Consider the following 55632-nt stretch of genomic DNA (forward strand, 5'->3'; position numbering starts at 1 on the left):
TCCGGAGCCTTGAGACCCCCGGACCAGGCGCCGTCGCCCACATGTCCCTTCATCAAAAAACAACAATGTCAAAGATCTCAACCAAAATACTACAGCGGACAACCATCCCTCCCCGATTTCCACCGGGGGTCCGGTTATCCGTCCAAATCTTGGCGACCACCCCGAAGTCCAGCCCGTCAGGCCGGCGTCTCCGCTGCGGTGAGAGGGCATATATGGAGGGGTTCGGATTCGGTCAACACCCACTTTGCAGTTTTGTTTCAGAAAATCGTTATACATTTGGTTTAACAGGATATTTGATGTGGTTTCTGTCCATTTGCTGCCGTTTGGAGCACCGGGCTCAGCGATGGTCTGCACGGTTGAAACTGGCAAAAACGGCGCCGCGTCGGCATTACATTATGCCCATTCTCCAATCCGAAAATTGCGCGGCGCTATCCGTATCGAACAAGCTTCGAGAAAACCCCGGCATTACCGGATCAGCCCCGCAGGAATGATTCGGACGCTCTGGCGTTCAGGTAGGAAAGGCTCGCTGCCAGCCAGATGCCGTTCCCCAGGTAAGGCCAGACACAACTATCGCACACTCAGAAGTATGCCTGTGAGCTGGTGGTTATGCCTTGGAAGAAAAAAGGACGCTTCCACCCTGCTTAAGCGCGAGCAGCAGAGAGGAAAAGTCAACGCCACAGTACGGCAGCGTTGGAGCGGGTGAAGGGAATCGAACCCTCGTCGTAAGCTTGGGAAGCTTCTGCTCTGCCATTGAGCTACACCCGCGAGTTGGCGCCGCTTGCCACGGCGGCGTGCCCAACGTCAAGGGGCGCGACCCGTGACGCGCCGGAGATCGGGTGGAAGTGCCCGGCCTTAAGGATTGATGATCGACACCATCACGATGACGATCAACGCCGTCATGGCTGCGGCCGTAGCCAGCAATATGCCCAGGCTGACATGTTCGCGATCATGCCGTTGCTGCAGACGCTCATAATGCTGGCGGGTCATGCCTGGCGGCAGCATTACCAGCGGCTTGTCACCATAATCATCAGCCATAACGATTGCCCCTCGGACAAACACCCTCTTGCGCTTGTCAAACACTATAGCTGAACTGTTAACAAGCTCGTTATGTTCCCTGCATACTTATACGCATATCCCTGGGCTGCAGAGATGATCACCGCGGATCGTAATCGACCCGCCAGTTGCCGATGTGCAGTGTACTGTCCCCCTCAACCGGTTCCACGCCCAGCCCCAGACCATTGAACCATTCGTCTCCGGTCAACAGCTTCCGCGCGACCAGTTCGTTCAGCAGATGGCCGATGTCGATCGACCCCGATGCCAGATCGCCATCGGCCGGAAACAGCATCAGGAAGCGCTGCACCCGGTACATCTTCCACACCCGCCCCTGCGGATCAGTGTAGTCGCGATAGCCCCGCCCGCCGCGGGCGAAGCGCAGCGCCGTGTCGGAGGCGTGGAGGAAATAGCCGATTTCCAGCACCTGCCGCCGGTGCGAGCCCGCGTTCCGGGTAAGGAAGAATTCCTGTAGCACATTGAATTGCCCATCACCGGAAAAGCGCAGATCGAAATCAGCGCTCAGCCGACCGATCGCCTTGACCTGCGCGGGGACAACCGGTTGCCGGGCGCTGCCGTCGTTGTAATTGCCGAAAGCCACATGGTTGTAGGCATAGACTCCGCAGCCATAACGACCCGGATCATGCGAAGGCGCGTGGCTGCGAATAGTCACGCCGGCGGGGAAGCGGTCAGGATCCAGCGCGATGGAGGCATGCAGATCGCGCCCGATCGTAAGTTCCTTGTTGCGATCCGCACACCAGGGTGCGGCAAACGCCAGATATTGCCCGCGGGTGAAATACTCCTTGTCCGCCAATTGCCGGCTTTGTCGTGCGGAAGAACCAGGGGCCGATCCGGATGACTGAGCCAGCGCATTCGCCGGCAAAATGAACAGCAGCATGCCGGCGAACAGCGCGCCCAGAGTGCGTTTTATCATGCAGTGCAGCATATGGGCGTATCCTGTGTATACAACCGCATCGCGCCCAAGCGTGCGCCAATAGCTGTCATCATTGACAAGCAATTGCATGCCAACCGTAAATCACGGGTGGAGCGAGGCGTTACACATGGCTATGGGGTCGATTCGATGCGCCGGGCGATCCGCCCGCAACACTCTGGAGGGTCTGGCGAGATGCCACTTGTAAACATGAAACCGCTGCTTCGCGACGCAATGGACAATGGCTATGCCGTCGCTGCGTTCAACCTGGTGGATTACAACACCACCAAGGCCATGGTGAAGGCCGCCGAAGAACTGAACGCGCCGGTGATTTGCCAGACGTCGAGCAAGACGATCAAGTATTTCAGCCACAAGGAAATCGTCAGCTGGGTCCGCACCGTGGCGGAAGATTCCCCGGTTCCCGTGGTGCTCCACCTGGATCACTGCCACGATATCGCGATGATCGAGGAATGCGCCAAGGCTGGCTGGACCTCCATCATGATCGACGCTTCGGAACTGCCGTTCGAACAGAACCTGGAACAGTCGCTGAAGGTTCGCGAAATCGCCGAGAAGTATGGCGTGGGCATGGAAGCCGAACTCGGCCAGATCATGGGCGTGGAAGACGACATGGTCGTTGACGAAGCCGATTCCGTGCTGACCGATCCGGAAGATGCCAAGCGTTTCTGCGACGCGCTGGACCTGTCCGCCTTCGCCTGCGCCGTCGGCACCGCCCATGGCTATTACAAGGGTGAGCCGGTTGTCGATTTCGACCGCATCCAGGCGATCAACACGCTGACCAAGACCCCGATGGCGCTGCATGGCGGCACCGGCCTGTCGGACGAAACCTTCGCCAAGGCGATCGCGCGCGGCGCGGCCAAGGTGAACATCTCGACCAATCTGAAGCATGTGTGGGTCAAGAGCTTCGTGGATTACCACCTGGCCAAGCCGACCGATTTCGAACCGCTGCGCGTGGGCGATGCCCAGTATCAGGCATGCAAGGCGATGTTCCACGGCTTCATCGAAAAGTTCGGCGGCAAGGATCGCGGTTCGGCCTTCGTGGCGAAGCTGGGCTGAGGGACCACGCAATGATCAAGGCACTGATTTTCGATTGCGACGGCGTGCTGGTCGACACCGAGCGTGACGGCCACCGCGTGGGCTTCAACCGCGCCTTCGCGGCCAAGGGCATCGACGCCGAATGGAGCGTGGAGCTCTATGCCAAGCTGCTGCTGGTTGCCGGCGGCAAGGAACGCATGCGCGCCTATTTCGATGAATTCGGCTGGCCCGAAGGCATCGACACCGATGCTGCCAAGGACGAACTGATCCTGGATCTGCACAAGACCAAGACCCAGATCACGTCCGACCTGGTTTCCGAAGGCAGCATGCCGCTGCGTCCGGGCATCAGCCGCATCGTGGACGAAGCGATCGCCGCCGGCGTGCGCCTGGGCGTGTGCACCACGTCGAACCCGAAGTTCATCGACGCCGTGCTCGATCTGTTCGGCCCGGACCGCAAGGCGAAGTTCGAATTCGTGCATGCCGGCGACGTCGTCAGCCGCAAGAAGCCGGATCCGGAAATCTACGAACTGGCCAAGACCTCTCTCGGCCTGCCCGTGCATGAATGCATGGTCATCGAAGACAGCCGCAACGGCCTGCTGGCCGCAACCGGCGCCGGCCTGCCGACGCTTGTGACCACCAGCACCTATACCATCGAAGAAGATTTCACCGGGGCCGTGAAGGTCGTTCCCGAACTCGGCGACGAGCCGAACGTGAACGTCACGCTGCAGGACCTGGGCGTGCTCGCCGCACAGACGGCAAACTGAGCCGAAGAACAGAAGGGAGATATCATGACCGAAATCAGCCAGGCCACTGTCGAACAGGCCGTGAAGACGACCTGCGCCACCGTGCTGCGCAATGAATTCTATTTTTCCGATCTCGACGGCCTGGCCGGCGATGGTGACTTCGGCACCTCGCTCGCCACCGGATACCGCATCATCGATGCGGAATTCGACAGCCTCGACAAGAGCAACATCGGCGCCTTTCTGCTGAAGATCTCCATGCTGGTCAGCAAGCATGTCGGCGGCAGCTCCGGCCCGATCTGGGGCACGGGCTTCATGCGCGCTGCCATGCTGAGCAAGGGCAAGGAATCGCTGACGCTGGCCGATCTGACCGACATGCTCGGTTCGGCCATCGAAGGCATCCAGGCCCGCGGCGGCGCCAAGCTGGGCGACAAGACCCTGCTCGACGCGCTGATCCCCGTGCATGAAAAGATGAAGGAACATGTGGCTGCCGGCACCGCCGATCTGGGTGTGGTGCTGAAGGACGCCGCCGATGAAGCCGAAAAGGCGATCGATGCCACCCGTACGCTGGTTGCCCACCGCGGCCGTGCATCGCAGGTTGGCGAACGTTCGTCGGGCACGCCCGATCCGGGCATCGTGTCGATCGCCATCATCCTGCAGGATTGGTGCAAGCAATTCGGCGTGGATCGCACGCCCAGCGTTGCCGAAGTGATCAATCAGCCCGCTTGAACGGCCCGATCATAACACCTGATCTTTACCCCCAGGGAGAGAGTTACCCATGAAGAAGTTCGTCAACGATCCTGCGAAATTCGTGCCTGAATTCATGAAGGGCATTGTGCTGGCCAACCCGGGCCTGCTGGAATTCAATGAAGAATTCCAGATGATCAAGCGCAAGGATGCGCCGAACAATGCACGCGTTTCGATCGTGCAGGGTTCGGGTTCCGGCCACGAGCCGGCCCATGTCATGGCCGTTGGCCCGGGCATGCTGGACGGTTCGTGCCAGGGCGCCGTGTTCGCCGCCCCGCCGGTGGACGCATGCTATGAAACCATCAAGGCGCTGGCATCGGATGCCGGCGTGCTGGTGCTGGTAAACAATTACCAGGGTGACCGGATGGCATGGGACATGGCCACCGAAATGGCCCAGGCCGAAGGCATCAACGTCAAGCAGTTCCACATCAATGACGACGTTGCGGTTGAAGACAGCCTCTACACCGTTGGCCGTCGTGGCGTTGCCGGCAACTTCTTCGTCATCAAGGCATGCGGCGCAGCAGCTGCTGCCGGCAAGAGCCTGGACGAAGTCTATGCGGTTGCCGAAAAGGTCAACAACAGCGTCCGCACCATGGGCGTTGCGCTGACCAGCTGCATTCCGCCGGCAAAGGGCACCACGATCTTCCAGATCGGTGATGACGAAATGGAAGTCGGCGTGGGCATCCACGGCGAACCGGGCCGTCGTCGCGACACCATCAAGCCGGCCGACGTTATCGTCGACGAGTTGTTCGACGCCGTGGCGCAGGACATTCCGTTCGTTTCGGGTGACCGCGTGGCCCTGATGATCAACGGTCTGGGCGGCACGCCGATCAGCGAACTCTATGTGCTCTATGCCCGTGCGCATGAGCGTGCAGAGCAGGCCGGCTTCACCGTCGTGCGCAACTATGTCGGCGAATATTGCACCAGCCTGGAAATGGCCGGCGCATCGCTGACCCTGCTGAAGCTGGACGGCGAGCTGGAAACCCTGCTCGACGCACCGGCAGAGGTTGCTGTCCGCATCTTCTGATCCGAACTTCGGAACACGGAAAAGGCCCGGTCCTGCGAAGGACCGGGCCTTTTCTTTTGCGCGTGGCCGCGATCAGGGCCGGCCGCGATCCAGCAGGTGGATGATGTCCCCGCCAACCAGCGGTGCATCACGCACCGCGGCAAAGCCAAGCCGCGCCGCCAGGGCGAGCGAGGCGACATTGCCGGCCTCTATCAGGCAGGTGACGCGCCGGGGCCCATGCGCGCGGTCGAACCAGTCCAGCGCCGCGCCCATGGCTTCGCCGGCCAGCCCCCGGCCAACCTGATCATGCGCGAGGATCCAGCCGGCTTCGGGCACATCATCGAAATCGGCGCCGAGATCGCGCCAGCTGTGAAACAGCCCGCAATTGCCGATCACCTCTCCACTGCTGCGCAGCCGCAGGGTGAAGGGGCCATAGCCATAGAGCAGCCAGCTGCCAGCGCCGCGCATGAAGCGCAGGAACTGATCCGACTGCCCCGGCCGGGTGCCGAGAAAACGCGCGGTTTCCGGATGGGCGATGATTCGGCCGGTGACCGCGAAATCGTCCGGAACAGGCGGGCGCAGTTCCAGCCGTTCGGTCAGGATCACCGGCAGATCATTCACAGCCATTGATCCACCACATGGATCGTCACCCCGACGATGCCGCCGACCAGCGTGCCATTGATGCGGATGAACTGCAGGTCACGCCCGACCGCATTTTCGATGCGGGATGTGACGGTACGCGCATCCCAGCGGCGCACGGTTTCCGACACCAGCGAAACGATCTGCGCGCCGTGGCGGGTGGCGATGCCCACGGCGGTGCGCCGGGCGAATCGGTTGATCTGCAGCTGCAGCGCCGGATCATCGCGCAATGCCCGGCCCAGTTCGCCGACAGCCGCGCTCACCTGCCCGCCCAGCCCATCAGACGGGTTGCGGGCCATATCGATCAGTGCGTGGCGCAGCCTTTCCCACACGCCCATCCACCAAGCGGCCACGGCGGGATTGTTCAGCAGATCATTCTTGATCGCTTCCACCTTGGCGCGGGTTTCAGGATCATGCTGCAGATTGTGCGCGAGTTTCTGCAGCGCCTGTTCGGCATTGGCGCGCAGGGGATGGTCGGGATCGACCAGCACTTCGGCCAGCATGCGATAGAGCCCATCCACCACCGAGCTGGCCAGTCTGTCATCCAACCCGGTCCAGCGGAGCAAGGCGTTGGCCCGGTCGCGGATCATCGTGCGGACGGTCTGCTCATTCGCCTCCAGCGTAAGAGCGACCCAGCGGATGGCGCTGTCAGTCAGCGGGCGGTGGCGCCCTTCGGCGATGGCTGCGGCCAGCATATTGCCCAGCAGCGGCGCGATCTCGATCTTTTCCACCTGGCGGGCGAGGCCAGCACGCACCTGGTTGCCCAGCCTTTCGGGGTCGAGCGATTCGAGCAGCTCGGCAATCAGTTCGCCGGCGCCGACCCCGATCCGGCCCTGGGTGGCCTTGCCCGGCTCGGCCAGAAAATCCCCCACCGCGCGAGCCAGGTTCATCGGCCGCATGCGCCGCGCGACAACCGCAGGGGTGAAGAAATTGTCGCGCAAGAAACCCGCCATCGAATCGGCAATGCGATCCTTGTTGCGCGGGATGATTGCCGTGTGCGGGATCGGCAGGCCCAGCGGGTGGCGGAACAGCGCGGTGACCGCAAACCAGTCTGCCAGTCCGCCGACCATGGCCGCCTCTGCAAAGGCGAGCACAAAACCCCAGGCCGGATGGCCATGCTGCTGGCTGCGCGCCAGGAAGAACAGCCCGGCCATGGCCACCAGCAACAGCCCGGCGACGATCCGCATGCGCCGCGCACGATCGGCCATGGCCGCCATGGGCGGCTGCTTAATGGGCAGGATGCGGTTCCGTGACAGGCTGATCATCGCCCTTCTTGTAGGTCAGCAGACGCTTGCCAAGCCAGGGGCCCAGCCGCTTTTCGAAACCGTCCGCCAGGCTGAAGCCGGCCGGGACGATCAGCAGCGTCAGCAGGGTCGACAGCACAAGCCCGCCGATCACCACCACACCCATCGGCTGACGCCAGGCACTGTCGCCCGTCAGCGAAAGCGCAGTCGGTAACATGCCGGCGGTCATGGCTACCGTGGTCATGGCGATCGGCTGGGCCCGCTTGTGCCCGGCATCGATGATCGCTTCGAACTTGTCGCGGCCTGCATTCATTTCCTCGATCGCAAAATCGATCAGCAGGATCGAGTTCTTGGCCACGATCCCGAACAGCATCAGGACACCAATGAATACCGGCAGGGTTAGATCCATGCCCATCATATAGATGGCCAGAATGCCGCCGAGCGGCGCCAGCAGCAGGGAGCCCATGTTGACGAGCGGCGACACCAGCCGGCGATAGAGCAGCACCAGCACGGCAAATACCAGCAGCACGCCCGTGACCAGCGCGACCACGAAATTGGTCATCAGTTCCGCCTGCCACTGGTCTTCGCCGAAGGGCGCGTTGGAAACGCCGTTGGGCAGATCCTTCATGATCGGCAGATTGTTGATCCGCGTCATCACATCACCCTTGGCCGCACCGGGCGCCAGGTCGGAACTGACGAAGATGCGGCGTTGCTGGTTGTAGCGCTGAATGGTCGTCGGGCCGGAACCAAAGCTGATATCGGCCACGCGCGACAGGGGCACCGATCCCCCATTTTCCGTCGCCACCGGCAGGTTCTGGATCGTGGCGATGCTGCGGCGATCGCTTTCCGCCAGCCGCACGCGGATGGGGATCTGACGGTCGGACAGGGAGAAGCGCGCCGCGTTCTGATCGATATCGCCCAAAGTGGCGATCCGGATCGTCTGGCTGAGCGCGGAGGTGGTGACGCCCAGGCTGGAAGCGAGATCGAGCCGCGGCTTGACGATGATTTCGGGGCGGCGAAGATCCGCCTCGATCCGCGGGCCGACGACGCCGGGCACGCCCTTCATCTGTTCGACCAGCTGCGCAGCGGCCGCATCCAGGCTTTCGGTGCTGGAACTCGACAGCATGACAGAAATCGCGCGGCCACTGCCCCCGCCGCCATTCTGGCTCTGGAAATTGATCCGCGCATCGGGAACGGCCTGCAACACGGGCGTCAGATCGCGTTCGAAATCCAAGCTGGTGCGCGCGCGGTCTTCCCGCAGCGTCAGCAGGATGAAGGCTTCCCCTTCGAAGATGCGTTCCAGCGCCAGTTCCACCTCTGGTTCCTTGCTGAGGCGGGCGGCCACGGCACTGGTGGTTTCCTCCATCTGCTGAACAGTGGTGCCGGGCACCATGTTCAGGCTGACGCGGCTGAAATTGCTGTCGGTGTTGGGGAAGAACTGCGTCGGCACGGACATGCTGAAACCGACGGTGGCGAGCAAGGCAAAGAAGCCGATCCCCATCATCCACACGCGGTGATCGGCAAAGCGGGCTCGCGTGCGGAGTGCCATATAAGCCGACCAGCGCCCCAGATGACCGCCCATCATGGTCAGAATCACGCCAATGATCTTGCCCGCCAGCCAGGTGGCGAGCATCGCCACCAGCACGGCAGCGAACAGCGCGACGAGACTGCCCAGATCGAAATCGAACAGGCCGAAGAAATATTCCCCCGCCTTGAATGATACGCCGCAAAATACGCCCAGCAGCGCCACCGCCACGATCAGGCCAACGAAGAATTCATACCAGCGGGTCGGCACGGGTTCGGCCTGCGCCTTTATCCGTTCGGCCTTGCTGCGGTCGAGCGACCAATGCAGCACGCCCATATAGCGATCCATCAGCACGCCTTCGCCATGTTCGGCATGGCCATGCGCCTTCAGGAAATAGGCCGCGATCATCGGGGTGATCATGCGCGCCACGGCCAGGCTCATCAGCACCGAAACCACCACGGTCAGGCCGAAGTTCTTGAAGAATTCGCCCGCCACGCCGGGCATCAGCGCCACGGGGAAGAACACCGCCACGATCGAGAAAGTGGTCGCCACCACCGCCAGGCCGATTTCATCGGCGGCGTCGATCGATGCCTGATAGGCGCTTTTGCCCATGCGCATGTGGCGCACGATATTTTCGATCTCCACGATCGCATCGTCCACCAGCACGCCCGCGACCAGCCCCAGCGCCAGCAGCGACATCTGGTTGAGCGTGAAGCCCAGCATATCCATGAACCAGAAGGTCGGAATCGCGGACAGGGGTATCGCCAGCGCGGCGATGATCGTCGCCCGGCCATCGCGCAGGAACAGGAACACGACGATCACGGCCAGGATGGCCCCTTCGACCATGGCCATCATCGATGAACTGTACTGGTCCTTGGTATAATCCACCTCTGTAAACAGCCGGGTGAACTTGATGCCCGGGTTTTCCTTTTCCAGCGCGGTCAGCACGGTTTCCGCGCTGTCATAGACGCTGACGTCGGATGCGCCGCGCGCACGGGTAATGCCGAAGGTGACCACCGGACGGCCGTCGATTTTCGACAGCGAGGTAATTTCGCCATAGGAATCGCGCACATCGGCGATATCGGCCAGCTTCACGATCCGCCCGGCGCCGAGCGAGATCTGTGTCTGCGACAGATCGTAAGCGGATTCGGCATTGCCCAACACGCGCACGGACTGGCGCGAACCGGCGATTTCCGCCCGGCCGCCGGCCGCATTGACATTGAGCGTGCGCAGCGTCTGATTGACCTGCGATGCCGTGACGCCGAGCGACTGCATCTTGTCCGGGTGCAGGCTCACCAGGATTTCGCGGCTTACGCCACCATTGCGGCTGACCTCCGCCAGGCCGGGCACGGTCAGCAGCCGCTTGGCCACGGTATCGTCAACGAACCACGACAGCTGTTCGAGCGTCATGTCATCGGCAGCGATACCGAAATTGGCCAGCGTGTCAGAACTGGTTTCCACCTTGAAGACGCGCGGTTCCAGAATCCCGTCGGGCAGATCGGCACGAATCTGGTCGATCTGGTTCTTCACCTCGTTCACGGCCTGGTTGATATCGGTGCCGATCGCGAATTCGACCTGGGTCTGGCTGGCGCCTTCTTCCGCGGTCGAGCTGATCGACTGCACACCATTGATGGTGTTGACCGCCGCCTCAACCCGCTGGGTGATCTGGTTTTCGATTTCCGAAGGGGCGGCACCGGGCTGCGAAATGATGACGATCGCCATCGGCAGTTCGATGTCCGGATTGTTCTGCACCTCCATCTGGGAGAAGGAGAGCAGGCCAGCCAGCATCAGGCCGATGAAGGCCACGATGGGGACGATCGGATTGCGGATCGACCAGGCGGAAATATTGTTGAGGTTCATGCCGGACCGCCCGTCAGTTCGGGCGCCGCGCCTTCACCGGCCGCAGGGTTTCCCCTTCGGTCAGGAAGCCGCCCGCGCGCTGCACCACCTGTTCCGATCCGTTAAGACCGGATGCGATGGCGATGCCGCTGTCCGTGACGATGCCCAGCGTCACCCGCCGCCGGACCGCCTTGTTTTCCGGCCCGACAATATAGACATAGCTGCCGTCATCATCCGACAGGATGGCCGATTCCGGCAACATCGGCGCTTCCACCGATCCGCTGTTGATGGTCGCAGTGGCAAAACCGCCCGGGCGCAGTTCGGAGGCATAGGACAGCGCGATCCGGGCCGTTCCCTGGCGCGTCTGGTCATTGATGACCGGGGCGAGCTGCCAGATCTGGCCGGAGAACGCCTTGTCCGTGCCCACCGGCACCACCTGCGCCGTCACGCCCGTGCGCAGCGAAGCCAGATCGCTTTCGCTCAGTTGGGCGAGCATTTCCATTTCACCACCCTTGGCGATGGTGAAGAGGGCGGCAGAGCCCGCCCCCACCACGGCACCGGGTTCAACCGCACGCGTCAGCACCAGGCCGGATTCGGGCGCGATGATGTTGAGCCGGTTGTTGCGCTCTATCAGTTCGGCATATTGCGCCCGCGCCACCAGCACGCGGGCATTGGCGGCATCGCGCGTGGCGGTCAGCCGATCGACATCGGCACGGCTGATGAACCCGCGATCGACCAGCTTGAGCGCGCGATCGAGATTGGCCTGGGCCAGTTCCGCATCGGCCCGCGCGACATCGATTTGGGCAGAGGTGCTGCGCGCCTGTTCATTCTGCACGGAGCGATCGATCACCGCCAGCACCTGACCGGCGCGGACCCAGTCACCGGCATCCACGGGCACGGACACCACGCGTCCACCTTCGCCCACCACGCCCACCGGCATTTCGCGGCGCGCGGCCAGCGATCCGGTGGCGGTGATCACGCCTTCAACCGTTGTGCGGCCCGGGGTGATCACGGTCACGGCCGGCGCCTGGTTGACGGCGGCCGGCTCTTCTTTTTTCCTGAGCAGGAAATAGGCGACCAGCGCCAGCACCACTGCGGCCAGCACCGCCAGAATGATGAGGCGCCGCCGCCGCGCATCGGCATCCGCCTGAGGGGTCAGCGTGGCATCTTTGACAATCGTGTTGCCATTGTCATCAATCGTGGTTTCGTAACTCATCCGCGCGCACTGCCCCTGCCCCGCAACAGGGCACACCGTCTGAACCCATGCCAAAAAATCCGCATGAATTGCGGAATCCTGCGTATGAGCCCTTAAACCCGGGGGCACGCCGCTGCAATCGGACACTCCATCGGCGACGGATGGCGACCGACCAACGTCATTATCGGCGGCAGATGTGCGGCGGGGCAGGCCAGCCGAAAGCCGCCCGCCCCGCTGGACGTGAATTCAGCAGTCCGGCGTTATCGGACGCGGCCACGCTGGATCAGATTGACGATCCCGAGCAGCACGATCGCGCCAACCACGGCCACCAGCAGGCTGGTCAGGCTGAAGTTCTGCACGCTGGTGCGAAGGCCCAGCAACGGACCGGACAGCCAATTGCCGATCACCGAACCGATGATGCCGACGATGATGTTCCACAAGATGCCCATGGATGCGTCACGGTTCATGACCATGCTGGCGAGCCAACCGGCCACGCCACCCACGATAATTGCGATCAACCAGCCCATTTCCCTGTTCTCCTGCCTGCCATTCCGCTGTCGTTGCACGGAACAAGCAAACAAACGGCAGGCGCCCGCTTGAGTTCCCTGCGGGACGAATGGAAGCAAGAGTCAGGAGTTAAAGCCCGTGGTTAACGCCGGGGGGTGTCAATATTTGAGCTGCCGTTCATACAGGTCACGATAATGCTGAATTCGTGTCACCCGCAGGCCCTGCATGCCCGATCGGTCGACGGCACGCTGCCAGCCGGCAAACTCTTCCAGCGTCAGGCCATAGCGTTCCAGCACATCATCGATGGTCAGCAGCCCGCCATTGACGGCAGCCACCACCTCGGCCTTGCGCCGCACGACCCAGCGCTTCGTTTCCGGTGCAGGCAGATCGGCAATGGTCAGCGGTTCCCCCAGGGGACCAATGACCTGAGCCGGCCGAATTTTCTGGTTCTCGATCATTTACGCCCTCAGGTCGCCGGCCATGCAATCATGTGATGGTGCCATTGTAACGTGCATCCCTTTGCATTTGCCTAAACCTTCAAGGTTAACCGATGCCCCGCCACCGGCCTGCGACGCAAACCGGCTGGCCAGTACCGCGTGATCAGGCGCGGCAATCAGGGGGCATCCTTCAACCATCCGCCGATTTGTAACGGCCATCGGTCAAGAACAGGTAAAGCCGCAATTTACACTCTGTTAAGTAGCGTGATTTGGCGCCTGCGCCATGGCGGTGTAAGGGGCCGGTTCAATGGAAAGTCGCACGAATCTTCTCTCCCCCCGCGAAAGCGCGGCCCTGTTCGATCTGCCGCGCGCGGCGGCGGACTGTCGCATCGTTGTTGCCATGTCGGGCGGGGTCGACTCCTCGGTCGTCGCCGCCTTGGCCGCCGCCAGCGGGGCGGAAGTGATCGGCATCACGCTGCAGCTCTATGATTATGGCGCCGCCACCGGGCGCAAGGGCGCCTGCTGCGCCGGGGACGATATCCGCGATGCCCGCACCGTGGCCGATCGGCTGGGTTTTGCGCATTATGTGTTCGATCACGAAAGCGCCTTCCGCGAAGAAGTGGTGGATCGCTTTGCCGACGATTACCTGACCGGCCGGACCCCGATCCCCTGCATTCGCTGCAATATGGGGCCCAAATTCACCGATCTGCTGCGCATGGCGCGCGAACTGGGAGCCGATTGCCTGGCCACCGGCCATTATGTCCGCCGCCTGATGGGGCCCGCCGGGGCCGAACTGCACCGCGCGCTCGATCCGGCGCGCGACCAGTCCTATTTCCTTTACGGCACCACCGAAGCCCAGCTGGATTATCTGCGCTTCCCGCTGGGCGGCCTGCCCAAGGCAGAGGTTCGCCGTATTGCCGAAGAATTCGGCCTGGCCGTGGCTGCCAAGCCCGACAGCCAGGATATCTGCTTCGTCCCCGATGGCGATTATGCCCGCATCGTGAAATCCGTGCGGCCCGATGGCGTGCGCCCCGGGCGGATCGTGCATGCCGAATCGGGCGAAGATCTGGGTGGCCATGCCGGGGTGATCCACTTCACCGTGGGCCAGCGGCGCGGGCTGGAAATCGGCGGACAGCCCGAACCGCTCTATGTCATCAGCCTGGACGCCGACAGCGCAGAGGTGCGCGTGGGACCCAGGCGGCTGCTGGCCGTGGGCGGCGCGCATATCGTTGAAACCAATCGCATCGGCCCGCTGCCCGATGGTGGGCTGACGGCAAAGGTCCGATCCATGGCCCGGCCGGTGCCGGTGACGTTGGATGGATCGCTGGGCGATGGCGCCAATGTCACCTTGCGCTTTGCCGAACCGGAATTCGGCGTCGCGCCAGGCCAGGCGGCGGTGATCTATGCCGGCGAGAGGGTGGTTGGCGGCGGCTGGATCGAAGGCACCGATCCGGTCTGATCAGCCCTTCCACGGATCTAACAGGCAGCCATATCCTTCGCGAAATTGCGCCGTCTGGCTTGAAAGCAGCGGGATGTAAGCGGTCACCGCCTTGTTTTCCGGGTCGTCGCTGAGGAAAACCGCCCCCATGCCGGGTTCGAAATCCTTCTTGCAGTCCGACAGTTCGCGCCCGGCGACATAGCGGCAGGAACAGGCCGTGCGCGCGCCAAACGCCGCACCGATCGAACCATAGCCCTCCAGCGGTTCCCGATAGGTCCACCAGACCGCAGCGACCGCCGCTGCCAACGCCAGCACGATCGCGATGCGGATCTTCAACCTGTTCGCTACGCGTCGCTTTGCAGTTGCCATTGCCCGGTGCCTGGAGGATGAGGGCGCCCCATGCCGCCCCTCTGGATCAGAAGCCGCTTCCTTAGCCTTGCCCCGGCATCGCTGCCAAGCCTGCTGCCCATTCTTATGCCTGTTCTGCTGCTGGCCGGGTGCGGCGGCGACAGCGGTGCCCTACCCCCCTTGCCGGAAGGCGCGCTGGAAGCGGTGGTGGAAGAACCCGGGGTCGATCGGGAAAGGCTGGCCCGCGCGGTCGATGCGCTGTTCTCACGCGATGACATTGGCGAAACGCGCGCCATCATCGTCATGCATGGCGGCGAAGTCGTCGCTCAGCGCTATGGCGAAGGTTATGGCCCAACCACGCCGTTCCTGGGCTGGTCGATGTCCAAGACCGTCACCGGCGTGCTGGCCGGCATCCTTGTGGCCGACGGACGGCTGCGGCTCGACGAATCACCGCCCGTGCCCCACTGGCAGCGCGCCGGCGATCCGCGCGGCGACATCACCCTGCGCCAGCTGCTGCAGATGCGCAGCGGTTTGCGGCATGAAGAGAAGGTGGAACCGGTCTACAGTTCCCCCGAGGTGCGCATGCTGTTTCTCGACGGGCGCGACGATATGGCCGGATGGGCAGAGGCCCAGCCGCTGGAACATGAACCGGGCCGGGTGTTCGATTATTCGACCCCGGGCACCATCATTCTCTCCGATGTTCTTGCCCGCACGCTGGCGCCCGATGCCGATGCGGAAGAACGTCGCGCGGCGGTGGATGAATTCCTGCATGAACGGCTGGCCACCCCGCTGGGCATGGCATCGCTGCGCGCCGAATATGACCGCGCCGGCACCATGATCGGCGGCAGCATGATCTGGGCCAATGCCCCCGACTGGGCAAAGTTCGGCGAATTCCTGCGCCATGGCGGCGCGGTGCGCGGGGCGCAGATCGTGCCGCGCGCCTGGATCGATTTCATGCGGCGGGAAAGCCCGCGCGCGCCTGATTATGGGGCCATGCTGTGGCTCAATCGTGATTCGGGCGGCGATCGGCGCATGCTGTTCCCCGATCGCGGACCGGACACGCTGTTCGCCGCGATCGGTCATCTGGGCCAATATGTGCTGGTATCCCCGCGCCAGAAGCTGACCGTGGTGCGACTGGGCAAGACCGATGAGGAACAGCGGCCCGCGCTGGTGCATGCCCTGTCCGACATTACGAGCCTTTATCCTGGCAAGTGAAGCACTGCCTGGCGCGCAGCCGCTTCAAGGATAGAGCAGTTCGCTCTGCCAGCCTGCCCCGCTGCGGGTGAAGACCCGCCGGTCATGCAGGCGATTGGGCCGGTCGAGCCAGAACTCCATCCGTTCCGGCGCCAGGCGGAACCCCGTCCAATGCGGCGGGCGCGGGACATTTGCCCCGGCATGGCGTGCCGCCAGTTCTTCGACCCGGGCCAGATAATCCGCGCGCTGTGCCAGGGGCCGGGACTGATCCGATGCGGCGGAACCGACCTGTGAGACGAAATGGCGCGAATGGAAATAGTCATCCGCCATGGCCGGGCTCACCTCTTCCAGCGGCCCCTCGATGCGGATCTGCCGACGCAGGCTTTTCCAGTGGAACAGCAGCGCCGCCTGCGGATTGGCGCGGATTTCCCCGCCCTTGCGGCTTTCGGCATTGGTGTAGAACACGAAGCCATCGGGCCCGAAATCCTTGAGCAGCACCATCCGCACCGATGGTGCGCCCGTGGGGCTCGCCGTCGCCAGCGCCATCGCATTGCTGTCATTGGGTTCGCTCTGCCCCGCTTCGGCGAACCAGATGCGGAACAGGGCCAGCGGATCGCCCTGCGGCAGGGCGCTTTCGCTATCGGGGATGGAATCGATGCTCATGCCCAAGTTTCTAGTGCGATTCGCGCAAGGGCGAAACAGCCCATCCCTGCCCCCGTATCGGATCGCGTCGATGCCGAGCCTTGCAAGCACGGGGCGTTATGCCTAGCTGAAATCCATGGCAGATCCTTATGCGACCCTCGGTGTAGCGCGCGGCGCGAGCGAACAGGACATCAAGTCCGCCTATCGCAAGCTGGCCAAGGAACTTCACCCTGACCGCAACAAGGACAATCCCAAGGCATCCGAGCGGTTTTCCGATGTGACGCGGGCCTATGATCTGCTGTCCGACAAGGACAAGCGGGCCCAGTTCGATCGCGGAGAAATCGATGCCGATGGCAACCCGGCCATGCCGTTCGGCGGTGGGCGCGGGTTCGGCGGCGGGTTTGGCGGGGGCCCTCAGGGCCATTCGGCGCGCGATTTCGGCGGATCCGAAGATGTCGATCTGGGCGATATTTTCGAAGGCCTCTTCGGCGGTCGCGCCGGCGGGGGCTTCGGTGGCCGTGGCGGCGGAGGTTTTGGCCGCAATGCGCCACCCCCGCGGGGGGGCAACACCGCCTATCGGCTGCAGGTTTCCTTCATCGATGCCGCCACCCAGGCGCCGCAGCGAATCACGCTGAACGACGGCAAGACCATCGATCTGAAACTGCCGGCCGGTCTGGAAGACGGCACGCAGATGCGGCTGAAGGGCAAGGGTGAGGCCGGGCCCGGCGGTGCTGGCGACGCGCTGGTGACGCTGCATGTCGGCAGCCATCCGTTCTTTACCCGCGATGGGGACGACATCCGGCTGGAACTGCCGATTACCCTGGACGAAGCGGTCAACGGCGCGCGGGTGAAGGCCCCCACCGTCGATGGGGCCGTGATGCTGACGGTTGCCGCCGGGTCCGGATCGGGCAAGGTGCTGCGGCTCAAGGGCAAGGGATTTTCCCGCAAGGATGGCGGACGCGGCGATCTGCTGGTGGTGCTGACGATCGATCTGCCCGAAGGGGAAGAGCGAGAGGAACTGGCACGGCGGCTGGACGGTTGGCAGGATTCACGACAGGTCAGGGCGCAGCTGGGCGTCTGATCCGCCGATAGGGACGGATTGCGCGAAGGGCAGCCGCAGCCCGCACATGAGGGAGATGCGACGATGGCCGAAGCCGCCGACCAGACGAGCAGCCCCGCCGCCGCGTCAGAGCCTGCGCCTGCAGTGCCCCCCGTCACCACCGATCTGACGCCCGAAGCGCGGCGCAAGGCGGCCCAATCCGGCCATGCCCATGGCATGCGGTCCAGGCTCGGCCCCGGTTCGCATGTGTTCGAACTGGTCAAGCGAATCTTTACCGGCCTGTTCAACGACGGCACCATCCACGCCGGCAATCTGGCCTATATGTCGATGCTGGCGATCTTCCCTTTCTTCATCACCGGCGCTGCGCTGTTTTCGCTGCTGGGCGATGAAAGCCAGCGCATGGCGACGATCGATGCCGTGCTGTACGCCCTGCCCCCTGTGGTGGGGGAAGTGATCGGCCCGGCCGCCCGCACTGTGGTGCAACAGCGCAGCGGCGTGCTGCTGTGGATCGGGGGTCTGTTCGGCCTGTGGACGGTTGGCGGGTTGGTGGAGACGATCCGCGATATCCTGCGCCGAGCCTATGGCACCCATTCCTCGACATCGTTCTGGAAGCACAGGCTGCTGTCGACCGGAATCATCGTCGGCGCGGTGGTGCTGCTGATGCTCAGCCTGTTCGCCCAGGTGCTGATCGGCGCGGTGCAGGAAGTGATCGATGCCTATGTGCCACAGCTGGCCGATATTCTGGGCAGCCTGGCCCTGTCGCGCATCATTCCCACTGCCGGTTTGTTCCTGTCGCTGTATTTGCTGTTCTATACGCTGACACCCAGCCGTTACCGCAGTCGCCGTTACCCGAAATGGCCGGGGGCGCTGGTGGCGACGCTCTGGTGGCTGGCGGTAAGTGTGGCTTTGCCGCCACTGTTGCGGAGCGTTTTCAGTTACGATCTCACATACGGCTCTCTGGCCGGTATGATGATCGCACTTTTCTTTTTCTGGCTTGTGGGACTAGGGGTAGTCCTGGGTGCGGAATTCAATGCGGCTTTGGCCGAAAGCCCTGAGGAGGAAGCGGATCGCATCGGCCAGGCCGACGATCGCGACCGCCAAAAAGGGACAAAAGATACGGAGACATAATCCTCATGAGTTTGCTGATGGAAGGGAAGCGGGGCCTGATCATGGGGCTCGCCAACGATAAGTCGCTCGCTTGGGGCATTGCGAAGAAGCTGCGCGAACATGGCGCGGAGCTGGCCTTTTCCTATCAGGGAGAAGCCCTTCTCAAGCGTGTGCAGCCGCTGGCGGCAGAGCTGGGATCGGACTTCCTGTTCGAATGCGACGTGTCCAACATGGATGCGCTGGACGCCGCCTTCGCCACGCTGCAGCAGCGGTGGGACAGCATCGATTTCGTGGTCCATGCCATCGGATTTTCGGACAAGACCGAGCTGCGCGGCAAATATGTCGATACCAGCCTCGACAATTTCCTGATGACCATGAACATTTCCGCCTATTCGCTGGTGGCCGTCACCAAGCGCGCCGCTCCGATGATGCGCAATGGCGGCAGCATTCTGACGCTGACGTACTATGGCGCGGAAAAGGTCGTGCCCCACTACAACGTCATGGGCGTGGCCAAGGCGGCGCTGGAAACCAGCGTGCAATATCTGGCCAATGACCTTGGCCCGGTGAATATCCGCGTCAATGCGATCAGCGCCGGCCCGATCAAGACGCTGGCCGCCAGCGGCATCGGCGATTTCCGTTACATCCTGAAGTGGAATGAGCTGAATTCCCCGCTGCGCCGCAATGTCACCATCGACGATGTCGGCGGCGCCGGGCTCTACATGCTGTCCGACCTGTCATCCGGCGTCACCGGCGAAGTCCATCATGTCGATGCCGGCTATCACGTGGTCGGCATGAAGCAGGAAGACGCACCGGATATCTCGCTGGTCTAAGAGGCTTCAACCCTCCACCTGTTCATGATACGTTCCGATTCGAAAGAGGAGGAACAACATGATCAGAACAGGTGGATGCCACTGCGGCGCGATCCGCTATCAGGCCGAGGGTGAACCGCTGCACCATGCGGTTTGCCATTGCAGCGATTGCCGCGCCTCTTCGGGCGCGCCGATGCTGGCCTGGTACGCGATCAAACAGGATCAGCTGCAGCTGATCTCGGGCGAACCCGTCACCTTCGAAGGCACGCCCGGAGCACAACGCCAGTTCTGCGGCACCTGTGGCACCGGACTGTTTTATCGCAATGCAGAGATGTTGCCGGGAATCGTCGACATCCAGTCGGCCACCTTCGACGATGCGGCTTCTGTGCCTCCGGGTGCTCAGATTCAGTGTGCCGAGCGGCTGGAATGGGTAAGCGGGCTCGAGAATCTGCCCGCATTCGATCGTTATCCAGGCGCCTGACGCACCGGATCATTCTCTCGCCTGCCTGACCCCCGCCCTTCGCGGGGATCAGGTAACGAAAACTCAACCGACCTTGCGGATCACTTCCACCGATTCGGCATCCTGCGGCTGATCGGGCCAGATGCCGCGCGTGTCATACACAGCCTTGTGCGCGCGTTCGGCCAGCGGGACCGAGCGGAAGACATCATGATCGACCAGCACGATCAGCACGTCGCATTCTTCCAGCGCCGTATCGACATCGATCAGTTCCGCGCCCGTCCCTTCGAATTCGCGCGGCAGTTCGGCGGCATAGGGTTCAACGATGCGCACGCGTGATCCGAACCGGCGCGCCAGCGTCGCAGCCACTAGCCGGGCCGGGCTTTCCCGGAAATCATCGATATTCGCCTTGAACGCCAAGCCGAGGCAGGCAATCGAAGCGCCCGGATGGGCATCGATCAGCGCCGCCGCCGAATTGATGGCGTGGTGAATCTTGGCATCATTGACGCCGCGCGCCGTGCGGATCAGCGGGGTCTGCGCCGGGGCGCCATGCACGATGAACCAGGGATCGACCGCGATGCAATGCCCGCCAACGCCCGGGCCGGGGGTCAGGATATTCACGCGTGGGTGCCGGTTGGCGAGGCGGATCACCTCCCACACGTCCAACCCCATGTGATCGGCCACCATCGAAAGTTCATTGGCAAAGGCGATGTTGACGTCGCGATAGGCGTTTTCGACCAGCTTGGTCATTTCCGCGCTGCGGGCATCGGTGGTCACGCAGGTGCCGCGCACGAATCGCTTGTAGAATGACAGTGCCTTGCGCGCGCATCGCGGGGTGATGCCACCGATCGAGCGATCATTGTTGGTCAGTTCTTCCAGAATGCGGCCGGGCAGCACGCGTTCAGGGCAATAGGCGACCGAGATATCCGGCGTGCCCTGGCACAGCCCCGGCATCTTCAGATCGGGCCGTTCGGATGCGATCATGTCGCGCATCTGTTCGGTGGTGCCGACCGGAGAGGTCGATTCGAGGATGATGGTATCGCCGGCCTTGAGCACCCGGGCGACATTGCGTGCCGCTTCCAGCACATAGGAAATATCGGGCGTGTGCTGGCCATCCTTGTGAAACGGCGTCGGCACCGCGATCACGAACACATCAGCCGGCGCCACATCGGTCGATGCAGACAGCAGCCCGCGCTGGACCACACCCTGCACCAGCCCGTCCAGATCAACTTCCTCGATATGGATTTCACCACGGTTGATGGTGTCGACCACATGCTGCGTCACATCCACGCCATGGACCTGCATCCCGCTGCGGGCGATCACCGCCGCTGTGGGAAGACCGATATAGCCCAGGCCGATGACGCTGACTGTAGGAAGCTGTTCGCCGCGCATTGATAGTCCTTACACTGCCTCTGGTTCGGTCCATGCCGAAAATGGGTGAAGATTGCGGTAACGCTGTGCCTCAGCCGGCCAGCAAATCCACGATTCGTGCCGAACTGTGGCCATCGCCGAACGGATTGTGCGCCCGTGCCATCGCGGCATAGGATTCGCCATCGTCGAGCAATCGGTTGGTTTCGGCAATTATGCGGTCCGCGTCCGTCCCCACCAGCCGGGCCGTGCCGGCTTCCACGCCTTCAGGACGTTCGGTGGTTTCGCGCATCACCAGCACCGGCTTGCCCAGCGCGGGGGCTTCTTCCTGCACACCGCCGCTGTCAGTCAGCATCAGGGTGGAAATATCGATCAGCCGGGCGAAATGCGGATAATCCAGCGGTTCGATCAGCGCGACATTGTCCAGCCCGCCCAGTTCGGCCTGCATCACCCGGCCGACATTGGGATTGAGATGCACGGGGAAGATCACCGCCACATCGGAGCGCGCTGCCAGCCGGCGGATCGCGCTGGCGATCCCCTGCATCCCGTCACCGAAATTCTCCCTCCGATGGCTGGTCACCCCGATGATTCGCTTGCTGGCAAAGCGCGCTTCCAGTTCCGACAGGCCACGGGCCAGTTCAGGCTGTTGGCGAATCCGCGCCGTGATCCAGTGCAGCGCATCGATCACCGTGTTGCCAGTGACGTGAATGGTGGACGGATCGACATTTTCGCGGCGGAGCGCGGCGGCGGAGGTTTCCGTCGGGGCGCAATGCAATGCAGCGATCGTGCCGATGATCTTGCGATTGACCTCTTCCGGCCAGGGATGATGGATATTGCCGCTGCGCAGGCCTGCTTCGACATGGGCAACCGGGATCTTGCGGTAATAGGCAGCCATCGCCCCGGCCATGGCGGTGGCGGTATCGCCCTGCACCACCACCCAATCCGGCTGTTCCGCATCCATCACTTGGCCCAGCCCGGTCAGCAGGCGGGCGGTCAGCGAATCGAGCGTCTGATCCGGCTGCATCAGATCGAGATCGTGATGCGGTGTAATGCCGGAAACCTCCAGCACCTGATCCAGCATCCCGCGATGCTGCCCGCTGACGCAGACCCGGCTTTCCAACCGGGAATCAGCTTCCAGCGCATGGACCAGCGGGAACATCTTGATGGCTTCGGGCCTGGTGCCGAAGATGGTGAGAATGCGGCGCGTGTCAGTCATGCGCGGCACCATAGACGCGCAGGGTTAAGCCCTGCTTACGTCAGCGCCCGGGAACAGACCGTCAGCCTCAATTGCCCGGGGCAGGCAGGTCCCCATCATCCGCCTCTGCTGCGGCAGCCTGCCGCTGGCGTTCACGTTCCATATATTGCCGTTCCAGTTCCTCCACCCGTGCCTGGGTATCGGCGGCTTCGGCATTGATGGTGGACAGGCGTTCCGCGCGGGCTTCGGCGATCAACTGGCCGAAACGCACCGAATCGCTGTTGGCCTTTTCGGCATAGGCGGCTTCGATGAACTGCGGTGTGCAGCCAAATTCACCGCCCGCGCCCGACGGGCTGCAGGACATGGTGCCAAAATTGCCGACGGTTTCGAAACTGCGCACCCGGGTTGCCCAGGCTTCATTGGCCGGGCTGGTGCTTTCGCGCAGGTTCTGCGGGATCCGATAACGCTCGCCCTCATCCATGCGCGCGCAGACCGTGATCTGATCGGGCGTGGACTGCGGGCATTCGTCATCGCCATAGATGATCAGCGTGTTGACCTTCTCGTCATCCTCGCTCTGCGCGCCCGCCACCAGCGGCAGGCTGGCGAGACTGGCCGAGAGGGTGAGCAGGGCGAAAAAGCGTGTCATTGCCGAAATCCTCATCCGATGCGCGGCATTCACAAGGCGCGCAGCGGAGTGAATGCCGTCTGAAGCATAATTACTCAAACACACAGCGGGCGCTTCGTTCCCTGTCAGATCTTTTCGGAAATACGGATGGCGATCCGACAGCCCAGGCGAATCGCCCCGTGCAACAGTGGATAGGCCGGCGCCTGTTCCGCGCCGGCAGCCAGCGCTGCCTCGCGATGTTCCTGCTCTTCCGCGCGGAACCGGCGGATCATGTCTTCCAGTTCGGGATCATCGCCATCGCGTTCCAGCGCATCGAGCTGCTGGGTGTAATGACGATCGATCTCTTCTTCGACCGCTGCGGTACAGGCCATGGCTGCTTCGGGCCCGATCAGCGCCGTTGCAGCGCCGAGCGCATAGCCGGCGGCCGACCAGAATGGCTGCAGCGCGGTCGGGCGCACGCCGCGTCGCGCCATCAGCGCATCGAATTCGGCGCGGTGCACCGCTTCCTGTTCGGCCATGCCGCGAATTTCGGCCGAATGCGGCCCACGATCGCCCATGACGGCCAATTGTCCCGCGTAGATGCGCGTGGCGCCAAATTCACCCGCCTGATCAACGCGGATCATTTCGGATCGATCGATCATGCCTGTTCCCTCAGTCCGAGAAGCCCAAAAATACCCAGCCCGGCGAATGTGGAAATCAGCGCATTCCATCCCGCCAGGGAAATCCCCATCAGCGACCATGGCGCCTGATCGCACCGGACCAGCGGAGCGTTCATCAGATCATCCAGCGCGCTGCCCCCGCCAGAACCCATCGGCCTGGAACAGGCGGTCAGCCCTTGCCACCAGCCATATTCGACCCCCGCATGAAACGCGCCGATGATGCCGGAAATGACGATCGCCAATGCCGCCAGCGCGACCCAGAACCCGCGCGGCGGAGCGATATGGGCCAGCAGGGCAAGGGCAATCGCGGCAAACAGCGGATAGCGTTGCCACCAGCACATTTCGCAGGGCGGCAGGCCGAATCCATATTGGGCGATATAGGCGCCGCCCAGCAGCAGGGCTGGAATCGCCAGCGCCAGCCGGCGCGCCTGCACGAATCGCGTGGTCATCTGCGGCCCGTATCGATCAATTGCGCGCCGCCAGCGCCGGGCCGGTCCGGCGCAGCGTACGCAGCGCATAGGTCAGCTGGAAATCCTCGATTCCCTGTTCCTTGAGCTGTTCGGGCGTTTCGGTGAAGCGCGGATCGGTCTGGCGGTCATTTTCCAGCTCCTTGTCCGCCAGATCGACCTCATTGACCAGATGCCCGCGCAGATCGCTTTCCCGCAGCGAGAATTTCGCGCGCTTGACCGCGTCGGGATCGGACAGCTGCGGCACGCGGATATCCGGCTCGATTCCGCCTTCCTGCACGGACCGGCCAGAGGGTGTGTAATACAGCGCCGTCGTCAGCTTGAGCGCGGCATTGCGGGCCAGCGGCATCAGCGTCTGCACGCTGCCCTTGCCGAAACTGCGTTCGCCCATCACCAGCGCGCGCCGATGATCCTGCAGCGCGCCGGCGACGATTTCGCTCGCCGAAGCGGAGCCGCCGTCGATCAGCACGATGATCGGAATACCGGCGGCGACATCGCCCGGATATTTGCTTTCTGCATCGTAATAGATGGTATCGTATCGACCACGCCCGCGCTGCGAGACGATCTGTCCGCGCGACAGGAACAGGTCGGACAGGGCCACCGCTTCTTCCAGCGACCCACCCGGATTGCGCCGCAGATCGAGCACGATGCCCGACAGGCGGCCGCCATTGCGCCGCTTCAGATCATTGAGCGCGTCATTGACGTCCTTGCCGACATCGGCGCTGAATTCATTGACACTGATGACGCCCAGGCCGCCATCTTCCAGTTCCCAGGTTACCGGCTCCAGCTCGATCGTGCCGCGCGTCACGCTCACGTCGAAGGGTTCGTCGCGCCCGGTGCGGAACAGCGTCAGGCGAACGCTGGTCCCCGCCGGGCCGCGCATCTGCCGCACGGCTTCATCCAGTTCCAGCCCATAGACCAGCTTGCCATCGACATGGGTGATGAAATCGCCCGCCTTGACCCCGGCCTTGTCCGCCGGGCTGCCCTTGAACGGCGAAACGACCTTCACCGCCCCATCATCCATCTGCACCGAAATACCCAGACCCTGGTATTTCCCGTCAATCATGGTTTCCAGCCGTTCCAGGGCAGCGCCGTCCAGATAGGCGGAATGCGGATCGAGTGCGGCCAACATGCCATTGATGGCGCCCTTGATCAGGACGTCATCTTCGACCGGCTGCACGTAATTGGCCTTCACCTGCTGATAGATCGCAAAGAATTTTGCGAATTCCGGTGAAACCTGGCTTTCCACCTGGGCAAAGCCGGCGGTGGTGGCAGGAATCAGCGCAACAGCGGTCAGCAGGGCCGCAGCGCGCAAAGGCTTGGCAAAATTCATCAGATCATATCCTTGGCGTTAACCCAGTCTATCGCGCGGCGCGGGTTAACACCAGATGATGGTTGCAAAGCGCGCAAACCGGCTCAGCGGGCATGCAGCAGCGGGTTGATGGGATCGGCCCCGCGCCGCAGTTCCAGCGTGACCGAGGGTCGATCCGCCCCGGCCACGCCCAGCGGTGCTCCCCCGACCAGGTCTTCGCCCACATCCAAGTCGATCCGCGTCAGCCCGGTGATCAGGCTGGTCCAGCCGCCCGCATGTTCGATGATCACGATCCGCCCATAGCCGCGATAGGGCCCGGCAAAGGCCACCCGCCCTGCGCTCGGCGCGATGACAACGGCATTTTCCCGCGGGGCGAAGGTCACGCCCTGGCTGTAACCGATGCTGATCGGTGCGCCGAAGCCGGCCACCACCCTGCCGGTGACCGGCAGCACATAGGGCGCCGGCGGTGCCGCAGTGGACACAGCGCCATCGCCTGCCGGCCTCTCGTCTCTGGCCAGCTGCGCGGTTTCCGGGCTCTCCGGCCGCAGCGAGGGACCAGGCAGGGCCGCCAGCCGGCGGCGCAGTTCGCCCGCCCGGTCCAGTTCACCCACCAGCCCATCCAGATCGCGCGCGCGTTCAGCCAGCGCCAGAGCGCGTTCCGCTTCCCGCGTGGCGTTTCCGCCGGCCCGGCGAGACGCCAGGCGATGGCGGGTTTCCATCGCATGGAGCCGCTTGAGCCCTTCGTTCAGCTGCACCTCTTCCGCACGCAGGGCCGCCGCAGTCTTGCCCGCTTTTTCCTGCAATTCGCGGCTGCGGGTGATCCGGTCGCGCAAATCGCTGGTCCGGTCCTGCACTTCGGGTACGGCGCTGGACAGCAGGGCCCGCAGATAGACGACATCCTTCACCGATCCCGGGCGCAACACGGACAGGGTCAGCGGCCGGCGGGAAAACTGCTGCAGCGCGGCGGTCAGCTCGATTACCGGCCGCTGTTCCCGGCCCAGCTCTTCCCGCAATTGTCGGCGCCGATTCTCGATCAGTTCCATTTGGGCCTGGGCGGCGGCAATGCCGGCCTCCGCCTGCTGGATTCGCGCGGCCAGGGCGGCCGCCCCGCGACTGGCCTTGTCCGCCTCATCCTCGGCCGCCTCGGCCTCGGCCTCCAGCCGGTTGCTCCGCTGTTCGGCAGCAGCGCGATCTGCCAGCGCCTGGCGCAAAGCATCGCGGGTCTGCTGGGCATCGTCGAATTCGGCAAATTGCTGCGCCGATCCGGCCATGGCGAACAGGCCCAGCACGCCTGGCAGCATCCACAGGCGAAGCCGGCGCATCGCGCCTATCCCGCCCTGTGATAGGGATGGCCAGCCAGAATGCTGGTGGCCCGGAACAATTGTTCCAGCAGCATCGCCCGCGCCAGCAGATGCGGCCAGGTCGCCTTGCCAAAGGCCAGCAGCAGATCGGCAGAGACACGTTCGGCTTCGGAATGGCCATCGGCCGCGCCGATCACGAAACGGGTTTCGCGGATGCCATTGTCGCGCCAGTCGCCCAGGATGGCGGCGAATTCCTCCGAACCCAGTTGCCGCCCCTTTTCATCGAGCAGCACGGTTCGAAACGGGGTCGGAGGGTCGGGAATCCGGCCACCAGTTTCAGGCAGTTCGGTCAGCTTCAGCGGCCAGGTGATCCGCTTGGCATAGCGATCAACCAGTTCAGCCTCTGCGGACCGGGCGATCTTGCCGCGCGCAATGACATGAAGCTGCATGGGGAACCGATTGCCTCCTGCCCCGGATCAGCGGCGCCGAGGCCGATCACCGGGCAAACAGGTCAGCCCTGGCCACCGGCCGTGGCCGGTGCATCTTCGCCGAAGCCCCACATGCGTTCGAGATTGTAGAAGCTGCGCACTTCCGGGCGGAACAGGTGGATCACCACATCGCCGGCGTCGATCAGCACCCAATCTGCCGCAGGCAGGCCTTCGATGCGGGAAGAGCCATGGCCTTCGCGCTTGAGCCGTTCGGCCAGTTTCTGGGCCATGGCCGCCACCTGGCGCGTCGAGCGGCCGGAGGCGATGACCATGTGGTCCGCCATGCTGGATTTGCCGGCCAGCGGAATGGAGACAATATCCTGGGCCTGATCTTCGTCCAACTGGTCGAGTATCAGGGCGTGCATGGATCCGGGTTCTGCGAGTTCGATGGTGGTCATATCAGACAGGATTGCGGCGACAGGGCGTCGCAATCAAACAGGCTCCTGAATGGAAAGGGGTCGGGCTGAATCCGGGACTGTGGCTTCGGGCCCGGTTCACCGCCGGTCCCCCTGTGCATCGTCCTTGATGAAGGAACGCGTTACCCCATCCCTCAGGCATGATCCGGAAAACCGGCGTGCCCAGTCGGGGTCCGCACTGCGAAGCGCGGTTGCCGATCGTGGATCGGGATCGAAACGCAGTTCAATCAGCGCAGGTGCGCTCCATCCTTTTCGGTTGCGAAAGCGGGCAGCAGACAACCGGTAACGCCGCAGCCAGGCCATCGCGGGGCTCGCGAGGGCGTCGTCATCATAACCGGGGCGCGCAACCACCGCAATCGGCATTTCCCGCGCCAGCTGTCGCCAGCTCTTCCACAAATGAAATTGCGCCAGATTGTCGGCGCCCATGATCCACACGAACCGCCGCCTGGCATAGCGGCGACGGATCGCCCGCAGCGTATCGACGGTGTAGCGGGTGCCCAGTTGCGCCTCGATCGCGCTCACCCGGATCGGGGCGATGCGGGCCTGCCGCCGCGCCGATCCGGCCCGCGCGGTCAGCGGCGCCATGCCCGCCTTGGGCTTCAGCGGATTGCCGGGGGACACCAGCCACCAGATTTCACCCAGTCCCAGCGCATCGAGTACGGAAAGGGAAATCCGCCGATGGCCACCATGCGCCGGATTGAAACTGCCGCCGAGCAGGCCCACCCCGCCCGCATGGGTGCCACGGGTCACGCGCGCGCCTGGCCCGTTCCCCGCACCTGCCATTTGTAGGTGGTGAGCCCTTCCAGCGCCACCGGCCCGCGCGCATGCAGTCGCCCGGTGGCAATCCCGATCTCCGCGCCCAGCCCGAATTCGCCGCCATCGGCAAATTGGGTAGAGGCATTGACCATCACGATGGCGCTGTCGACTTCGGTCAGGAAGCGTTCGGCCGCCGCCGCATCACCGGTGATGATCGCATCGGTATGGCCGGACGAATGACGGGCGATATGCGCCAGCGCCGCTTCGGGCCCGTCAACGACGGCTACCGACAGGATCGAATCGAGATATTCGGTATCCCAGTCTTCCGCGCTGGCCTTGCCGATGCGCGGATCGATCGCCTGCGCGCGCGCATCGCCGCGCAATTCGCATCCGGCATCGATCAGCCCGGCCACGACCGAAGATGCTTCGGGGAAGCTGGCATCGATCAGCAGGGTTTCCATCGCGCCGCAGATTCCGGTGCGGCGCATCTTGGCATTCAGCGTGACGGAGCGCGCCATCACCGGATCGGCCGCCGAATGGACATAGGTGTGGCAAATCCCGTCCAGATGGGCGAGCACGGGCACCCGCGCATCGGCCTGCACCCGGGCGACCAGCCCCTTGCCGCCGCGCGGCACGATCATGTCGATCAGCCCGGCAGCACGCAGCATGCCGCCGACAGCGGCACGATCCTGGGTCGGCAGCAATTGCACCACATCGGCCGGGACGCCGGCCTGCTCCAGCCCGGCCACCAGCGCGGCGTGGATCGCATGGTTGCTATGTACCGCTTCGGTGCCACCGCGCAGCAGCACGGCATTGCCGCTGCGCAGGCACAGCGCGGCCGCATCGGCGGTCACATTGGGGCGGCTTTCATAGATGATGCCGATCAGCCCGATGGGCACCCGCACGCGCGACAGTTCCAGCCCCGTGGGCACGGTGCGCTGGTCGATCACCTGCCCAACCGGATCGGGCAGATTGGCGACCGCCTCCAGCGCAGAGGCGATGCTGTCCAACCGTGCATCATCCAGCTTGAGCCGGTCGAGCATTGCCGGTGCCAGCCCATTGGCGCGCCCCTTATCCAGATCGCGGGCATTTTCCGCCAGCACCCTTGGCGCGGCGGCGCGCAGGGCGGCCGCGGCATGGCGCAGCGCATCGGCCTTCACCTGTTCCCCCATACCGGCCAGCACCCGCTGCGCCGCCCGGCCACGCAGGGCCAGCTCTGCGATCAGGCTGTCGGCATCGGCGTCGCTCAACGTGGCGGTCGAGGCAGGATTGGCGATCAGACCGGAGTCATGAAGAAGTTCTGAGGACATGGCGCAGCCCTTAACATTCTCGCGTCGGTCTGTCAGGCGGCAAACGGAAGCAACGGGATGTAAACCGGTTCCCGATTCCGCAATCGGTTTACCGCAAATGAAATTCATTTCGTCGCGAAATTCCAAGGAAGATTCGACCATTCGCCCTCGTTAACCTAGCTGCGCGGGGTCCGGATGGGCGGGACGTTACAACAGAACGCGGGGTCGCTTTGACTAACTTGCAAGCTGGCAGGCTGGCCGACCGCCTGCAAAGCTGGTTTCCCGAGCGTGAGTTTTTCATGCGCTCTCAAGGCCAGGTTCGTTTCATCAAGATATCGACCCGCGTGCAGATCGTGGCTGCTGCCCTTGCCCTGTCGCTGGTGCTGGCATGGCTCATCTCGATGATGGCGGTCGCCATCGGCCAGTTCAGTGCCCGCAACGAGATGGCCGCGCTGCTCGATCGTGAAGCCAAGGTCGCCTCCGCCGAATCGCGCGTATCCGCCTATCGCGACGATCTGGAATCGGTCGGTGACGATCTGCAGCAGCGGATGGACTTCATAGAAAAGCTGATGCCCATGCTGCCGGACGATATGAAGGCGGATGAAACGGTCAGCGACAGCAGCCAGGAGGCCGGCCAGACGGTCAATCGCGTCAGCGCCGTTCTGCCCGAAGCGGCCACGCTGGCCCGGATCGAGGCCCGGCAGCTGGCGCTGGTGGAAAAACTCACGCGCTTTGCCGATCGCCGTTCCGCCCAGGCGTCCAACGCCATTCGCCGGCTCGGCCTCAACCCCGATCGCATGATTGCCGCCGCCCGCACCGGCCAGGGTGGTCCGCTCGAAAAGCTGTTCACCGGCAGGAATGGCGCCATCGATCCGCGGTTCGAACGGCTGGGCCTGAGCCTGGCGCGGATGGATGCGCTGGAACAGGCGCTGGATGGCATTCCGCAGGTGATGCCGGCGGATATCAACATGATCTCTTCCGGTTTCGGTTACCGCCACGATCCCTTCACCGGCGAATCGGCGATGCATTCCGGCCTGGATTTCCGGGGCCCGATCGGCGCTCCGATCCATGCCGCTGCCGCCGGCCGCATCAGCTTTGTCGGGGTGAAGTCGGGCTATGGCAATGTCGTGGAAATCAGCCATGGCAACGGCCTGCTCACCCGCTACGCCCATATGTCACGCTGGCAGGCCCGCGTGGGCCAGAATGTGGACGCCGGCGATGTGATCGGCGCCATCGGCAGCACCGGCCGTTCGACCGGACCGCATCTGCATTTCGAAGTCCGCATCAATGACCGCGCGGTCAATCCGCGCCCCTTCCTGGAGACAGCGCCTCATGTTCTCGAAGAAGCCAGAACAGACCTTCCCCGGCGCGGCGCCAAGGCCGGTGGCTAGCGGCAATTCCACCTTTTCGGTGCTCGGCGCCGATGTCACCATTCGCGGTGACGTGGCGGCATCGGCGGATTTGCATGTCGATGGCAATGTGATCGGTGACATCAGCTGTGCGGCGATCGTGCAGGGCGTCAACAGCCGCATCGAAGGCGCCGTGGCGGCCGAAAATGCGCGGTTGGCAGGCGTCGTGATCGGCACGATCCGGGCGCGCGAACTGGTGATCCTGAAGACCGCGCGGATCGACGGCGATGTGCATTACGATGCGCTGACCATCGAACAGGGCGCGCAGGTCAACGGCCGCTTTGCGCCCAACTCGGGCACGGGCCAGTCCGATGAGACCGATGGCAGCGGGCATCTGGCCCTGGCCGGGTAGAGCGATTTCCAAGCAGGTGGAACCCCCTGCTGACTCGGAAATCGCGGCAAACAAACGAAAATAGAGCGGCGATCCGATGCAATCGGATCGCCGCTCTAAGCATCGCGAGCCCGGATGTCGGGCACAATGGCTTGACCACCATGAAAAAGGGGCCCGATCCGATGGATCGGGCCCCTTTTCGTATCACGAAGGCTGCGATCAGCCGTTGCGTTCGCCAGCAGCTTCTGCAGCGCGCTTGGCTTCCAGCCAGGCTTCCGCTTCGGCTTCCTGCGCGGCTTCTACGGCGGCCTTGGCAGCAGCTTCGCGTTCGGCGCGCAGTTCCTCGATCAGCTTTTCGCGTTCGTCGCGCGCGTCGACGATCACGGCATCGTCATCATCGCCTTCGGTTTCCACCGTGCCCACGCGTTTGACCGCCTTGGATACGGCCAGATCCAGTTCCCGCTGCGAACACAGGCCCAGCGTCACGGGATCCTTCGCCTGGATGTTCTGGATGTTCCAGTGGCTGCGTTCCCGGATCGCATTGATCGTGTTGCGCGTGGTGCCGATCAGCTTGCCGATCTGGGCATCGGAAATTTCCGGGTGGTTGCGGATGATCCAGGCAATGCCATCGGGCTTGTCCTGGCGCTTCGACACCGGGGTATAGCGCGCACCCTTGGTCCGGCTGACATCGACCGGCGCACGCTGCATCTTCAGGCGATAGGCCGGATCGGCCTGCCCCCGGTTGATTTCATCGTGGTTGAGCTCACCGGAATGCACCGGATCACGCCCGGTGTATTTGGCACTGGTCAGATCATCCGCCATCGCCTGCACTTCGAGAATATGCAGGCCGCAGAACTCTGCGATCTGTTCGAAGCTGAGCGCAGTGTTGTCGACCAGCCAGGAGGCGGTCGCATGGGGCATGAGGGGAGTGGGCTGGGCCACGTTTTCTCTCCGGCAGAAAAACAAGGGCCGCCCCTCTCGGGGCGGCCTTAACCTGCTTGATGTACGCCCTTCCCGTTGAAACAGCAAGGCTTGCGTAAACGGACCTGATCAGGCGTTCGCGGGCCGCATCGCGGCTGCCCTGCCCTGTGGCTGGGGGGCCAGTGCCGCCAGGAACTGTTCGGTGCTGGCATCCCAGGTGAATCCGCGCCCGCGCGCCAGGCATTCGGCCCGATCCAGCTTCAGCGCCCCGGCAATCGCATCTTCCAGCCGTTCCGCCATCACGCCGCTTTGCGGGTCGAGCACATCCAGCGGGCCGGGCACCGGATAGGCGGCCACCGGGGTGCCGCAGGCCAGCGCCTCGATCATCACCAGGCCGAAGGTATCGGTCCGGCTGGGAAACACGAACACATCGGCCCCGGCATAGCAGGCCGCCAGATCGCGCCCGCTCTGCCGCCCCAGGAACAGCGTGGCGGGAAATTTTTCCTGCAGCGCGGCCAGCGCAGGGCCATCGCCGACCACCACTTTGGAGCCTGGATGATCGCTGGCCAGAAAGGCTTCGATGTTCTTTTCGACCGCGACCCGCCCGACATAAAGCTGGATCGGGCGCGGCAGGCGGAAAAACAGGTCCGGCGGCGGGATATCGGGCCCGAACACATCCAGATCCACGCCCCTGCCCCAGCGGCGCAGTTGGGTCAGCCGCTGATCGCGGAGCTGGTCGGAAATCGTGTCCGTCGCGACCATGATCCCGGCCGACGGATGGTGAAAATGGCGGATATAGGGCCAGAACACCCACGCCGGCAGGCCGGTGCGATGGGCCAGATAATCGGGAAACTGCGTGTGATAGGCGGTGGTGAACGACCGCTTGTTGCGCAGACACCAGCGGCGTGCCGCCCAACCGAGCGGACCTTCGGTGGAAATATGGATCGCGTCGGGGCCGAAATCCTCCAGCCGCCGGCCCACCGCGCCCCCACCGGCCAGCGCCAGGCGGATTTCCGGATAGCTGGGGCAGGGAATCGACCGGAACAGATCGGGTGAGGTCACCTCCACCTCATGCCCGCGACCGCGCAACCGCTCTGTCACCGCCGTCAGGGTGCGCACGACCCCATTGACCTGGGGGGCCCAGGCATCGGTGACGAGGGCGATCTTCATCCCCGTGCTGCAACCGGCATGGCCAGGATCACGCTGCCGCCGCCATATTTGCCGGATCGCCGACCTGCGCAGCCGCTTCGGCTTCGGCGTTGCGGCGGGCGATTTCCTCCGGCCAGTTGAGGATTTCCATCGTCCCGTCGAAATGTTCGACCAGGGCGTTGCACCCTTCGACCCAATCGCCGTCGTTCCAATATTCGATGCCGTCGAAATCGCGGAACTCTGCGGTGTGGATATGGCCGCAGACCACCCCGTCGACCCCGCGCGCAGCAGCGGCCCGGGCCACGATTTCCTCGTAATGGGAAATGAACTCGACCGCGTTCTTGACCTTGTGCTTGGCCATCTTGGACAGCGACCAATAGGGCAGGCCCAGCTTGCGCCGCACCGAATTGGTCCAGCGATTGAGGCCCATCAGCATGGTGTAGAGCGCGTCGCCGACGAAGGCGAGCCAGCGGTGGGCCAGCATCACGGCGTCGAATTCATCGCCATGCAGCACCATCAGCTTGCGCCCGTCGGCGGTCTGGTGGAACGCGGCGCGGCGGATTTCAACACCACCGAAATTCATGCCGGCGAACTGGCGGAACATCTCGTCATGATTGCCGGGAATATAGACGATCCGCGTCCCACGCCGGGCCCGCTTCAGGATGCGCCAGACGATGTCGTTATGCGTCGAGGGCCAGTAGACCTTCTTCTTCAGCCGCCAGCCATCGATGATGTCGCCGACCAGATACATCGTCTCACTGTCGGTCGAATCGAGGAAGTCGATCAGCATTTCGGCATTGCAGCCACGCGTGCCGAGATGGACGTCGCTGATCCAGATCGTGCGGAACCGGCGGCGGCCCTCTGGTGAAGGTTCCGGGACCTGGGGTTCGGCGGGCAGATCGAAGCCCGGAAACGCATGAATCACCGATGGCATGCCATCCTGTTCCAGAAATGTGCCTAACATTGCTGAATCCCCGAACAATCGCCTGAACCAACTCTGGGTCGGCCGATCATAACGATTGATTGTGACAACTGATTCTCAATCCGGCGACAGCACCATGACTGTATGACTCATGCAGGTCAGTCAAAAAGGTCGCCGGCTCATCAACCGCCCTCCTCAAACGGGCCAGGGCGATGCCATGTTGTAAGGTATGGTGATGAACACCGCCTCCACCCCGGCAATCTTGCCATCGACGATCTTGAACAGTTCGAGCAGGGCAAAGCTGTGCGGATAATGGAACACCGACCGGTGGCGTGATCCGTCCGTCCATGTGACATCGACCACCTTGCCGCAATGATCGATGAAGCCGGCGGCCAGCACCAGACCCTTTTCCTCGTCCACCAGCGGGAATCGCCGGCCGCGCAGCCGATCATCATAGATATACTGCCCTAGCCGGAACTGGTCGGCCGTGCCCATCTGCGCGATCGGATAGTCATCGATATGGGTGTTGGTGGTCTGCAAGCCGTTTTCGATTCGGTCGCAATCATCGGTGAATTCGGTGAACAGCGTTCCGTCATTCAATTGCAGCGTATCGAAATAGCCATCGGCCACCGCAATCATCCGCGCGCGCGGGCGCCGCTTTTCGGGCGGCACATCGGCCAGCATCAGCGGGCGCGGCGCAAGATAGGTTTCGACGCTGGGGAACGGGCTGAGATCGACCCGGCGGCAGATGATCGTTTCCGCTTCCGCAATCCGGCCGCCAACAATGGCCAGACGCAGCGCCATGATGGCGGGGATGCCATGTTCCTCGACAATGCCGAACCAGCTGACCTGACCGGTCTGCAGATCGGCCGCTTTCAGATCATAGCTGTCGCGCACAGCGCTGACCGTGTTCCAGGCGCCATCGCCGATCATCAGCTGGACATTGTTTTCGGTGAAGATCACCTGATCGGCCCAGGGCAGGCGCGATGGATCGCGCGCCGCCAGCGCGGCCAGATAGGCATCGGCATGGGCATAGAGCTGCTGCCGCGTCTGCGGCGCGGGCGCGCGTGAATTCATGTTTCTCTCTCCCTTTTCCAGCAGCGCGCGCGGACTCGGGTCCGTCTGTTGATGCGCGCTGCCTGTTCCATGCGGATCAGATCACGCTTGCGGGGCGATCTCCAGCACGATCTTGCCGAAATGATCGCCCGATTCCATCCGCGCATGGGCGGCGGCCGCCTGTTCCAGCGGGAAGGCGCGGTCCATCACCGGGCGCAGCCGGTCGGTGGCGACCAGCGGCCAGACATTGGCGCTGATCTCATCGGCCAGCAGCGCCTTGAAGGTGTCGGACCGGGCACGCAGGGTCGATCCGGTCAGCGTCTGCCGCTTCACCATCAGCCGGGCCATGTTGATCTGCGCCAGCGCCCCGCCCTGCACCGCGATCGTCACCAGCCGGCCATCGACCGCCAGGCAATCCAGATTGCGCTGGGTGTATTCGCCGGCCACCATGTCCAGCACCAGTTCCACGCCCTTGCCATCGGTATGGCCGCGCACTTCGGCCACGAAATCGGTGGTGCGGTAATTGATCGCCAGATCCGCGCCGAGCGCCTGCGCCTGGGCACATTTTTCATCGCTGCCGCAGGTCGCGATCACGCGCAGCCCGAACAGCTTGGCCAGACGGATGGCCATGGTGCCGATCCCGCTGGTGCCGCCATGGACCAGCAGGGTTTCCCCATCGCAGGCCCAGCCGCGTTCGAACACATTGTGCCACACGGTGAACAGCGTTTCGGGGAAGGCTGCCGCCTCTGCCATGCTCAGCCCATAGGGCACCGGCAGGCAGTGATCGACGCGGGCCAGCGCATATTGGGCATAGCCCCCGCCCGTCACCAGTGCGCAGACGGCCATGTCGAGCTTGTCACCCGGCACCCCTTCGCCCAGCGCGACGATGGTGCCCGAAATTTCCAGCCCGGGAATGTCCGAAGCGCCCGGCGGCGGCGGATAGCTGCCCTGGCGCTGCAGCACGTCAGGCCGGTTCACCCCGGCATGGGATACCGCGATCAACACCTCCCCCGGCCCGGGCTGCGGCACCGGTCGCCTTTCCGGCCAGAGCACTTCGGGCCCCCCCGGCCCGGCAATTGCAATCGCTGTCATTTCCGTTGGCAGTTTGCCAGCCATGGAATTCCCCCGTTACGCCCTGCCCACCCCTATGCCCTAATCGCAGCCCCATTGACAGCGGGCGAGAGGCATCCGATGTTGCATTGCAATGGAGGACGATCTCCCCCGGAAACGCGGCCCGGAAGATGATCTGGGATACGCAGGCCGGCTCGCCGGCGAAGTGCTCGATACCTATTCCCAGGACGAGCTGATCGAACGCATCCGTCTGCTGGAAGCAGAAATCGAACGCGTGAAATCCCACCATGGCAGGGCTGCCGCCCAGCGCAAGCTGGCCGATTCCCTGTTCAAACCACGAGACAGCGATTGATCGCCCGGCTGATCGCACCCGCTCAGCTCAGAACGTCTCGCAATTCGGGCGCACACGCCCCATATTCCCTATCAAGAGCGGACGAACCGCCGATTTCGAAGGGGCCCGCAGGGGCTCCGCACAAACTTCGTGGATCGCACAACCCGAACGGACATCATTATGCCTAGCTTTGCACAGAGCCTCGAAAAAACCCTCCACAGCGCGCTGCAGAACGCGACCGAGCGCACGCATGAATATGCGACGCTGGAACATCTGCTGCTGGCGCTGGTCGATGATGCCGACGCCGCCGAGGTGATGACCGCCTGCGGGGTGGACCTGGGCGAGCTGGCCAATGTGGTGCGGCAATATCTCGATCAGGAATATCAGTCGCTCAAGACAGAGGATGAAGCCGATCCGCAGCCGACCGCCGGCTTCCAGCGGGTGATCCAGCGCGCCATCCTGCATGTCCAGTCCAGCGGCAAGGATACGGTCACCGGGGCCAATGTGCTGGTGGCGCTGTTTTCCGAACGCGATTCCTACGCCGTCTATTTCCTGCAGCAGCAGGATATGAGCCGGCTCGACGCGGTCAGCTATATTTCCCACGGCATCGGCAAGGGCGGCAAGCCCAGCGAAGCCCGCACGCCGCAGGGCGCAGAAGAACCCGAAGCCAAGGCCGAAGAAAAGCAGGACAAGAACAAGAAGGATTCCGCGCTCGACCAGTTCTGCGTCAACCTGAACCAGAAGGCGCTGGATGGTAAGGTCGATCCGCTGATCGGGCGTGGACCCGAAGTGGACCGCACGATCCAGATCCTCTGCCGCCGCAGCAAGAACAACCCGCTGTATGTGGGCGATCCGGGCGTGGGCAAGACGGCCATCGCCGAAGGCCTGGCGCGCAAGATCGTGGAAGGCGACGTGCCCGAAGTGCTGCAGGATGCAGTGATCCATTCGCTCGACATGGGCGCGCTGCTGGCCGGCACGCGTTATCGCGGCGATTTCGAGGAACGGTTGAAGCAGGTTGTCAACGAACTGGAAAAAATGCCCGAGGCGATCCTGTTCATCGATGAAATCCACACCGTGATCGGCGCTGGGGCCACCAGCGGCGGGGCGATGGATGCGTCCAACCTGCTGAAGCCGGCCCTGTCCAGCGGGGCGATCCGCTGCATCGGTTCGACCACCTACAAGGAATTCCGCAACCATTTCGAAAAGGATCGCGCGCTGCTGCGCCGGTTCCAGAAGATCGACGTCAACGAACCCACCGTTGAAGACACGATCAAGATCCTCAAGGGCCTGCGCACCGCGTTCGAGGAACATCACAAGGTGAAATACACCCCCGATGCGATCCGCACGGCGGTGGAAATGAGCGCGCGCTACATCAATGACCGCAAGCTGCCGGACAAGGCGATCGACGTGATCGACGAAGTCGGCGCAATGCAGATGCTCGTGCCGCCCAGCCGCCGGCGCAAGACCATCACCTCTCGCGAGATCGAGAAGGTCATTGCGACCATGGCCCGCATCCCGGCCAAATCGGTCAGCAAGGACGACAAGGCCGCGCTCGCCAGCCTGGAAAAGGATCTGAAGCGCGTCGTCTTCGGCCAGGACAAGGCGATCGAGGTGCTGTCCACCGCGATGAAGCTGAGCCGGGCCGGCCTGCGCGATCCGGACAAGCCGATCGGCAGCTTCCTGTTTTCCGGCCCCACCGGCGTCGGCAAGACCGAAGTCGCGCGCCAGCTGGCCAATATCATGGGTATCGAGCTCAAGCGGTTCGACATGTCCGAATATATGGAACGCCATTCGGTCAGCCGGCTGATCGGTGCCCCCCCGGGCTATGTCGGCTATGATCAGGGCGGGCTGCTGACCGATGCAATCGACCAGCATCCGCATTGCGTGCTGCTGCTCGACGAAATCGAGAAGGCGCATCCCGATCTCTACAACATCCTGTTGCAGGTGATGGACAATGGCCGCCTGACCGATCACCATGGCAAGACGGTCGATTTCCGCAATGTCGTGCTGATCATGACGACCAATGCCGGCGCATCCGACATGGCCAAGCATGGCATCGGCTTCGGCGCGGGGCTGAAGGTGGAAGCGGGCGAAGACGCGGTGAAGAAGATGTTCACCCCCGAATTCCGCAACCGGCTGGATGCGATCGTGCCCTTTGCCTATCTCGGTACCGAAACCGTCAGCCGGGTGGTGGACAAGTTCATCCTGCAGCTGGAACTGCAGCTGGCCGATCAGAACGTTCATATCCAGTTCGACAGCGATGCCCGCGCCTGGCTGTCGAAGCGCGGCTATGACAAGATGTATGGTGCCCGCCCGATGGGCCGCCTGATCCAGGATGCCGTGAAACAGCCGCTGGCCGAAGAGCTGCTGTTCGGCAAGCTGTCGCAGGGCGGTGAAGTGCATGTGAGCCTGAAGGACGACAAGCTCGCCTTCGAACTCACCCCTTCCGCACCCAAGCCGACCAAGCCCAAGAAGGGCAAGGCGACTGGCAAGAAGAACGCCAATCCGCAGAACAGCGAAGATGCGGATCAGGACGAAGATCAGGCTGACGACAACAGCCAGGATTGATCGAACCGTATTGAATTGGATTGAACGGGGCGGTTGCAGCGGCAATCGCCCCGTTTTCTTTCCGCCTTTCATTCAGGCGGCAATTGCACCAGCTTTTCGCGCGATGTGTCCCCGCGTAACAGTTGCAGCCGCGATGGCGCGATATCCAGCGCACCCGCCAGCAGCCGCAGCACCGCAGCATTGGCGGCGCCATCCTGCGGTTTTGCCCGCACCTTCACCAGCACCCGCCCATCTTCGATGGTGATCGCTTCGCTGCGCGCGCCGGGCGTCACCCGCAGCGCCAGCCGCGCCTGATCATCGGCCAGCGCCCGAATGGCGGCGGCGGGCGGATGATCAGCCCTGGGCCGGGCCACGGTTGTTGAGCGCATCGAGATGGCGCTGGGCCAGTGCGCAATAGCGTTCGGTCTGGAAGCGGATCTTGTCTGCTTGCTCGGTGCTCTGCCGCTTGAGGAATTTGGCTGGCCGACCGACCCAGATCTCGTTTTCCGGAATCGCCTTGCCCGGACTCAGCAGCGCGCCGGCGCCCAGCATCGCCCCGCTGCCGATATGGCAGCCGTCCATCGCCACGGCCCCCATGCCAACGAAGGCGCGATCATCCAGCGTGCAGCCATGGACCACCGCCATATGGCCAATCACGCAATCTTCGCCGATGATCGTCGGGCAGCCATCGGTGTCCGGACGCGGCCCTTCGACATGAAACACGCTGCCATCCTGCACATTGGACCGCGCGCCCACCACGATGCGGTGGATATCGCCACGCAGCAAGCAATTGTACCACACGCTCGCCTGCGGGCCGATCGTCACATCGCCGATGATCCGCGCCCCCGGCGCAATGAAGGCGGTGTCGTGAATCTGCGGCACCATGCCTTCGAAGGGCAGGATCGTGGCCCAGGGAAAACGGTTATCCATGCGTAGCCTCCCACTGCGGGCGGGTGATGGCATAGGCGATGATGATACCCGCCTTGGGATCGAATTCGTCGCTGGCGAAATCCAGATCCGGGCGCCGTTCCATGCCCAACCGTTCCATCAGCCCCCAGCTGGCATCATTGCGTTCGACGGTCAGCGCAATCATGTGCGGCGCACCGAAGGTTTCGAAACCGGCGCGCATGCTCGCCTGCGCCGCCTCGCGGGCATAGCCCCGCCCCCAGGCATCTTCGCGCAGCCGCCAGCCGATCTCGAAATCGCCGATCGGCGCACCGGGCTGGTTGGACCGCTTCAACCCGCAAAATCCGATCAATTGGCCCTGCAGATGACCGCCGTCCCACTGGCGCTCCACCACCCAGAAGGTGTGGCCATGATCGCGCGCATAGCCTTCGATCCGTTCCTGCTGCTCCTCACGGTCATATCCATCCAGCACTCCGCCCAGCCAGCGCATGACCGCAGGCGTGTTGGTGTGGCGGAAGAAGGCATTCCAATCACTGTCTTGCCAATCCCGCAGGACCAGCCGCTTGGTTTCCAGCCGAAAATCAGACATTCAGCAGCCGCGCCGCCAGCGGGGCGTGATAGGTCAGCACGCCCGAACAGCCGGCCCGCTTGAACGCCATCAGCGTTTCCAGCACCAGCGCCTCGCGATCACCGGCCCCGGCAGCAGCAGCGGCCTCGATCATCGCATATTCGCCGCTCACCTGATAGGCGAACACCGGCACTTCGAAGCGTTCCTTCACCCGGCGCACGATATCGAGATAGGGCAGGCCCGGCTTCACCATCACGCTGTCGGCCCCTTCGGCGATATCCAGCGCCACTTCGCGCAGGGCCTCCTCGCCATTGGCGGGATCCATCTGATAGCCCTTCTTGTCGCCCTTGAGCAGGCCGCGCGATCCCACCGCATCGCGGAACGGGCCGTAGAAGGCGGAGGCATATTTGGCCGCATAGCTCATGATCTGCACATTGGCATGGCCATGCTGTTCCAGCGCCTGACGGATCGCGCCGATCCGGCCATCCATCATGTCGGACGGGGCGACGATATCCGCACCGGCTTCGGCCTGAACCAATGCCTGGCCGACCAGCACATCCACCGTCGCATCGTTCAGCACATAACCGGCATCATCGACCAGCCCGTCCTGCCCATGGGTGGTATAGGGGTCGAGCGCCACATCGGTCAGCACGCCGATATCATCGCCGCAGGCATCGCGGATCGCACGCACCGCACGGCACATCAGATTGTCGGGATTGGTCGCCTCTGCGCCCAGATCGGACCGACGATCGGCTGGCGTGTTGGGGAACAGCGCCACGCAGGGGATACCCAGCGCTACCGCTTCCTTCGCCCGCGCGCCAATCCCGTCCAGCGACCAGCGCGACACGCCCGGCAGCGTGCCGATCGGTTCTTCCACGCCCGCCCCTTCGGTGACGAACAGCGGCCAGATCAGATCGGCCGGGGTCAGGATGTTTTCGCGGTGGAGCGCGCGGCTCCAGCTGGTGGCGCGGGGGCGGCGAAGGCGCGTGGCGGGGTAATGTGCGGTCATGCCCGATCCCTGCCGCAATTCACGCTTGCGGGCAATGCGACCGATTGTCCCACCCCACGCCGCCAGCTGTTGACTGACCAGCCCTGCCCCCCATCTTGTGCAGCGCACAAACAGGAGCATCTTCATGACCATCCAGGCCTATGGCGCGCACGCCGGGGATCAGCCGCTCGAATCCCTTACCATCACCCGCCGCACCCCGGGGCCGCAGGATGTGCAGATCGACATCGCCTTCTGCGGCATCTGCCATTCCGATCTGCATCAGGCGCGCGGCGAATGGGCCGGCACCCAGTGGCCCTGCGTTCCCGGCCATGAAATCGTCGGTCGAGTTTCCGCCACCGGATCGGACGTCACCACGCTGGCCGTGGGCGATCTGGTCGGGGTCGGCTGCATCGTCGACAGCTGCCAGCATTGCGCCGAATGCGATGACGGGCTGGAAAACTACTGCGACGGCATGGTCGGCACCTACAATTCGCCCACCGACGATGCCCCCGGCCACACGCTCGGCGGCTATTCGCAGCAGATCGTCGTGCATCAGCGCTATGCGCTGCGCATCACCCATGCGGCCGATCAGCTCGCCGCCGTGGCCCCGCTGCTCTGCGCCGGCATCACCACCTGGTCGCCGCTGCGCCACTGGCAGGCCGGCCCGGGCAAGAAGGTCGGCGTCGTCGGCATCGGCGGGCTCGGCCATATGGGGTTGAAGCTCGCCCACGCGCTCGGCGCCCATGTGGTGGCCTTCACCACGTCGGAATCCAAGCGCGACGAAGCCCTGAAACTGGGCGCAACCGAAGTCGTCGTGTCGCGCAATGGTGATGAAATGGCCGCCCATGCCGGCAGTTTCGACCTGATCATCAACACGGTCGCCGCGCCGCATGATCTCGATGCCTTCCTCACCCTGCTGAAGCGGGACGGCACCATGGTGCTGGTCGGCGCACCAGCCACCCCGCATCCTTCGCCCAATGTGTTCAATTTCATCACCCGCCGCCGGGCGATTGCCGGATCGATGATCGGCGGCATCCCCGAAACCCAGGCAATGCTGGATTTCTGCGCCGAACACGGGATCGTGTCGGATATCGAACTGATCCAGGCGCAGGATATCAACGATGCCTATGAACGTATGCTCAAGGGTGATGTGAAATACCGCTTCGTGATCGACAACGCCTCGCTGGCGGCCTGATCACGCATATCTGACCGGTTCCGCCGCTGGCGGGGCCGGTCAATCAATTGCTGGCCTGGCGCCGTTCCAGCCGATCGATTTCGCGCAGCGGGCGATCTTCCACCACGGCACTATCCTGTTCCAGACTGTTCAGCGCTGCACCCGGGGTAATCCGCTGCAATTGCGCCAGCTGCGCGCGGAAGGCGCTCAGCTGCGAACCGGAAAGCTGCGCCCGGGTGACGAAGCGCACGCTGGCCGGGTTCACCGGCACACCATTGCGATACATCTCGTAATGCAGATGCGGTCCGGTGGAGAGGCCGGTCGATCCGACATAACCGATCACCTGCCCGCGCCGCACGCTCTGGCCCGACCGCACCGCGATGCGGCTCATATGCGCATAGCCGGTGGCCAGCCCGGCATTGTGCCCCAGCTTGACGAAATTGCCGTAACCACCGCTGCGCCCGGCAAACTGCACCACGCCATCGGTCACCGCATAGATCGGCGTGCCATGGCCGGCGCGGAAATCCATGCCCCGGTGCATCCGCTTGTACCCCAGGATCGGGTGGCGCCGCATGCCGAAATTGGAAGAAACCTGGCCCGGCACCGGGGCGATCAGCCCCTGGCGCATCTCCCCTACGCCCGACGCTTCGTAGAACCGCCCATCCGCGCCCCAGCGCAACAATTGCTTGCGCGGCTTGCCATCGCGCGTCAGCCCGGCGAACAGCAGCCTCCCGGCCTCCACCTCGCCGGTGGCGGCGCGCTTGTAATCGACGATGATGTCGAATTCATCGCGGCTGGCGATGCCGCTTTCGATATCCATTTCGGCACCGATCGCGCGCAGATATTGCTGCACCGCGCTGGCCGGCGCCCCGGCGGCGCGGGCCGAACGATAGAGGCTGGAACCGACCACACCGCGAATCCGCAGCGGAGTGGTGTCGACCCGGATCGGCTTGGGGATCAGCCGCAACCGGCCATCCTGCCGCTCCACCGCCAGCTGCAGATCGAACCGCGCCCGGAAAGACAGCGCATCCAGCGGGCGCGGCGCATCGGCGGTGGGCCGGCGCCCCAGGGTGATGTCCACCTGCGTTCCGGCGGGAATATCGGCCAGCGGAATGGCACTGGCGATCAGGCCGGCAATCTGCCCGGCCTCCGCCTCCCCCACGCCCGCGCGCCGCAGCATGCGGTCAAAACTGTCACCGCGGGCCAGCGTGCTCGCCAGGTCCAGATTGGGCCGTTCGGGCGCATTGGCCAACTGCACCACCGCATTGGTCGCGCCCATGCGCCGGCCGCTGTCCGCGCCCAGCGCCAGCGGCATGATCATCTGGCTTCGGAATTCATCGCGCACATCGCTGTCGAAACTGCTCGCCGGGGCGGCTGCGACGGCGGAAAAATCGGGCCATGCCGCCAGCGCCAGCGCCGACAGGCCGATCAGCGTGGCGGCGCCGCGCATCCAGCGGCGCGAACCGATGTCCCGGGCCAGATCGGGCGCCAGATCGATCGCGGCAATGCGGTTGGAAAGCTGCCGTTTCCAGGAAGAATAGCGATCCGCCAAACCATGCGAGCGGGCATAGCGCACGCGCGTGGGGTGATGTCCCACCCCCATGCCAGACATGTCACCCGGCACGGCCGCCCCCGCGTGGAGCGGCACCATGCCGTCAAATGCCCTGTTCTCGAACAAATACGCTCTCCGTGCGGCCGCGCGGGGTTCCTGCAACGCGGCCAGCGCCACCCGGCGCCATACCGCTGTCACATTAACCCTGACCAAAGCGGCTAGGCGAATAAAGTAAAATTGCCATTAAGTGCGCCGGATTGCCAGCCGCAGGCGGCCAGCGGTGGGGAAATGCCGCAGACGGCTTGCCGCGGGCTTTGTGCGTCGCCACTATACAGCCCGTGAAATCCCCCCGCGTCTCCCCCTTATCCGGCGGCCGTCTGCGGGCGGTGCTCGGCCCGACGAACACCGGCAAGACCCATCTCGCCATCGAACGTCTGTGCGGCCATTCCAGCGGCGCGATCGGTTTCCCGCTCCGCCTGCTCGCGCGGGAGGTGTATGACAAGGTGCGCGCGATCAAGGGCGATGCCCAGGTTGCGCTGATCACCGGGGAAGAACGGATCGAACCGCCCAACGCGCGCTATTTCCTCTGCACGGCGGAGGCCATGCCGCGCGACGGGGGCGGCCATGCCTTCGTCGCGCTGGATGAAGTGCAATTGTCCGGCGATCGCGAACGCGGGCATATCTTCACCGATCGGCTGCTGCATGCGCGCGGGCGCGAAGAAACCATGCTGCTGGGTTCTTCCACCATCGAACCGCTGGTGCGCGCCTTGCTGCCGGGTGTGGAGGTGGAAACCCGCCCGCGCTTTTCCACCCTCACCCATGTCGGCATTACCAAGCTGTCGCGCCTGCCGCCACGCTCCGCCGTGGTCGCCTTCTCGGTGGAACAGGTCTACACCGTGGCCGAAATGCTGCGCCGGTTTCGCGGCGGGGCGGCGGTGGTGATGGGCGCGCTGAGCCCGGAAACGCGCAACCGCCAGGTGGAATTGTTCCAATCGGGGGAGGTGGATTACATCGTCGCCACCGATGCCATCGGCATGGGGCTCAATCTCGATGTCCATCACGTCGCCTTCGCCTCGCTCAGCAAATATGATGGTCAACGGCAGCGGCGCCTGACCCCGGCAGAAATGGCTCAGATCGCCGGCCGCGCCGGGCGCCACCATCAGGATGGCACCTTCGGTACACTGGCCGGCAGCCATGGCCGCGATGCCCCCGGCTTCACCGAGGATGAGATCTTCGGCATCGAAAGCCACCGCTTCGCCCCGATGACCAAGCTGTTCTGGCGCGAACCGCAACCGCGCTTCAGCAGCCTGGCGGTGCTGATCGCCGATCTGGAGGCCCGGCCGGACGAACCCCAGCTGGCGCCCGCGCCTGAAGCGATCGATCTGGCGGTGCTCAAGCGGCTGGCCGAAGATCCTGCCACGGCGACAGGCCTGTCTTCCCCGGGGCAGATCCGGCGGTTCTGGGAAACCTGCCAATTGCCCGATTTCCGGCAGCAGGGGGTGGATGCCCACGCCCGTTTCGTCGGTCGCCTGTGGCGCGATCTGCGTCATGGCCAGATCGGCGCAGACTATGTCGCGGCGCGCATTGGTGAACTCGGCCGTGTTGACGGCGATATCGACACGTTGCAGGGCCGTATCGCCGCAATCCGCAGCTGGGCCTATATCTGCCAGCGACCGGATTGGGTGCTGGCGCGGGATGAAATGGCAGCCCGGGCCCGCTCTGCCGAAGCGCGTCTGTCCGATGCGCTGCACCAGCGGTTGACGGAACGTTTCGTCAATCGCCGGACGGCGGTATTGATGCGCGGATTGGGAAAGGATGCAGGTCTTTTGCGGGTGACATTGGAACAGGATGACCAGGTGAAGGTCGAAGGCGAAACGATCGGCCGGCTCGACGGCTTCCGTTTCGTGGTCGATCCGACCGCCGGGCATGAAGACCGCAAGCTGATGCTCGCCGCCGCCGAACGGCATATGCCGCAACTGCTGGCGGAAAAGGCCGATGCCATGCTGCGCAGCGAATTGGGCGATCTGGTGCTCGAACAGGGGGAGCTGCGCCGCGACGGGCGCGCCATGGCCGTGCTCGAACGCGGCAAATCCCCCAGCCTGCCGCGCCTGGTTCTGGCCAAGGAATTCGCCGTTCTGCCCTCGGCCGAGCGGACCCGCTTGACCGACGCCCTGCAAGCGTGGCTGGACAAGGCGCTCAGCCCGCTGACCCCGCTGCGCAAGCTGGAAGATGCTGCCCGCGATCCCGAAGCGGGCAGCGAAGTGCGCGCCCTGCTGCTGACGCTGGTCGATCGCAATGGCGATGTGCAGCGCGAATCCGCGGGCCTGGCCCAGATTCCCAAGGACAAGCGCCCGCTGCTCCGCCGGCTGGGCGTGACGATCGGCGCGCTCGATGTCTTCGTCCCCGCGCTGCTCAAGCCTGCCCCGCGCCGGCTGCTGCAGGCGATCGGTGCCGATCGGCGCCCGGTGCGCCCGGCGATGGAGGCCGTGATCGAAGGCGGCAAGCATGTGCCGGCCGGCTATCGCCGCGCCGGCGACCAGGCGGTCCGCGTCGATATGGCGGAAAAGCTGTTTCGCGCCGCATATGAACAGCGCGCCAGGCAGGCCGCGCAGAATCTCGGCTTTACCGTCGATGTGGCTCTGCCGACCTCGATGGGGCTGCTGCCCGACAATTTCCAGCGGCTGATGCGCGATGCCGGTTTCCGGCCCGGCCAGGTCCGCCCCTTGGTGGAAGGCGCCTTTGGTCCGCCCGCCCCGCAACGCTGGAGCTGGCGCCCGCCGCGCAAGGACAAGGCCCCGCCCCGCACCGATCGCGCTGCCGTGGCCGTGGAAGGCAGTGCCTTCGCCGCCCTGGCCGATCTGATGCGCTGATCTTTTCGAGGCAACGCGCGGATGCGGATCGATCGGCTGCTGTTCTTTCTCCGCTTTTCCAAGTCGCGAACGCTCGCGCAGCGATGGGTGGCAGAGGGGCATATGCGGCTGAATGGCAGGCGTATCACGGGGCAGGATACGGCAGTGATGCCGGGCGACGTGCTGACCCTGCCCCTAATGCAAAGCGTCTGTGTGGTAGAAATCCTTTCTTTGCCGGAGCGTCGCGGCCCGGCAGAGGAGGCCCGGGCCTGCTATCGTATGCTTGACGCTGGGCGAACTATCGCCATAGCAGGCCCCGACTGCCGCCAGGAAGAAGGAAAGGCGCACCAATGACCTATGTCGTCACCGACGCATGCATCCGATGCAAATATACCGACTGCGTCGAAGTATGTCCGGTTGACTGCTTCTACGAAGGCGAAAACATGCTGGTGATCAATCCCAGCGAATGTATCGACTGCGGCGTGTGCGAACCCGAATGCCCGGCAGAAGCAATCCTTCCCGACACCGAAGGCGGGCTGGAAAAATGGATGGAACTGAACTCCAAATTTTCCGCCGAATGGCCGAACATCACCCAGCGCAAGGATGCGCCGGCTGACGCGGATGAATTCAAGGCCATCCAGGACAAGTTCGACACCTATTTCTCCGCCGAACCGGGCGAAGGCGATTGATTGGCGTTTCGGCCTGCGGGCCGGTTTGACCGCTGAAATGGGCGCTTTGGCGCGCCGCCAGCTCCGAATCGTGCGGGGCTGGCGGAATTGTTACGAATCTGCTATATAGCCGATCACCTGCTGCCCTTCTTACGGGTTGCGGGCGAACTAGGAAGGCAGGTTTCCCCGCCAGCAGCGTTACATCAAGGGTGTCATGGGTCGCCGATCAGTCGTGCGGCCATGTTGCCTTTTACGCGTGCGGCGTTCCTGCCGGAACGAAAGGACTCTCAATGGCTGCAAATGCCCCCGGCTTCGACGTCGGCGATTATGTTGTCTATCCCAAGCATGGTGTAGGTAGAGTCGTGGAGCTGCAGAGCGAAGAAATCGCTGGCATGAAGCTCGAATTGTATGTGCTGCGTTTTGAAAAGGAGCGGATGACGCTCCGCGTTCCGGTCAACAAGGTTGAAGCGATCGGCATGCGCAAGCTTTCCAGCGACAAGACGCTGAAGGAAGCCATGGAAACGCTCAAGGGCAAGCCCAAGGTCAAGCGCACCATGTGGTCGCGCCGCGCGCAGGAATATGAAGCGAAGATCAATTCGGGCGATCTGGTATCGATCGCCGAAGTGACCCGCGACCTGTTCCGCCCTGACGATCAGCCGGAACAGAGCTATTCCGAACGGCAGATCTTCGAAGCCGCTTCCAGCCGCCTGGCGCGCGAACTCGCCGCCATGGAAAAGACGGATGAACCGGCTGCGCTGAACAAGATCCTGGACGTGCTGCGCAAGCATGCACCCCAGTATTACGACAGCACCGAAGACGCATAATCCGCGTTATCGATCTCCGGATCACAAATGGGGTCGCCCTTCGGGGCGGCCCTTTTCTTTTGTCACCCCTCTGCCCGGATGCCCGCCGGCATCATCGGTCAACAACCGATCCTGTCCGACCAGTGCAATGGCATTGCCTACGACCAAAGCGTATTATTGCATTAACACACAAACACAGGACAGGCCGATGCGACTCGATAATCTTTTCAAGGCCCTGGGCTCTACAATCGGCCCCGCCATCGCGGCAACGGCGGCCAGCATAGCCAATGGGCTCAAAGATGGTGGATACAGGGAAGGCCGGGTGGATTTCAATCTCGGCAAGGCCGTTCCGCTCGACCGACTCGATATCGGGGAGGACACGCCTGCGGAAGAACTGCCAGGCGAAGTAATCGTCATCGGTCCCGATCATGTGGCCATCTGCCAGGGGGAAAGCTTTACTATCAGCGTGGATGAGGCAAGCGATGACACCACCGCCCTGCATGACGGGCTGCGCTTTGCCTTTATCGATGGCACGCTCAGCATCAGCCGGGCTCCGGGATGTTCGGCCCAGCCTGCAACCCTGCGCATCACCACCCCGATCATGCCGCGTGCGCTGGCTCTGGCCGGATCTGGCGATCTGTCCGCCACCGCCCTTTCCGGAAATGCCGCGCTTACCCTCACGGGATCTGGACGGCTGCAGATCGACAGCATTGAGGCTGAACGACTGGAAGTGACCCTGGCCGGCAGCGGGCGCCTCTCCGGCACGGGCATGGCGGAACAGGTCCATCTTTCGGTACTCGGCAGCGGCCACGCCGAACTGGCGGGGCTGAAGGCGGGCAAGGCGGATGTTACCATGGCTGGATCGGGTCGGGTTGCGCTCAGCTGTGACGGCGATGTCGATGTCACCATCCTGGGATCGGGCAAGGTCATCCTGCACGGCAATGCACGCTGCCGTATCAGTGGTCTGGGATCAGGCCGGGTGGTCTGCGAACGGCCGCACTGATCTCCATCCACCGCCCCCGGCCCCCCAATGGACGCAATTCTTTGACCGCGCGGCACGGATGATTGTGCCCCTTCCGCCATCAGGGCATAGAGCCCGACGGAAGGAATTGGTCATGCCGCGCACCCCGATCCTGATTCTCGCCCTCACCTCCAGCCTGTTGCTGGGCGGATGCCTGGCCAAGGCCGCCGTGGGTGTCGTTACCGCTCCGGTCAGGATCGCCAGCAAGGGCGTCGATCTGGCCACCACCAGCCAATCCGAAGCGGATGAGAATCGCGGCCGAGAACTCCGCCGCCGGGAAGAACGTTATGGCCAGCTGGAACGCGATTACGCGCGGCAGACCCAGCGCTGCGAACAGGGCCGCGCCGATGCCTGCGACCAAGCCCGCGTCATCTATGATGAAATGACCGCGCTGCGCCCCAGCATTCCCGTCGAACCTGCCCGCCGCTGAGCGGACGCCCTCGGGGATGGCGCTGACCGGGTCTCTCAGCCGGGGTGAAACGCTCGGCGATCGGATCATGAAGGTCGATCATGCGGGCGAACATGGCGCGGTGTGCATCTATCGCACCCAGCGCTGGCTTGCCCGATGGCGCGCGCCGCAGATGGTGGCAGAACTCGATCATTTCATTGCGCATGAACGATCGCATCGCGCGCTCTTCGGTGCAGAGCTGTCCCGCCGGGGCTGCTCGCGCTGTCGCAGCTATCTGCTCTGCGGTTTGGGCGGCTTCACGCTGGGTTTCGCAACCGGCCTGGCGGGCCAGCGCGCTATCGCGGCAACCACCGTCGCAATCGAGCGCGTGGTACTGCGCCACATGCAGGAACAGGTCGCAGTCTTACAGGGGATCGACCAACCCGCGACCGACCTGCTGCGGCTGATTCTGATCGATGAGCAGGAACATCACGATCTGTCGGCCAGCCGGATCAGCCAATCCAGCCTCTCGACTCGCCTGATTGACGCGATCGTGACGGCATCGACAGAGGCCGTCATCTGGCTCGGCATGCGGCTCTAGAGCGGTTTTCGATCCGATTGCATCGGATCTCCGCTCTAATTCCCTTTGTTTGCCGCAATTTCCGAATCAGCAGGTGATTCCACCTGCTTGGAAATCGCTTTAAGCCTCCCGGCCAACAGCCCGCCTCACCCGTGATTACACCGCCGCGCGCTGCAGCCGGTCGTTGATCGCCGCACCGATGCCGCCCTCGGGGATCGGCGCAATGGCAATGCGTGGAAACGGCGATGCCGCCGCTTCATGCAGGCAGGCGTAAAGCCGCGCGGCCGCTTCGGCCGGATCGCCTTGGGTTGACAGATTGCTGTGCCCCGCCAGCGCGCCGAACCCGATCAGGAACTCGTCCGGCTCTGCCGCCGTGGCCCGCAGCCGCACCGGCTTGCCCGGGGCGTAATGGCTGGCCAGCTGGCCCGGCGCCTCGATGCCCGCCGCTTCGCTGCGCGGCATTCCCGGGCCCAGCAGCTGTGCCAGCTCTTCGCCCGGAATCGGGCCGGGCCGCAGCACGGTCCACCCCGCGTCGGGCCTCAGGGCAACGATGGTCGATTCGACGCCCTGCGCGCAGTCCCCTCCATCCAGAATCGATCCGAATCCCTGCGGCAGCGAATCGGCCACATGCTGCGCCCGCGTCGGGCTGATCGCTCCGCTGCGATTGGCCGATGGCGCCGCCAATGGCACCGCCGCCTGTTCCAGCAGCGCCCGCATCACCGGATGCGCCGGCATGCGCAGGGCGATGGTCGGCAGACCGGCCGTCACCGCTGGCGCCACCGGGCCATCGGGCTGACGCGGCAGCACCAGAGTCAGCGGCCCGGGCCAAAAATGCTGTGCCAGCAGCTGCGCCCGCGCATCGAACTGCGCCAGCTGCTCGGCCGCCGCCAGCGTGGGCACATGCACGATCAGCGGGTTGAAATCGGGCCGCCCCTTGGCGCGATAGATCGCCGCCACTGCCGTTTCGCTGTCGGCCCGCGCGGCCAGCCCGTACACCGTCTCGGTCGGCACCGCGACCAGCGCGCCCTGGCGCAGCCGATCGACGGCCAGGGCAATCCCCGCCGCATCGGGCGCAATCCATTCGGTTCGCTGCTTGCCGCTCATCGTGGGGCGCTATAGTCCAACCGGTCATGAATGACCAAGCCGATCCCTCACTGCAGATCCTCACCCGCATCGCCTCCGCGCTGGAGCGTATGGCCCCACCCACGGCCGAACAGCCGGACTGGCTGACCGCCCCGGCCTATGTCTGGTCGGAACGCGGTGCCCGCCCGGTTACGGCGTTCGATGCCCAGCCCTTGCGCTTGCTGCAGGGCATAGAGCGGCAGAAACAGGCGGTGGCCGACAATGTCGAACGCCTCGCCGCCGGTCACGCCGCGCATGACATGCTGCTCTGGGGTGCACGCGGGACCGGCAAATCGGCGCTGGTGCGCGCCTCGGTCAGCGCGGCGCAGCAAAGCGATGCCAGCCGCATCGCGCTGGTCCAGGTCGGCACCGATGCCCTCACCTCGCTTTCGGCGCTGTTTGCGGCCCTGGCGGGCATTCCGCGCAACTTCCTCGTCTTCATCGACGATCTCGGCTTTGCGGAGGGGGACAGTGTCGGCCCGCGCCATCTGCGCAGCTGGCTGGAAGGCGGCGTGGAAGCACGCCCGGCCAATGTCCGCCTGGCGGTGACCGCCAACCGCCGCGCGATCGTCTCGCGCCACATGGCGGAACAGGATGATCCCATCAATCCGCGCGATGCGCAGGATGATCAGCTAGCCCTGGCCGATCGCTTCGGCCTCTCGCTCGGCTTCCATGCCGTGTCACAGGATGATTATCTGGCCATGCTGCACGGCTATGCCACCGAATACGGCCTGGCCATAGATGATCACGATGCGCTGGAATGGGCCAAGCGACGCGGCGCCCGTTCGGGCCGCGTCGCGCGTCATTACATCACCGAATTGGCGGGCCGTTCATCGCGGTCCATCTGACCGAGTTCTGCCGCCCTACCCTGTTCAGACACCGCCCTTTTTACAGACCGCCGGGCTGGATATCGCTCGGCGGATTGATGAAGGCATCGGCCGGATTGCCGCGCAGTTCGCGCACCGGCGGCAATGACGTGCCGGTGATCCGCTGCTGCGCCGCTGCCGGCTTGGCCCCCGGCGCTGTCACGCGCCAGATCACCCCGGCGGTATCGTCGGTCACCAGCAGCGCGCCGGTCCGGTCCCACGAAACCCAGGTCGGGCGGCCATGGGTTTCGCTGTCGCTGGCCAGGAAACCGCTCAGCACATTGACCGGCTTGCCCACCGGATTGCCGCGATCGTCGAATTTCACGAACACCACGTCATATCCGGCCAGCGGCTTGCGATTCCACGAACCATGCCGCGCGATGAAGGCGCCATGGCCGAAATTGTCGCCCATGGTCGTGCCTTCGCGGGTGAAAGTCAGCCCCAGCGCCGCCACATGCGGGCCCAGCGCGAATTCCGGACGGCGGGTATATTCGGTCAGGAAGTTGGGGATCGGATGTTCGACACGGTCGTCGAAGATGTTCTTCCAATAGACCCAGGGCCAGCCATAGTTCACGCCCACCGGCACATTGGTCAGGTAATCGGGCACCAGGTCGGATCCCAGCATGTCGCGTTCGTTGACCGTGGTCCACAATTCGCCGGTCCACGGGTTCCACGCCAGCCCGTTGGGGTTGCGCAGGCCCGCGCCGTAGATGCGCGAACGGCCATTGGTCAGATCCAGTTCGTGAATCGCCGCGCGCCCTTCTTCCGCCTCCATCCCGCCTTCGGCAATGTTGGAGGCGGAACCGACGGCGACATACAGTCGCGTGCCATCATCATTGATGATCAGATTGCGCATCCAGTGATTGCCCGCCGCCGGCAGGTCCATCAGCTTGGTGGGCTGTCCTTCGACGCGATTGGCGCCTTCGGCATAATCGAACCGCAGCACGGCGTTGTGATTGGCGACATACAGCTTGCCGTCGCGCCAGCCGATGCCGGACGGCGATTCCAGCCCTTCGCGCAGCACATGGGTCTGTTCGGCCACGCCATCGCCATCGGCATCGCGCAGCAACACCAGCTGATTGGCGGACGGATCGGCCGCACCGGCGCGGCTGAACAGGATACCGGCCACGAAATTGGTGATCCCTCCGCCGGCCACCACGCGCGCGGGCGCATTGGTCAGCGCCACGATGATATCGCCATTGGGCATGGTGAACATGGTGCGCGGATGCGCCAGCCCGGTGGCGAAGCGATTGACCACCAGCCCTTCGGCCACGGTCGGCGCTTCACCCTCGCCCCAGCCGATCGGCTTCATCACGCCCACGGTCGGGATGGTCTGCGGATTGGGTTCGGCCAGCACCGGATCGGTGCCGGTGACATCCTCCAGCGGCAGGGTGGCCGGATCGCCCCGCACGATCCACCAGATCGCTGCAGCGCCAAGGAAAACCACGACCAGCAGGCCGATACCGATCTTGCGAAGGATGCTCATGCGCGCAAACCTAATGCACGCATGGCCGGGCGGCAATTCCGCTCAGCGGCATTTCGCGGTAGAGCAGCGAAATGTTCGATTTTTCACCTGACCCTGCCGCCGCCAAGGCCGATCTCTATGCCGATCTCGCCTCCGCCGCCGATGCCCTGACCGCTGGAGAGTCCGATGGCGTCGCCAATATGGCCAATGTCGCCGCGCTGATCTGGCAATGGGTGCCCGATCTCAACTGGGCCGGTTTCTACCGCGTGCTGGACAATCAGCTGGTGCTGGGCCCGTTCTGCGGCAAGCCGGCCTGCATCCGCATTGCCATGGGCCAGGGCGTGTGCGGCACCGCGGCGGCCAGCGGCGCCAGCGTGCTGGTGCCCGATGTGCATGTCTTCCCCGGTCATATCGCCTGCGATGCCGCCAGCGCATCCGAACTGGTCGTCCCGGTGCTGCGCGATGGGCGGGTGATTGCGGTGATTGATTTAGACAGTCCGCGCACGGGCCGGTTCGATGGCGATGATCAGGCGGGTGTGGAACTGCTTGCGCAGCGGATCGCCATGCGGATCTGATCGCCCCGTTTCGGGACGGGGCAAACCGGGCTTTTGCATGACGTCATGACGTCATACTAGATTGAGGGCTATATGGCGGCGGGGCGCACCTGCCCGATGTGCCTGAGGAACCCTGTCCATGACCAACCGATCCCTGCCCTTGCTCACCGCCGCCTCGCTGCTGCTGGCGGCATCTCCGGCGCTGGCCAATGATCCGACCCCCGCCCCCTATCCCGCCGAAACTCAGGCCCAAGCGCAAGATGGTGAATGGGTGGGGGAATGGAACGGCAGCTGGGATGATCGGGACAGCTATCGCGGTGTCTGGACGGGCAGCTATGTCGGTGCGGACGGGGAAGAATATGACGCCGAATATCGCGGCGTGTTCCACGGCCAGAGACGCTTCGTTTCCGAAGACGGCCAGCACGAACTCTATCGCGAAGGCGATCGCCGCTGGCGCGAACGGGCCCCGCGCGGCGCGCGCCGTCTCCATGGCGATGTTGGCTACCGCAACGACGGGCATGGCGCGCGTTATGGCTATTCCCCCGAT

At 64.0% G+C, this 55632-nt stretch carries 58 protein-coding genes and 1 tRNA gene (1 of these 59 only partly in view); 25 read left to right on the top strand and 34 right to left on the bottom strand.

Going from position 1 to position 55632, the window contains the following annotated elements; genetic code table 11:
* Window positions 1-691: 691 nt before the first annotated feature.
* The 3 genes from GRI97_RS00005 to GRI97_RS00015 all read right to left on the bottom strand — a co-directional run bounded on the left by GRI97_RS00005 (window position 692) and on the right by GRI97_RS00015 (window position 1984).
* Window positions 692-765: transfer RNA gene (locus GRI97_RS00005), tRNA-Gly, on the bottom strand.
* Between the two features lie 87 nt (window positions 766-852).
* On the bottom strand, window positions 853-1035 hold the full coding sequence (locus GRI97_RS00010; protein WP_160758956.1) for a hypothetical protein: 183 nt from the start codon (window positions 1033-1035) through the stop codon (window positions 853-855).
* A 118-nt stretch (window positions 1036-1153) separates the two neighbouring features.
* Window positions 1154-1984: a hypothetical protein gene (locus tag GRI97_RS00015; protein ID WP_160758957.1), complete on the bottom strand. Its 831-nt coding sequence runs from the start codon at window positions 1982-1984 to the stop codon at window positions 1154-1156.
* A 192-nt stretch (window positions 1985-2176) separates the two neighbouring features.
* Here GRI97_RS00015 and GRI97_RS00020 point away from each other — a divergent pair, with 192 nt between their 5' ends.
* Genes GRI97_RS00020 through GRI97_RS00035 form a run of 4 tightly spaced genes read left to right on the top strand, consistent with a single transcriptional unit; the run spans window position 2177 to window position 5548 of the window.
* Window positions 2177-3055 (top strand): class II fructose-bisphosphate aldolase, encoded by an 879-nt coding sequence (locus GRI97_RS00020; protein WP_268891135.1) that lies wholly within the window; start codon window positions 2177-2179, stop codon window positions 3053-3055.
* An 11-nt stretch (window positions 3056-3066) separates the two neighbouring features.
* Window positions 3067-3798 carry an HAD-IA family hydrolase gene (locus GRI97_RS00025; protein WP_160758959.1) on the top strand — a complete coding sequence of 244 codons (732 nt, stop codon included), beginning with the start codon at window positions 3067-3069 and terminating at the stop codon, window positions 3796-3798.
* A gap of 24 nt (window positions 3799-3822) precedes the next feature.
* On the top strand, window positions 3823-4503 hold the full coding sequence (gene dhaL, locus GRI97_RS00030) for a dihydroxyacetone kinase subunit DhaL (protein ID WP_160758960.1): 681 nt from the start codon (window positions 3823-3825) through the stop codon (window positions 4501-4503).
* 49 nt (window positions 4504-4552) lie between these two features.
* Window positions 4553-5548 (top strand): dihydroxyacetone kinase subunit DhaK, encoded by a 996-nt coding sequence (locus tag GRI97_RS00035; protein WP_160758961.1) that lies wholly within the window; start codon window positions 4553-4555, stop codon window positions 5546-5548.
* A 72-nt stretch (window positions 5549-5620) separates the two neighbouring features.
* On the opposite strand, the gene GRI97_RS00040 is transcribed toward GRI97_RS00035, so the two are convergent.
* The 6 genes from GRI97_RS00040 to sciP form a co-directional block, all read right to left on the bottom strand.
* On the bottom strand, window positions 5621-6154 hold the full coding sequence (locus GRI97_RS00040; protein ID WP_160758962.1) for a GNAT family N-acetyltransferase: 534 nt from the start codon (window positions 6152-6154) through the stop codon (window positions 5621-5623).
* Complete coding sequence (locus GRI97_RS00045; protein WP_235917547.1) at window positions 6145-7374, bottom strand: DUF445 domain-containing protein; 1230 nt, start codon at window positions 7372-7374, stop codon at window positions 6145-6147. Before GRI97_RS00045 ends, GRI97_RS00040 begins: the two co-directional genes overlap by 10 nt.
* 19 nt (window positions 7375-7393) lie before the next feature.
* Entirely contained in the window at window positions 7394-10795 is a 3402-nt protein-coding gene (locus GRI97_RS00050) for an efflux RND transporter permease subunit (protein ID WP_160758963.1), read from the bottom strand.
* A gap of 13 nt (window positions 10796-10808) precedes the next feature.
* A complete protein-coding gene (locus GRI97_RS00055; RefSeq protein WP_160758964.1) occupies window positions 10809-11990 on the bottom strand; it encodes an efflux RND transporter periplasmic adaptor subunit in 1182 nt (393 codons plus the stop codon).
* Between the two features lie 239 nt (window positions 11991-12229).
* Complete coding sequence (locus GRI97_RS00060; protein WP_160758965.1) at window positions 12230-12496, bottom strand: GlsB/YeaQ/YmgE family stress response membrane protein; 267 nt, start codon at window positions 12494-12496, stop codon at window positions 12230-12232.
* A gap of 138 nt (window positions 12497-12634) precedes the next feature.
* On the bottom strand, window positions 12635-12934 hold the full coding sequence (gene sciP / locus GRI97_RS00065; protein ID WP_160758966.1) for a CtrA inhibitor SciP: 300 nt from the start codon (window positions 12932-12934) through the stop codon (window positions 12635-12637).
* A gap of 286 nt (window positions 12935-13220) precedes the next feature.
* On the opposite strand from sciP, the gene mnmA reads away from it, so the two are divergent.
* On the top strand, window positions 13221-14372 hold the full coding sequence (mnmA, locus tag GRI97_RS00070) for a tRNA 2-thiouridine(34) synthase MnmA (RefSeq protein WP_160758967.1): 1152 nt from the start codon (window positions 13221-13223) through the stop codon (window positions 14370-14372).
* Here mnmA and GRI97_RS00075 read toward each other — a convergent pair whose 3' ends face one another.
* A complete protein-coding gene (locus tag GRI97_RS00075) occupies window positions 14373-14687 on the bottom strand; it encodes a hypothetical protein (RefSeq protein ID WP_235917548.1) in 315 nt (104 codons plus the stop codon).
* A 138-nt stretch (window positions 14688-14825) separates the two neighbouring features.
* Here GRI97_RS00075 and GRI97_RS00080 point away from each other — a divergent pair, with 138 nt between their 5' ends.
* Window positions 14826-15914 carry a serine hydrolase domain-containing protein gene (locus tag GRI97_RS00080; RefSeq protein WP_235917549.1) on the top strand — a complete coding sequence of 363 codons (1089 nt, stop codon included), beginning with the start codon at window positions 14826-14828 and terminating at the stop codon, window positions 15912-15914.
* A gap of 24 nt (window positions 15915-15938) precedes the next feature.
* On the opposite strand, the gene pdxH is transcribed toward GRI97_RS00080, so the two are convergent.
* Window positions 15939-16556 carry a pyridoxamine 5'-phosphate oxidase gene (pdxH, locus tag GRI97_RS00085; protein ID WP_160758970.1) on the bottom strand — a complete coding sequence of 206 codons (618 nt, stop codon included), beginning with the start codon at window positions 16554-16556 and terminating at the stop codon, window positions 15939-15941.
* A 115-nt stretch (window positions 16557-16671) separates the two neighbouring features.
* On the opposite strand from pdxH, the gene GRI97_RS00090 reads away from it, so the two are divergent.
* The 4 genes from GRI97_RS00090 to GRI97_RS00105 all read left to right on the top strand — a co-directional run bounded on the left by GRI97_RS00090 (window position 16672) and on the right by GRI97_RS00105 (window position 19992).
* Window positions 16672-17616: a DnaJ C-terminal domain-containing protein gene (locus GRI97_RS00090; RefSeq protein ID WP_160758971.1), complete on the top strand. Its 945-nt coding sequence runs from the start codon at window positions 16672-16674 to the stop codon at window positions 17614-17616.
* Window positions 17617-17679: 63 nt separating this feature from the next.
* Window positions 17680-18723: a YihY/virulence factor BrkB family protein gene (locus GRI97_RS00095; RefSeq protein WP_160758972.1), complete on the top strand. Its 1044-nt coding sequence runs from the start codon at window positions 17680-17682 to the stop codon at window positions 18721-18723.
* A 5-nt stretch (window positions 18724-18728) separates the two neighbouring features.
* Window positions 18729-19532 (top strand): enoyl-ACP reductase FabI, encoded by an 804-nt coding sequence (gene fabI, locus GRI97_RS00100; RefSeq protein WP_160758973.1) that lies wholly within the window; start codon window positions 18729-18731, stop codon window positions 19530-19532.
* A gap of 58 nt (window positions 19533-19590) precedes the next feature.
* The gene (locus GRI97_RS00105; RefSeq protein ID WP_202392536.1) at window positions 19591-19992 is read left to right on the top strand and encodes a GFA family protein; all 402 of its coding nucleotides are present in this window, start codon (window positions 19591-19593) and stop codon (window positions 19990-19992) included.
* Between the two features lie 63 nt (window positions 19993-20055).
* Here GRI97_RS00105 and wecC read toward each other — a convergent pair whose 3' ends face one another.
* The 11 genes from wecC to GRI97_RS00160 form a co-directional block, all read right to left on the bottom strand.
* A complete protein-coding gene (gene wecC / locus GRI97_RS00110; protein WP_160758974.1) occupies window positions 20056-21360 on the bottom strand; it encodes a UDP-N-acetyl-D-mannosamine dehydrogenase in 1305 nt (434 codons plus the stop codon).
* 70 nt (window positions 21361-21430) lie between these two features.
* Window positions 21431-22552 (bottom strand): non-hydrolyzing UDP-N-acetylglucosamine 2-epimerase, encoded by a 1122-nt coding sequence (gene wecB, locus GRI97_RS00115; protein ID WP_160758975.1) that lies wholly within the window; start codon window positions 22550-22552, stop codon window positions 21431-21433.
* 67 nt (window positions 22553-22619) lie between these two features.
* Window positions 22620-23177, bottom strand: a complete 558-nt coding sequence (locus GRI97_RS00120; RefSeq protein ID WP_160758976.1) for a hypothetical protein — start codon at window positions 23175-23177, stop codon at window positions 22620-22622.
* Window positions 23178-23281: 104 nt separating this feature from the next.
* Window positions 23282-23797 (bottom strand): demethoxyubiquinone hydroxylase family protein, encoded by a 516-nt coding sequence (locus tag GRI97_RS00125; RefSeq protein WP_160758977.1) that lies wholly within the window; start codon window positions 23795-23797, stop codon window positions 23282-23284.
* On the bottom strand, window positions 23794-24264 hold the full coding sequence (locus tag GRI97_RS00130; protein ID WP_160758978.1) for a disulfide bond formation protein B: 471 nt from the start codon (window positions 24262-24264) through the stop codon (window positions 23794-23796). The genes GRI97_RS00125 and GRI97_RS00130 overlap by 4 nt, the downstream gene beginning before the upstream one ends.
* 16 nt (window positions 24265-24280) lie before the next feature.
* Entirely contained in the window at window positions 24281-25615 is a 1335-nt protein-coding gene (locus GRI97_RS00135) for a S41 family peptidase (protein WP_160758979.1), read from the bottom strand.
* A gap of 83 nt (window positions 25616-25698) precedes the next feature.
* A complete protein-coding gene (locus tag GRI97_RS00140) occupies window positions 25699-26916 on the bottom strand; it encodes a murein hydrolase activator EnvC family protein (RefSeq protein ID WP_160758980.1) in 1218 nt (405 codons plus the stop codon).
* 5 nt (window positions 26917-26921) lie between these two features.
* Window positions 26922-27344 carry a 23S rRNA (pseudouridine(1915)-N(3))-methyltransferase RlmH gene (locus GRI97_RS00145; RefSeq protein WP_160758981.1) on the bottom strand — a complete coding sequence of 141 codons (423 nt, stop codon included), beginning with the start codon at window positions 27342-27344 and terminating at the stop codon, window positions 26922-26924.
* Window positions 27345-27406: 62 nt separating this feature from the next.
* Window positions 27407-27781: a ribosome silencing factor gene (gene rsfS, locus GRI97_RS00150; protein WP_161389145.1), complete on the bottom strand. Its 375-nt coding sequence runs from the start codon at window positions 27779-27781 to the stop codon at window positions 27407-27409.
* 96 nt (window positions 27782-27877) lie between these two features.
* Window positions 27878-28582, bottom strand: coding sequence for a nicotinate-nucleotide adenylyltransferase (locus GRI97_RS00155; RefSeq protein ID WP_161389146.1), 705 nt, complete (start codon window positions 28580-28582; stop codon window positions 27878-27880).
* Window positions 28546-29865, bottom strand: a complete 1320-nt coding sequence (locus GRI97_RS00160) for a glutamate-5-semialdehyde dehydrogenase (protein WP_161389147.1) — start codon at window positions 29863-29865, stop codon at window positions 28546-28548. The genes GRI97_RS00155 and GRI97_RS00160 overlap by 37 nt, the downstream gene beginning before the upstream one ends.
* A gap of 209 nt (window positions 29866-30074) precedes the next feature.
* Here GRI97_RS00160 and GRI97_RS00165 point away from each other — a divergent pair, with 209 nt between their 5' ends.
* Window positions 30075-31235: a peptidoglycan DD-metalloendopeptidase family protein gene (locus tag GRI97_RS00165; RefSeq protein ID WP_268891137.1), complete on the top strand. Its 1161-nt coding sequence runs from the start codon at window positions 30075-30077 to the stop codon at window positions 31233-31235.
* Entirely contained in the window at window positions 31228-31605 is a 378-nt protein-coding gene (locus GRI97_RS00170) for a bactofilin family protein (RefSeq protein ID WP_328598460.1), read from the top strand. Before GRI97_RS00165 ends, GRI97_RS00170 begins: the two co-directional genes overlap by 8 nt.
* A 198-nt stretch (window positions 31606-31803) precedes the next feature.
* Here the strand turns inward: GRI97_RS00170 and GRI97_RS00175 are convergent, their stop codons facing one another.
* From GRI97_RS00175 to GRI97_RS00195, 5 genes are all read right to left on the bottom strand, one after another.
* Window positions 31804-32526, bottom strand: a complete 723-nt coding sequence (locus GRI97_RS00175) for a DUF1013 domain-containing protein (protein WP_161389150.1) — start codon at window positions 32524-32526, stop codon at window positions 31804-31806.
* Between the two features lie 108 nt (window positions 32527-32634).
* Window positions 32635-33675, bottom strand: coding sequence for a glycosyltransferase family 4 protein (locus GRI97_RS00180; RefSeq protein WP_161389151.1), 1041 nt, complete (start codon window positions 33673-33675; stop codon window positions 32635-32637).
* Window positions 33676-33703: 28 nt separating this feature from the next.
* Window positions 33704-34588 carry a UDP-2,3-diacylglucosamine diphosphatase gene (locus GRI97_RS00185; protein WP_161390724.1) on the bottom strand — a complete coding sequence of 295 codons (885 nt, stop codon included), beginning with the start codon at window positions 34586-34588 and terminating at the stop codon, window positions 33704-33706.
* A 183-nt stretch (window positions 34589-34771) separates the two neighbouring features.
* On the bottom strand, window positions 34772-35653 hold the full coding sequence (locus GRI97_RS00190) for a hypothetical protein (RefSeq protein ID WP_161389152.1): 882 nt from the start codon (window positions 35651-35653) through the stop codon (window positions 34772-34774).
* A gap of 81 nt (window positions 35654-35734) precedes the next feature.
* Entirely contained in the window at window positions 35735-36748 is a 1014-nt protein-coding gene (locus GRI97_RS00195; RefSeq protein WP_161389153.1) for an NAD(P)H-quinone oxidoreductase, read from the bottom strand.
* Between the two features lie 88 nt (window positions 36749-36836).
* Here GRI97_RS00195 and GRI97_RS00200 point away from each other — a divergent pair, with 88 nt between their 5' ends.
* Both GRI97_RS00200 and clpA read left to right on the top strand, forming a co-directional pair.
* Window positions 36837-37055, top strand: coding sequence for a DUF1192 domain-containing protein (locus tag GRI97_RS00200; protein WP_161389154.1), 219 nt, complete (start codon window positions 36837-36839; stop codon window positions 37053-37055).
* 159 nt (window positions 37056-37214) lie between these two features.
* Window positions 37215-39602 carry an ATP-dependent Clp protease ATP-binding subunit ClpA gene (gene clpA, locus GRI97_RS00205; protein ID WP_161389155.1) on the top strand — a complete coding sequence of 796 codons (2388 nt, stop codon included), beginning with the start codon at window positions 37215-37217 and terminating at the stop codon, window positions 39600-39602.
* Between the two features lie 68 nt (window positions 39603-39670).
* Here clpA and GRI97_RS00210 read toward each other — a convergent pair whose 3' ends face one another.
* From GRI97_RS00210 to hemB, 4 genes are read right to left on the bottom strand one after another with little or no spacing between them, the layout of a single operon-like run.
* Window positions 39671-39955, bottom strand: coding sequence for a DUF167 domain-containing protein (locus tag GRI97_RS00210; RefSeq protein ID WP_161390725.1), 285 nt, complete (start codon window positions 39953-39955; stop codon window positions 39671-39673).
* On the bottom strand, window positions 39936-40511 hold the full coding sequence (locus tag GRI97_RS00215; RefSeq protein WP_161389156.1) for a gamma carbonic anhydrase family protein: 576 nt from the start codon (window positions 40509-40511) through the stop codon (window positions 39936-39938). The genes GRI97_RS00210 and GRI97_RS00215 overlap by 20 nt, the downstream gene beginning before the upstream one ends.
* Window positions 40504-41076, bottom strand: coding sequence for a GNAT family N-acetyltransferase (locus GRI97_RS00220; RefSeq protein WP_161389157.1), 573 nt, complete (start codon window positions 41074-41076; stop codon window positions 40504-40506). Before GRI97_RS00220 ends, GRI97_RS00215 begins: the two co-directional genes overlap by 8 nt.
* A complete protein-coding gene (gene hemB / locus GRI97_RS00225; protein ID WP_161389158.1) occupies window positions 41069-42064 on the bottom strand; it encodes a porphobilinogen synthase in 996 nt (331 codons plus the stop codon). Before hemB ends, GRI97_RS00220 begins: the two co-directional genes overlap by 8 nt.
* A gap of 124 nt (window positions 42065-42188) precedes the next feature.
* On the opposite strand from hemB, the gene GRI97_RS00230 reads away from it, so the two are divergent.
* The gene (locus GRI97_RS00230; protein ID WP_161389159.1) at window positions 42189-43238 is read left to right on the top strand and encodes an NAD(P)-dependent alcohol dehydrogenase; all 1050 of its coding nucleotides are present in this window, start codon (window positions 42189-42191) and stop codon (window positions 43236-43238) included.
* Window positions 43239-43281: 43 nt separating this feature from the next.
* Here the strand turns inward: GRI97_RS00230 and GRI97_RS00235 are convergent, their stop codons facing one another.
* Window positions 43282-44868 (bottom strand): M23 family metallopeptidase, encoded by a 1587-nt coding sequence (locus GRI97_RS00235; RefSeq protein ID WP_161390726.1) that lies wholly within the window; start codon window positions 44866-44868, stop codon window positions 43282-43284.
* 239 nt (window positions 44869-45107) lie between these two features.
* Here GRI97_RS00235 and GRI97_RS00240 point away from each other — a divergent pair, with 239 nt between their 5' ends.
* The 7 genes from GRI97_RS00240 to GRI97_RS00270 all read left to right on the top strand — a co-directional run bounded on the left by GRI97_RS00240 (window position 45108) and on the right by GRI97_RS00270 (window position 51099).
* Window positions 45108-47639, top strand: coding sequence for a helicase-related protein (locus GRI97_RS00240; RefSeq protein ID WP_328598461.1), 2532 nt, complete (start codon window positions 45108-45110; stop codon window positions 47637-47639).
* Between the two features lie 21 nt (window positions 47640-47660).
* Window positions 47661-47972 carry an RNA-binding S4 domain-containing protein gene (locus tag GRI97_RS00245; RefSeq protein WP_161389160.1) on the top strand — a complete coding sequence of 104 codons (312 nt, stop codon included), beginning with the start codon at window positions 47661-47663 and terminating at the stop codon, window positions 47970-47972.
* Window positions 47969-48307 (top strand): ferredoxin FdxA, encoded by a 339-nt coding sequence (fdxA, locus tag GRI97_RS00250; RefSeq protein WP_161389161.1) that lies wholly within the window; start codon window positions 47969-47971, stop codon window positions 48305-48307. The genes GRI97_RS00245 and fdxA overlap by 4 nt, the downstream gene beginning before the upstream one ends.
* 269 nt (window positions 48308-48576) lie before the next feature.
* A complete protein-coding gene (locus tag GRI97_RS00255) occupies window positions 48577-49110 on the top strand; it encodes a CarD family transcriptional regulator (RefSeq protein ID WP_161389162.1) in 534 nt (177 codons plus the stop codon).
* Window positions 49111-49411: 301 nt separating this feature from the next.
* Complete coding sequence (locus tag GRI97_RS00260; protein ID WP_328598462.1) at window positions 49412-50092, top strand: GIN domain-containing protein; 681 nt, start codon at window positions 49412-49414, stop codon at window positions 50090-50092.
* 112 nt (window positions 50093-50204) lie between these two features.
* Complete coding sequence (locus GRI97_RS00265; protein WP_161389164.1) at window positions 50205-50540, top strand: hypothetical protein; 336 nt, start codon at window positions 50205-50207, stop codon at window positions 50538-50540.
* 16 nt (window positions 50541-50556) lie between these two features.
* Complete coding sequence (locus tag GRI97_RS00270; protein WP_161389165.1) at window positions 50557-51099, top strand: demethoxyubiquinone hydroxylase family protein; 543 nt, start codon at window positions 50557-50559, stop codon at window positions 51097-51099.
* 135 nt (window positions 51100-51234) lie between these two features.
* On the opposite strand, the gene GRI97_RS00275 is transcribed toward GRI97_RS00270, so the two are convergent.
* Window positions 51235-52182 carry an L-threonylcarbamoyladenylate synthase gene (locus GRI97_RS00275; protein WP_161389166.1) on the bottom strand — a complete coding sequence of 316 codons (948 nt, stop codon included), beginning with the start codon at window positions 52180-52182 and terminating at the stop codon, window positions 51235-51237.
* A gap of 26 nt (window positions 52183-52208) precedes the next feature.
* On the opposite strand from GRI97_RS00275, the gene GRI97_RS00280 reads away from it, so the two are divergent.
* Window positions 52209-53048, top strand: a complete 840-nt coding sequence (locus GRI97_RS00280) for an ATP-binding protein (protein ID WP_161389167.1) — start codon at window positions 52209-52211, stop codon at window positions 53046-53048.
* A gap of 40 nt (window positions 53049-53088) precedes the next feature.
* Here the strand turns inward: GRI97_RS00280 and GRI97_RS00285 are convergent, their stop codons facing one another.
* A complete protein-coding gene (locus tag GRI97_RS00285; RefSeq protein WP_161389168.1) occupies window positions 53089-54552 on the bottom strand; it encodes a PQQ-dependent sugar dehydrogenase in 1464 nt (487 codons plus the stop codon).
* A 71-nt stretch (window positions 54553-54623) separates the two neighbouring features.
* Between GRI97_RS00285 and GRI97_RS00290 the strand changes: the two genes are divergently transcribed.
* Window positions 54624-55106, top strand: a complete 483-nt coding sequence (locus tag GRI97_RS00290; protein ID WP_161389169.1) for a GAF domain-containing protein — start codon at window positions 54624-54626, stop codon at window positions 55104-55106.
* Window positions 55107-55224: 118 nt separating this feature from the next.
* Window positions 55225-55632, top strand: the 5' portion of a protein-coding gene (locus GRI97_RS00295; protein WP_161389170.1) for a glycine zipper 2TM domain-containing protein. The gene runs 540 nt beyond the window's last position; only the first 408 of its 948 coding nucleotides appear in the window; its start codon is at window positions 55225-55227; the stop codon falls past the right edge of the window.

Origin of the sequence: Croceibacterium xixiisoli, assembly GCF_009827305.1 — a bacterium.
Lineage (GTDB): Bacteria > Pseudomonadota > Alphaproteobacteria > Sphingomonadales > Sphingomonadaceae > Croceibacterium_C > Croceibacterium_C xixiisoli.

Bases quoted from the DNA above. Each gene is read 5' to 3' on its own strand.
- GRI97_RS00120 (WP_160758976.1), bottom strand. From the start codon at position 23,177: ATGACACGCTTTTTCGCCCTGCTCACCCTCTCGGCCAGTCTCGCCAGC.
- GRI97_RS00270 (WP_161389165.1), top strand. From the start codon at position 50,557: ATGGCGCTGACCGGGTCTCTCAGCCGGGGTGAAACGCTCGGCGATCGG.
- GRI97_RS00105 (WP_202392536.1), top strand. From the start codon at position 19,591: ATGATCAGAACAGGTGGATGCCACTGCGGCGCGATCCGCTATCAGGCC.
- GRI97_RS00040 (WP_160758962.1), bottom strand. From the start codon at position 6,154: ATGGCTGTGAATGATCTGCCGGTGATCCTGACCGAACGGCTGGAACTG.
- GRI97_RS00060 (WP_160758965.1), bottom strand. From the start codon at position 12,496: ATGGGCTGGTTGATCGCAATTATCGTGGGTGGCGTGGCCGGTTGGCTC.
- GRI97_RS00125 (WP_160758977.1), bottom strand. From the start codon at position 23,797: ATGATCGATCGATCCGAAATGATCCGCGTTGATCAGGCGGGTGAATTT.
- GRI97_RS00265 (WP_161389164.1), top strand. From the start codon at position 50,205: ATGCCGCGCACCCCGATCCTGATTCTCGCCCTCACCTCCAGCCTGTTG.
- hemB (WP_161389158.1), bottom strand. From the start codon at position 42,064: ATGACCGCACATTACCCCGCCACGCGCCTTCGCCGCCCCCGCGCCACC.
- GRI97_RS00135 (WP_160758979.1), bottom strand. From the start codon at position 25,615: ATGAATTTTGCCAAGCCTTTGCGCGCTGCGGCCCTGCTGACCGCTGTT.
- GRI97_RS00020 (WP_268891135.1), top strand. From the start codon at position 2,177: ATGCCACTTGTAAACATGAAACCGCTGCTTCGCGACGCAATGGACAAT.
- GRI97_RS00285 (WP_161389168.1), bottom strand. From the start codon at position 54,552: ATGAGCATCCTTCGCAAGATCGGTATCGGCCTGCTGGTCGTGGTTTTC.
- fdxA (WP_161389161.1), top strand. From the start codon at position 47,969: ATGACCTATGTCGTCACCGACGCATGCATCCGATGCAAATATACCGAC.
- GRI97_RS00035 (WP_160758961.1), top strand. From the start codon at position 4,553: ATGAAGAAGTTCGTCAACGATCCTGCGAAATTCGTGCCTGAATTCATG.
- GRI97_RS00140 (WP_160758980.1), bottom strand. From the start codon at position 26,916: ATGCGCCGGCTTCGCCTGTGGATGCTGCCAGGCGTGCTGGGCCTGTTC.
- GRI97_RS00215 (WP_161389156.1), bottom strand. From the start codon at position 40,511: ATGGATAACCGTTTTCCCTGGGCCACGATCCTGCCCTTCGAAGGCATG.
- GRI97_RS00095 (WP_160758972.1), top strand. From the start codon at position 17,680: ATGGCCGAAGCCGCCGACCAGACGAGCAGCCCCGCCGCCGCGTCAGAG.
- GRI97_RS00255 (WP_161389162.1), top strand. From the start codon at position 48,577: ATGGCTGCAAATGCCCCCGGCTTCGACGTCGGCGATTATGTTGTCTAT.
- GRI97_RS00145 (WP_160758981.1), bottom strand. From the start codon at position 27,344: ATGCAGCTTCATGTCATTGCGCGCGGCAAGATCGCCCGGTCCGCAGAG.
- GRI97_RS00015 (WP_160758957.1), bottom strand. From the start codon at position 1,984: ATGATAAAACGCACTCTGGGCGCGCTGTTCGCCGGCATGCTGCTGTTC.
- GRI97_RS00290 (WP_161389169.1), top strand. From the start codon at position 54,624: ATGTTCGATTTTTCACCTGACCCTGCCGCCGCCAAGGCCGATCTCTAT.
- GRI97_RS00050 (WP_160758963.1), bottom strand. From the start codon at position 10,795: ATGAACCTCAACAATATTTCCGCCTGGTCGATCCGCAATCCGATCGTC.
- pdxH (WP_160758970.1), bottom strand. From the start codon at position 16,556: ATGAGCATCGATTCCATCCCCGATAGCGAAAGCGCCCTGCCGCAGGGC.
- sciP (WP_160758966.1), bottom strand. From the start codon at position 12,934: ATGATCGAGAACCAGAAAATTCGGCCGGCTCAGGTCATTGGTCCCCTG.
- mnmA (WP_160758967.1), top strand. From the start codon at position 13,221: ATGGAAAGTCGCACGAATCTTCTCTCCCCCCGCGAAAGCGCGGCCCTG.
- wecC (WP_160758974.1), bottom strand. From the start codon at position 21,360: ATGCGCGGCGAACAGCTTCCTACAGTCAGCGTCATCGGCCTGGGCTAT.
- GRI97_RS00080 (WP_235917549.1), top strand. From the start codon at position 14,826: ATGCCTGTTCTGCTGCTGGCCGGGTGCGGCGGCGACAGCGGTGCCCTA.
- GRI97_RS00280 (WP_161389167.1), top strand. From the start codon at position 52,209: ATGAATGACCAAGCCGATCCCTCACTGCAGATCCTCACCCGCATCGCC.
- GRI97_RS00045 (WP_235917547.1), bottom strand. From the start codon at position 7,374: ATGGCCGATCGTGCGCGGCGCATGCGGATCGTCGCCGGGCTGTTGCTG.
- GRI97_RS00010 (WP_160758956.1), bottom strand. From the start codon at position 1,035: ATGGCTGATGATTATGGTGACAAGCCGCTGGTAATGCTGCCGCCAGGC.
- GRI97_RS00190 (WP_161389152.1), bottom strand. From the start codon at position 35,653: ATGAATTCACGCGCGCCCGCGCCGCAGACGCGGCAGCAGCTCTATGCC.
- clpA (WP_161389155.1), top strand. From the start codon at position 37,215: ATGCCTAGCTTTGCACAGAGCCTCGAAAAAACCCTCCACAGCGCGCTG.
- GRI97_RS00230 (WP_161389159.1), top strand. From the start codon at position 42,189: ATGACCATCCAGGCCTATGGCGCGCACGCCGGGGATCAGCCGCTCGAA.
- GRI97_RS00220 (WP_161389157.1), bottom strand. From the start codon at position 41,076: ATGTCTGATTTTCGGCTGGAAACCAAGCGGCTGGTCCTGCGGGATTGG.
- GRI97_RS00195 (WP_161389153.1), bottom strand. From the start codon at position 36,748: ATGGCTGGCAAACTGCCAACGGAAATGACAGCGATTGCAATTGCCGGG.
- GRI97_RS00025 (WP_160758959.1), top strand. From the start codon at position 3,067: ATGATCAAGGCACTGATTTTCGATTGCGACGGCGTGCTGGTCGACACC.
- GRI97_RS00160 (WP_161389147.1), bottom strand. From the start codon at position 29,865: ATGTCCTCAGAACTTCTTCATGACTCCGGTCTGATCGCCAATCCTGCC.
- GRI97_RS00090 (WP_160758971.1), top strand. From the start codon at position 16,672: ATGGCAGATCCTTATGCGACCCTCGGTGTAGCGCGCGGCGCGAGCGAA.
- wecB (WP_160758975.1), bottom strand. From the start codon at position 22,552: ATGACTGACACGCGCCGCATTCTCACCATCTTCGGCACCAGGCCCGAA.
- dhaL (WP_160758960.1), top strand. From the start codon at position 3,823: ATGACCGAAATCAGCCAGGCCACTGTCGAACAGGCCGTGAAGACGACC.
- GRI97_RS00180 (WP_161389151.1), bottom strand. From the start codon at position 33,675: ATGAAGATCGCCCTCGTCACCGATGCCTGGGCCCCCCAGGTCAATGGG.
- GRI97_RS00130 (WP_160758978.1), bottom strand. From the start codon at position 24,264: ATGACCACGCGATTCGTGCAGGCGCGCCGGCTGGCGCTGGCGATTCCA.
- rsfS (WP_161389145.1), bottom strand. From the start codon at position 27,781: ATGACCACCATCGAACTCGCAGAACCCGGATCCATGCACGCCCTGATA.
- GRI97_RS00235 (WP_161390726.1), bottom strand. From the start codon at position 44,868: ATGGTGCCGCTCCACGCGGGGGCGGCCGTGCCGGGTGACATGTCTGGC.
- GRI97_RS00155 (WP_161389146.1), bottom strand. From the start codon at position 28,582: ATGGCAGGTGCGGGGAACGGGCCAGGCGCGCGCGTGACCCGTGGCACC.
- GRI97_RS00055 (WP_160758964.1), bottom strand. From the start codon at position 11,990: ATGAGTTACGAAACCACGATTGATGACAATGGCAACACGATTGTCAAA.
- GRI97_RS00275 (WP_161389166.1), bottom strand. From the start codon at position 52,182: ATGAGCGGCAAGCAGCGAACCGAATGGATTGCGCCCGATGCGGCGGGG.
- GRI97_RS00185 (WP_161390724.1), bottom strand. From the start codon at position 34,588: ATGCCATCGGTGATTCATGCGTTTCCGGGCTTCGATCTGCCCGCCGAA.
- GRI97_RS00200 (WP_161389154.1), top strand. From the start codon at position 36,837: ATGGAGGACGATCTCCCCCGGAAACGCGGCCCGGAAGATGATCTGGGA.
- fabI (WP_160758973.1), top strand. From the start codon at position 18,729: ATGAGTTTGCTGATGGAAGGGAAGCGGGGCCTGATCATGGGGCTCGCC.
- GRI97_RS00245 (WP_161389160.1), top strand. From the start codon at position 47,661: ATGCGGATCGATCGGCTGCTGTTCTTTCTCCGCTTTTCCAAGTCGCGA.